61 protein-coding genes and 1 pseudogene (1 of these 62 running past the window's edge) are annotated in these 57,671 nt (G+C 37.7%); 29 read left to right on the forward strand and 33 right to left on the reverse strand.

Going from position 1 to position 57,671, the window contains the following annotated elements; translation table 11 throughout:
- Window positions 1-123 precede the first annotated feature (123 nt).
- Entirely contained in the window at window positions 124-1,521 is a 1,398-nt protein-coding gene (locus tag L1967_RS22400; RefSeq protein WP_338063537.1) for a recombinase family protein, read from the forward strand.
- A 432-nt stretch (window positions 1,522-1,953) separates the two neighbouring features.
- Here L1967_RS22400 and L1967_RS11975 read toward each other — a convergent pair whose 3' ends face one another.
- The 22 genes and pseudogenes from L1967_RS11975 to L1967_RS12085 all read right to left on the reverse strand — a co-directional run bounded on the left by L1967_RS11975 (window position 1,954) and on the right by L1967_RS12085 (window position 23,096).
- Entirely contained in the window at window positions 1,954-2,346 is a 393-nt protein-coding gene (locus tag L1967_RS11975) for a zinc-dependent peptidase (RefSeq protein ID WP_245801465.1), read from the reverse strand.
- A gap of 12 nt (window positions 2,347-2,358) precedes the next feature.
- On the reverse strand, window positions 2,359-2,571 hold the full coding sequence (locus L1967_RS11980; protein ID WP_008616468.1) for a heavy-metal-associated domain-containing protein: 213 nt from the start codon (window positions 2,569-2,571) through the stop codon (window positions 2,359-2,361).
- A gap of 20 nt (window positions 2,572-2,591) precedes the next feature.
- Entirely contained in the window at window positions 2,592-4,850 is a 2,259-nt protein-coding gene (locus L1967_RS11985; protein WP_249601859.1) for a heavy metal translocating P-type ATPase, read from the reverse strand.
- Window positions 4,851-5,014: 164 nt separating this feature from the next.
- Entirely contained in the window at window positions 5,015-5,593 is a 579-nt protein-coding gene (gene merTP, locus L1967_RS11990; RefSeq protein ID WP_240462945.1) for a mercuric transport protein MerTP, read from the reverse strand.
- 35 nt (window positions 5,594-5,628) lie between these two features.
- Window positions 5,629-5,898, reverse strand: coding sequence for a thioredoxin family protein (locus L1967_RS11995; protein ID WP_084839799.1), 270 nt, complete (start codon window positions 5,896-5,898; stop codon window positions 5,629-5,631).
- A gap of 68 nt (window positions 5,899-5,966) precedes the next feature.
- Complete coding sequence (locus L1967_RS12000; protein WP_072316381.1) at window positions 5,967-6,353, reverse strand: metal-sensing transcriptional repressor; 387 nt, start codon at window positions 6,351-6,353, stop codon at window positions 5,967-5,969.
- A gap of 19 nt (window positions 6,354-6,372) precedes the next feature.
- Entirely contained in the window at window positions 6,373-6,594 is a 222-nt protein-coding gene (locus tag L1967_RS12005) for a GDCCVxC domain-containing (seleno)protein (protein ID WP_072316382.1), read from the reverse strand.
- On the reverse strand, window positions 6,594-7,190 hold the full coding sequence (gene merTP, locus L1967_RS12010; protein WP_013072783.1) for a mercuric transport protein MerTP: 597 nt from the start codon (window positions 7,188-7,190) through the stop codon (window positions 6,594-6,596). Before merTP (L1967_RS12010) ends, L1967_RS12005 begins: the two co-directional genes overlap by 1 nt.
- On the reverse strand, window positions 7,187-7,561 hold the full coding sequence (locus L1967_RS12015; RefSeq protein WP_008992796.1) for an ArsR/SmtB family transcription factor: 375 nt from the start codon (window positions 7,559-7,561) through the stop codon (window positions 7,187-7,189). Before L1967_RS12015 ends, merTP (L1967_RS12010) begins: the two co-directional genes overlap by 4 nt.
- A gap of 142 nt (window positions 7,562-7,703) precedes the next feature.
- Window positions 7,704-8,351 (reverse strand): annotated as a pseudogene (locus L1967_RS12020) (class I SAM-dependent methyltransferase).
- A gap of 82 nt (window positions 8,352-8,433) precedes the next feature.
- Window positions 8,434-9,000, reverse strand: coding sequence for a helix-turn-helix domain-containing protein (locus tag L1967_RS12025; protein WP_013072784.1), 567 nt, complete (start codon window positions 8,998-9,000; stop codon window positions 8,434-8,436).
- 263 nt (window positions 9,001-9,263) lie between these two features.
- The gene (locus L1967_RS12030) at window positions 9,264-11,066 is read right to left on the reverse strand and encodes an efflux RND transporter periplasmic adaptor subunit (RefSeq protein WP_084839798.1); all 1,803 of its coding nucleotides are present in this window, start codon (window positions 11,064-11,066) and stop codon (window positions 9,264-9,266) included.
- A gap of 11 nt (window positions 11,067-11,077) precedes the next feature.
- Window positions 11,078-11,560 (reverse strand): DUF305 domain-containing protein, encoded by a 483-nt coding sequence (locus tag L1967_RS12035; protein WP_008992801.1) that lies wholly within the window; start codon window positions 11,558-11,560, stop codon window positions 11,078-11,080.
- A 22-nt stretch (window positions 11,561-11,582) separates the two neighbouring features.
- Window positions 11,583-12,293: a PepSY domain-containing protein gene (locus tag L1967_RS12040; RefSeq protein WP_008616453.1), complete on the reverse strand. Its 711-nt coding sequence runs from the start codon at window positions 12,291-12,293 to the stop codon at window positions 11,583-11,585.
- 776 nt (window positions 12,294-13,069) lie between these two features.
- A complete protein-coding gene (locus L1967_RS12050) occupies window positions 13,070-13,630 on the reverse strand; it encodes a DUF3347 domain-containing protein (protein WP_072316387.1) in 561 nt (186 codons plus the stop codon).
- A 23-nt stretch (window positions 13,631-13,653) separates the two neighbouring features.
- A complete protein-coding gene (locus L1967_RS12055) occupies window positions 13,654-14,106 on the reverse strand; it encodes a heme-binding domain-containing protein (RefSeq protein ID WP_026754886.1) in 453 nt (150 codons plus the stop codon).
- Complete coding sequence (locus L1967_RS12060; protein WP_072316388.1) at window positions 14,107-14,709, reverse strand: DUF3347 domain-containing protein; 603 nt, start codon at window positions 14,707-14,709, stop codon at window positions 14,107-14,109. It lies immediately after the preceding gene.
- A gap of 57 nt (window positions 14,710-14,766) precedes the next feature.
- Entirely contained in the window at window positions 14,767-15,153 is a 387-nt protein-coding gene (locus L1967_RS12065; protein WP_008991354.1) for a DUF302 domain-containing protein, read from the reverse strand.
- Window positions 15,154-15,174: 21 nt separating this feature from the next.
- Entirely contained in the window at window positions 15,175-17,547 is a 2,373-nt protein-coding gene (locus L1967_RS12070) for a multicopper oxidase domain-containing protein (protein WP_072316390.1), read from the reverse strand.
- 48 nt (window positions 17,548-17,595) lie between these two features.
- Entirely contained in the window at window positions 17,596-18,807 is a 1,212-nt protein-coding gene (locus L1967_RS12075) for a TolC family protein (protein WP_072316391.1), read from the reverse strand.
- Window positions 18,804-22,544, reverse strand: coding sequence for an efflux RND transporter permease subunit (locus L1967_RS12080; RefSeq protein ID WP_072316392.1), 3,741 nt, complete (start codon window positions 22,542-22,544; stop codon window positions 18,804-18,806). Before L1967_RS12080 ends, L1967_RS12075 begins: the two co-directional genes overlap by 4 nt.
- 135 nt (window positions 22,545-22,679) lie before the next feature.
- Window positions 22,680-23,096, reverse strand: a complete 417-nt coding sequence (locus L1967_RS12085) for an HYC_CC_PP family protein (RefSeq protein ID WP_084839795.1) — start codon at window positions 23,094-23,096, stop codon at window positions 22,680-22,682.
- Window positions 23,097-23,400: 304 nt separating this feature from the next.
- On the opposite strand from L1967_RS12085, the gene L1967_RS12090 reads away from it, so the two are divergent.
- From L1967_RS12090 to L1967_RS12215, 26 genes are all read left to right on the forward strand, one after another.
- Window positions 23,401-23,823, forward strand: a complete 423-nt coding sequence (locus L1967_RS12090) for an HYC_CC_PP family protein (protein WP_040459986.1) — start codon at window positions 23,401-23,403, stop codon at window positions 23,821-23,823.
- Window positions 23,824-23,992: 169 nt separating this feature from the next.
- Window positions 23,993-24,574 carry a helix-turn-helix domain-containing protein gene (locus L1967_RS12095; RefSeq protein WP_013072797.1) on the forward strand — a complete coding sequence of 194 codons (582 nt, stop codon included), beginning with the start codon at window positions 23,993-23,995 and terminating at the stop codon, window positions 24,572-24,574.
- Between the two features lie 75 nt (window positions 24,575-24,649).
- Window positions 24,650-25,159 carry a hypothetical protein gene (locus L1967_RS12100; protein ID WP_013072798.1) on the forward strand — a complete coding sequence of 170 codons (510 nt, stop codon included), beginning with the start codon at window positions 24,650-24,652 and terminating at the stop codon, window positions 25,157-25,159.
- 280 nt (window positions 25,160-25,439) lie between these two features.
- Window positions 25,440-25,658, forward strand: a complete 219-nt coding sequence (locus L1967_RS12105; RefSeq protein ID WP_013072800.1) for a heavy-metal-associated domain-containing protein — start codon at window positions 25,440-25,442, stop codon at window positions 25,656-25,658.
- Between the two features lie 19 nt (window positions 25,659-25,677).
- Window positions 25,678-25,896 (forward strand): SHOCT domain-containing protein, encoded by a 219-nt coding sequence (locus L1967_RS12110; protein WP_013072801.1) that lies wholly within the window; start codon window positions 25,678-25,680, stop codon window positions 25,894-25,896.
- A gap of 17 nt (window positions 25,897-25,913) precedes the next feature.
- Window positions 25,914-26,192, forward strand: coding sequence for a DUF5676 family membrane protein (locus L1967_RS12115; protein ID WP_041579015.1), 279 nt, complete (start codon window positions 25,914-25,916; stop codon window positions 26,190-26,192).
- 114 nt (window positions 26,193-26,306) lie between these two features.
- Window positions 26,307-26,921 (forward strand): lycopene cyclase domain-containing protein, encoded by a 615-nt coding sequence (locus tag L1967_RS12120; RefSeq protein WP_223825837.1) that lies wholly within the window; start codon window positions 26,307-26,309, stop codon window positions 26,919-26,921.
- Window positions 26,922-26,933: 12 nt separating this feature from the next.
- Window positions 26,934-27,395: a universal stress protein gene (locus L1967_RS12125; protein WP_084839793.1), complete on the forward strand. Its 462-nt coding sequence runs from the start codon at window positions 26,934-26,936 to the stop codon at window positions 27,393-27,395.
- Complete coding sequence (locus tag L1967_RS12130; protein ID WP_009778894.1) at window positions 27,392-28,747, forward strand: NAD(P)/FAD-dependent oxidoreductase; 1,356 nt, start codon at window positions 27,392-27,394, stop codon at window positions 28,745-28,747. Before L1967_RS12125 ends, L1967_RS12130 begins: the two co-directional genes overlap by 4 nt.
- 7 nt (window positions 28,748-28,754) lie before the next feature.
- Window positions 28,755-30,101 (forward strand): APC family permease, encoded by a 1,347-nt coding sequence (locus tag L1967_RS12135; RefSeq protein WP_013072805.1) that lies wholly within the window; start codon window positions 28,755-28,757, stop codon window positions 30,099-30,101.
- A gap of 19 nt (window positions 30,102-30,120) precedes the next feature.
- The gene (locus tag L1967_RS12140; protein WP_013072806.1) at window positions 30,121-31,134 is read left to right on the forward strand and encodes a type II glyceraldehyde-3-phosphate dehydrogenase; all 1,014 of its coding nucleotides are present in this window, start codon (window positions 30,121-30,123) and stop codon (window positions 31,132-31,134) included.
- 11 nt (window positions 31,135-31,145) lie between these two features.
- Complete coding sequence (locus L1967_RS12145; protein WP_013072807.1) at window positions 31,146-32,207, forward strand: class I fructose-bisphosphate aldolase; 1,062 nt, start codon at window positions 31,146-31,148, stop codon at window positions 32,205-32,207.
- 8 nt (window positions 32,208-32,215) lie between these two features.
- Window positions 32,216-33,559 carry a dicarboxylate/amino acid:cation symporter gene (locus L1967_RS12150; RefSeq protein ID WP_013072808.1) on the forward strand — a complete coding sequence of 448 codons (1,344 nt, stop codon included), beginning with the start codon at window positions 32,216-32,218 and terminating at the stop codon, window positions 33,557-33,559.
- Complete coding sequence (locus L1967_RS12155) at window positions 33,556-34,473, forward strand: alpha/beta fold hydrolase (RefSeq protein ID WP_249601860.1); 918 nt, start codon at window positions 33,556-33,558, stop codon at window positions 34,471-34,473. Before L1967_RS12150 ends, L1967_RS12155 begins: the two co-directional genes overlap by 4 nt.
- Window positions 34,463-35,437 (forward strand): ATP-dependent 6-phosphofructokinase, encoded by a 975-nt coding sequence (locus L1967_RS12160; RefSeq protein ID WP_013072810.1) that lies wholly within the window; start codon window positions 34,463-34,465, stop codon window positions 35,435-35,437. Before L1967_RS12155 ends, L1967_RS12160 begins: the two co-directional genes overlap by 11 nt.
- 3 nt (window positions 35,438-35,440) lie before the next feature.
- Window positions 35,441-36,436 carry a 2-hydroxyacid dehydrogenase gene (locus tag L1967_RS12165; RefSeq protein WP_008616405.1) on the forward strand — a complete coding sequence of 332 codons (996 nt, stop codon included), beginning with the start codon at window positions 35,441-35,443 and terminating at the stop codon, window positions 36,434-36,436.
- Between the two features lie 18 nt (window positions 36,437-36,454).
- Window positions 36,455-37,285, forward strand: coding sequence for a universal stress protein (locus L1967_RS12170; protein WP_249601861.1), 831 nt, complete (start codon window positions 36,455-36,457; stop codon window positions 37,283-37,285).
- Window positions 37,286-37,287: 2 nt separating this feature from the next.
- On the forward strand, window positions 37,288-38,130 hold the full coding sequence (locus L1967_RS12175) for a restriction endonuclease (protein ID WP_249601862.1): 843 nt from the start codon (window positions 37,288-37,290) through the stop codon (window positions 38,128-38,130).
- A 41-nt stretch (window positions 38,131-38,171) separates the two neighbouring features.
- Complete coding sequence (locus tag L1967_RS12180; protein ID WP_249601863.1) at window positions 38,172-38,426, forward strand: hypothetical protein; 255 nt, start codon at window positions 38,172-38,174, stop codon at window positions 38,424-38,426.
- Between the two features lie 15 nt (window positions 38,427-38,441).
- Window positions 38,442-39,818 carry an MBL fold metallo-hydrolase RNA specificity domain-containing protein gene (locus L1967_RS12185; RefSeq protein ID WP_249601864.1) on the forward strand — a complete coding sequence of 459 codons (1,377 nt, stop codon included), beginning with the start codon at window positions 38,442-38,444 and terminating at the stop codon, window positions 39,816-39,818.
- 28 nt (window positions 39,819-39,846) lie between these two features.
- Window positions 39,847-41,349, forward strand: a complete 1,503-nt coding sequence (locus tag L1967_RS12190) for a thymidine phosphorylase family protein (protein ID WP_262917441.1) — start codon at window positions 39,847-39,849, stop codon at window positions 41,347-41,349.
- Window positions 41,350-41,357: 8 nt separating this feature from the next.
- Window positions 41,358-42,251 carry a ribose-phosphate pyrophosphokinase gene (locus L1967_RS12195; protein WP_008616396.1) on the forward strand — a complete coding sequence of 298 codons (894 nt, stop codon included), beginning with the start codon at window positions 41,358-41,360 and terminating at the stop codon, window positions 42,249-42,251.
- A complete protein-coding gene (locus L1967_RS12200) occupies window positions 42,248-42,892 on the forward strand; it encodes a hypothetical protein (protein WP_008616394.1) in 645 nt (214 codons plus the stop codon). Before L1967_RS12195 ends, L1967_RS12200 begins: the two co-directional genes overlap by 4 nt.
- Window positions 42,893-42,898: 6 nt before the next feature.
- The gene (locus L1967_RS12205) at window positions 42,899-43,192 is read left to right on the forward strand and encodes a phosphoribosylpyrophosphate synthetase (protein WP_083645387.1); all 294 of its coding nucleotides are present in this window, start codon (window positions 42,899-42,901) and stop codon (window positions 43,190-43,192) included.
- Between the two features lie 18 nt (window positions 43,193-43,210).
- Window positions 43,211-45,313: a copper-translocating P-type ATPase gene (locus L1967_RS12210; RefSeq protein ID WP_013072818.1), complete on the forward strand. Its 2,103-nt coding sequence runs from the start codon at window positions 43,211-43,213 to the stop codon at window positions 45,311-45,313.
- Window positions 45,314-46,528: an MFS transporter gene (locus L1967_RS12215; RefSeq protein WP_249601866.1), complete on the forward strand. Its 1,215-nt coding sequence runs from the start codon at window positions 45,314-45,316 to the stop codon at window positions 46,526-46,528.
- A gap of 312 nt (window positions 46,529-46,840) precedes the next feature.
- Here the strand turns inward: L1967_RS12215 and L1967_RS12220 are convergent, their stop codons facing one another.
- On the reverse strand, window positions 46,841-47,146 hold the full coding sequence (locus L1967_RS12220; protein ID WP_338063538.1) for a DUF6398 domain-containing protein: 306 nt from the start codon (window positions 47,144-47,146) through the stop codon (window positions 46,841-46,843).
- 37 nt (window positions 47,147-47,183) lie between these two features.
- Here L1967_RS12220 and L1967_RS22475 point away from each other — a divergent pair, with 37 nt between their 5' ends.
- Together L1967_RS22475 and L1967_RS12230 are read left to right on the forward strand one after the other, a co-directional pair.
- On the forward strand, window positions 47,184-47,480 hold the full coding sequence (locus L1967_RS22475; protein WP_420856416.1) for a transposase: 297 nt from the start codon (window positions 47,184-47,186) through the stop codon (window positions 47,478-47,480).
- Window positions 47,477-48,343 (forward strand): IS3 family transposase, encoded by an 867-nt coding sequence (locus L1967_RS12230; RefSeq protein ID WP_420856417.1) that lies wholly within the window; start codon window positions 47,477-47,479, stop codon window positions 48,341-48,343. Before L1967_RS22475 ends, L1967_RS12230 begins: the two co-directional genes overlap by 4 nt.
- Here the strand turns inward: L1967_RS12230 and L1967_RS12235 are convergent.
- The 10 genes from L1967_RS12235 to L1967_RS12280 form a co-directional block, all read right to left on the reverse strand.
- The gene (locus L1967_RS12235; protein WP_249601869.1) at window positions 48,322-49,569 is read right to left on the reverse strand and encodes an APC family permease; all 1,248 of its coding nucleotides are present in this window, start codon (window positions 49,567-49,569) and stop codon (window positions 48,322-48,324) included. The genes L1967_RS12230 and L1967_RS12235 overlap by 22 nt on opposite strands.
- An 18-nt stretch (window positions 49,570-49,587) precedes the next feature.
- Window positions 49,588-49,773: a hypothetical protein gene (locus tag L1967_RS12240; RefSeq protein WP_008615609.1), complete on the reverse strand. Its 186-nt coding sequence runs from the start codon at window positions 49,771-49,773 to the stop codon at window positions 49,588-49,590.
- A 3-nt stretch (window positions 49,774-49,776) separates the two neighbouring features.
- A complete protein-coding gene (locus tag L1967_RS12245) occupies window positions 49,777-50,775 on the reverse strand; it encodes a sodium:calcium antiporter (RefSeq protein ID WP_128766685.1) in 999 nt (332 codons plus the stop codon).
- 43 nt (window positions 50,776-50,818) lie between these two features.
- The gene (locus L1967_RS12250; RefSeq protein ID WP_382402983.1) at window positions 50,819-51,493 is read right to left on the reverse strand and encodes a lipoprotein signal peptidase; all 675 of its coding nucleotides are present in this window, start codon (window positions 51,491-51,493) and stop codon (window positions 50,819-50,821) included.
- Between the two features lie 9 nt (window positions 51,494-51,502).
- The gene (locus tag L1967_RS12255) at window positions 51,503-52,294 is read right to left on the reverse strand and encodes a cation efflux transmembrane domain-containing protein (RefSeq protein ID WP_449405355.1); all 792 of its coding nucleotides are present in this window, start codon (window positions 52,292-52,294) and stop codon (window positions 51,503-51,505) included.
- A 10-nt stretch (window positions 52,295-52,304) separates the two neighbouring features.
- Window positions 52,305-53,654: a Na+/H+ antiporter NhaA gene (gene nhaA / locus L1967_RS12260; protein WP_249601870.1), complete on the reverse strand. Its 1,350-nt coding sequence runs from the start codon at window positions 53,652-53,654 to the stop codon at window positions 52,305-52,307.
- A gap of 97 nt (window positions 53,655-53,751) precedes the next feature.
- Window positions 53,752-55,155 (reverse strand): dihydrolipoyl dehydrogenase, encoded by a 1,404-nt coding sequence (lpdA, locus tag L1967_RS12265; RefSeq protein WP_220114938.1) that lies wholly within the window; start codon window positions 55,153-55,155, stop codon window positions 53,752-53,754.
- Window positions 55,156-55,245: 90 nt separating this feature from the next.
- Entirely contained in the window at window positions 55,246-55,674 is a 429-nt protein-coding gene (locus L1967_RS12270; protein WP_220114937.1) for a Fur family transcriptional regulator, read from the reverse strand.
- A 176-nt stretch (window positions 55,675-55,850) separates the two neighbouring features.
- Window positions 55,851-56,414 carry a DUF305 domain-containing protein gene (locus L1967_RS12275; protein ID WP_220114936.1) on the reverse strand — a complete coding sequence of 188 codons (564 nt, stop codon included), beginning with the start codon at window positions 56,412-56,414 and terminating at the stop codon, window positions 55,851-55,853.
- Window positions 56,415-56,631: 217 nt separating this feature from the next.
- A protein-coding gene (locus L1967_RS12280) for a heavy metal translocating P-type ATPase (protein ID WP_249601871.1) crosses the window boundary here: on the reverse strand, window positions 56,632-57,671 show its 3' portion. 1,510 nt of this gene lie beyond the right edge of the window; only the last 1,040 of its 2,550 coding nucleotides appear in the window; the start codon falls outside the window, past its right edge; its stop codon occupies window positions 56,632-56,634.

Consider the following 57,671-nt stretch of genomic DNA (forward strand, 5'->3'; position numbering starts at 1 on the left):
CACTTGCTGCGTACCGGGCATTGTTTGCATGCCCTGGTTTTGTATTGTTTAAAGGTATAGTTGCGGGCTTTGTACCAAGAGCCATTGCTGGATAAAGTATTTCCCTGGGGGCAAGTATAGGGCATCCTTCGTAAATCCAGAGGGCAGTCCGATTTGATATTATTTACCAAATGGGACAGGTTCAGCCGAAATGCGGGAGATGCTTATCAGATGATCGGTACGTTGAGAAGATTGGGGGTAGAACCGCAGGCAGTCGAACAACCGCTCGATTTATCAATCCCTGAAAATAAAATGATGCTCGCCTTTTATTTGGCTGCTCCTGAAGTGGAAAATGACAGAAGGGCATTGAATGTATTTCATGGGATGCGCAGGGCTAAAAAAGAAGGTCGCTGGATGGGAACAGCGCCGATTGGATACGTCAATAAAACCAACGAAAGCGGTAAAAAATATATTGCCCCAAGGGAAGTTCAGAGCGATATTATGAAATGGGCGTTCAAAGAGTTGGCAAAAAATATGTTCAGTACCGAGCAGGTTTGGAAAATGGCAAAGGAAAAGGGGCTGAAATGCAGTAAGAATAATTTCTGGACAGCTATCCGTAATCCTATGTATTGCGGTAAAATATTTATTCCTAAATACAAAGATGAAGAAAGTCAATTGGTCATGGGGCAACACGAACCCCTGATATCTGAAGCCTTGTTTTATGATGTACAGGATGTGCTTGACGGTCGTAAAAAAGTGATGCGGGCTAAAATGAAGGTGGATGGTCATTTTCCATTACGTGGATTTGTGATTTGCCCGGATTGCGGACGTATGCTGACCGGTAGCAAGTCGAAAGGGCGTTCCCAGTATTATTACTATTACCATTGCTCTGGTGGCTGTAAATTCAGACACAAGGCTGAAGATATGAATGAAAAGATCGTTTCCGAGATTGGGAAATATGTGTATTCCATCCCTAGGCTCAACCTATTTAAAGAAGTCATTACTTCCGTATATAAATCAAAAACCAGAGACAGGATCGGAAATATACAACAACTCAAAATCCGTTTACAGGATGAAAATAATAAACTGAGTAAAGCCAGGGAACTGCTTTTATGTGGTGATATTGAAGCGGACGATTACCGAATGATGAAAGCGGATGCCGATAAAAAAATAAACAGGCTGGAAGCTAAATTGACAAGTACGATTACAGACACACAAAACGTGGAACCCCTGTGGGATAAGGCAATCAGCAATCTTTCACAATTGGGCTATTTGTATGAAACCGGGACGATTACACAAAAAAGAAAGATCATTGGTTCGGTCTTTCCTGAAAATCTGACTTTTGACGGTTTTAAATATCGAACCACCCGGGTGAATGTAGCAATCAAGTATATCACACTGATTGACAAAGACTTAAATGGAAATAAAAAAGGGACAAATTCATCATTTTTGAATTTGTCCCATCAAGTGACCCCTATGGTACAAAACTCGAACCAATTAATAGAGGATTTAAAACTTTTGGCTGATATACTGGCTGCTTAATCTGTAATGAAGTCTTTAAAAGTAACTGATAGTTTATAGGTTATTTATAAAAGGAAAAAGTATGAAAACCTTTATGACCCATTTGGCCTATATATGATCCCATGCTGTCTTGGAGCGGACATTATAAGAAGTTCCCTTCTCTGTTGTTCCTTTTCTTTCAATGAACTCTCTATTTATCAGTTACTGTAAATCACGGGTAACCGTACTTTTTTTGATATATTCTCAAGTTGTTGGTATTCTGCATTATTTATAGAACCATGTCCTTTAATATATAAGAGCATTGACTTGTCTGGTGAAGGTTTTGTCTTTTAAAGTAATCGACAATCAGCTCTGTGATGTTGAGTATTTCGTAAAAAGGTATATTTTTACAATTAATTTTTGGTACCCCTCAACCATTATCTTTTGCAGGATATAAATAATCATTTACTTTCATTAATTCAGAAAATAAGATATGGAGTTATCCTTACTGCTAAATTGCATATCCTCATTAAAATTATCAGGATATAAAAGGATGCCACTTAAATTTGTGTAGTGCCATTCCTTGAAGCCAAAAACTGGAATGACGGCACTTGCTGCAATTAAAACCTTATCCAACTCTTCCAGTTCAAACTGCACAGCATCGATATAGACCTCACTTAAAAATAGCATCATTTTTTGCTGAAAAATTAGCTGTGCGTCTTTTGATAGATTTCTATAAAACAGCACATTATCCGTCAATAATTTATGCCAATGTTCTGGAAATGGCTTTACACTATGACGTTTTGCTTTTCTATAAAAATGAACAGCAAAAAGAACAATCACAACCGAAATAAAAATATAAGCCATATTAAAAACGTATTAATCTACAGGTTCGGCCTTAAATCCCACTTTTTGCAAAGTCGCCTTTACATCTTCTTCGGTTACACCATCGCTTTCAATGGTTAGGATTTTATCAGGATTAGAGGTATCTACTTCCCAACTTTCTACACCTTCTTGTTTGTTTAAAAAAGGGGTGACTTTTGATACGCACCCACCACAATTGATATTTGTTTTAAATTTTAAAGTTTTCATAGTATTGAATTTATTTATTATTAAAGTTTTACTCGTTTAAGTCTTAAGCTATTTGCAACTACGGATACACTACTGAATGCCATTGCTGCACCTGCAATCATCGGATCCAACAAAAACCCATTTACAGGATAAAGAACTCCCGCTGCAATTGGAATGCCAATAATGTTGTAAATAAATGCCCAGAATAAGTTCTGACGTATGCCCAACACGGTTCTTTTTGATAGTTCCAATGCTTTTGGGATAGATTGTAAATCTGATGTTATCAAGGTCATTTTTGCTACATCCATTGCGATATCCGAACCTTTGCCCATAGCAATACTCACATTGGCTTGCGCCAGGGCGTGCGAATCGTTGATACCATCGCCCACCATTGCTACTATCTTTCCGTCCGCCTGTAATTTTTCGACAAAAGCCGCTTTGTCCGAAGGCATCACTTCTCCTTGGTAATTTGTTATTCCTACTTGTTTTGCGACAGCAGATGCGGTTTTATTGTTATCTCCAGTAAGCATATAGACCTCAATGCCTCGTTCTTGAAGTGTTGCTATGGCCATTTTTGAAGTTTCCTTAATCTTGTCTGCAATGGCGAGTATCGCCAGCACTTGATCTTCGTTACCAAAGAATATGACTGTTTTTGCTTTTTCTTCGAGACTTTCTGCTGTTTGCATTAAAGTAGCGTCGATTTGAATATCCTTTTCGACCATTAGTTTATGGTTGCCCACATAATATTTTGAACCATTCTGCTGTTGCGCCTTTACACCTTTTCCGGTAATACTTTCGAAGGAAGTAATTTCTGCTTTTTCAATATTTTCATCTTTTAAGTGATTGACTACAGCTTCCGCCAAAGGGTGTTCTGATTGTGCTTCAATAGCTAGAAGAACTTTTTTGTATTCGTTGATATCTTCGAGTTTATCCTTCCAAAATATATCAGTTACTAAAGGTTTTCCTTCTGTAATTGTACCTGTTTTATCAAGAATGACAGCATTCACTTTATGACCGAGTTCTAAACTTTCGGCATCCTTTATAAGGATATTATTTTCTGCGCCTTTACCAATTCCCACCATAATGGCGGTAGGTGTTGCCAATCCCAAAGCACAAGGACAGGCGATTACCAATACTGCTACAGAGGTCAATAAGGCTTGTGAAAAGGCATTATCGCCTCCTACTGACATCCAGACAATGAAGGTTACAATGGAAATACCCAATACCACAGGAACGAAAATACCGGCAATCTTATCGACCAGTTTTTGAACGGGTGCCTTACTCCCTTGCGCTTGCTGAACCATTTTAATGATTTGGGAAAGCAGGGTTTCTCCACCTACTTTTTCAGCGGTAAATTGAAAACTTCCTTTTTGATTAACGGTACCAGCGAATACCTTTTCCCCTTGGGATTTCTGAACTGGAACGGGTTCTCCAGTAATCATACTTTCATCTACATATGAGCTTCCCTTGGAAACTTCGCCATCCACGGGAATCTTTTCTCCGGGACGCACCAAAATGGTCTGACCAACCTGTACGGATGAAATAGGGATTTCCCTCTCTTCCCCATTCTCAATAATTTTAAGGGTTTTAGGCTGAAGCCCCATTAGTTTTTTAATGGCTGAAGATGTATTTGATTTTGCCTTTTCTTCCAATAGTTTCCCCAAGGAAATAAAGGTGATAATCACGGTAGCCGCTTCGTAATATACGTGAGGCTCGATGCCACGACTTAACCAAAATTCAGGAAAAAAGGTATTGAATACACTAAAGAGGAAGGCGATTCCGGTACTCAACGCCACCAAGGTATCCATATTTGCTTTACCGTGTTTGGCCTGCTTGAAGGCATTGATGAAAAAACTGCGCCCAAACCAAAAAAGAATTGGAAAGGCCAATACCAATGAAATCCATTTGCCTGGTTCCCATTGCATATAGAACATTCCCAACACAAAAATGGGTAGCGTAAGTATCGCCGACCAGATGGTTCGGTTTTTTATGTCCTGATAATGCTTTTGCTGAAGTTCTTGCTGTACTTCCGAAGGGTCTTCGGCATCAATTATAATATCGTAACCGACCTCACGAAGCGCGTTTTGAAGTTGATTTGGACTCAACTCCTTGTCATATTCCACAAGAACGGAACTATTGGCAAAATTAACACTTGCATCAAACACACCTTCTGTGTGTTTTAATACAGATTCAACACTCGCTGCACAAGAGGCACAGGTCATTCCCGTAACTGGAAATGATTCTTTCACACCCTGTTTATGATTCTTCTTTTTGGTTTCAAATATGTTGATTGTCTCCATAAATCCGTTCTTATTTGTATGTTACAAATTTCAGGATTAAAAGACTGTAATGTGTTACGTTATATGCTGAATGATTTGTAGAATTTACTCTTCACGAATTATTACTACCAATTGGATAAGTCGTTTTTAATTTATCTTTTATCACCGCAATGGATACGTGTCTATCAGTCTCTACTATTTGTAATCAAATACCCTTTTGATTGAATGACCTTTTTTATCTCATCGACATTCGTTTTAGTGGTATCAAATTCTATAATTGAAGTCCCTTCTTCAAAAGACGTAGATACATTTGTAACCCCGTCAATTTTGTTTACCGAATGGTTGATGTTTTCTTCACAACCCGAGCATACCATCCCTTCAATATTCAACTTTACAGTTTGAATATCGGTATTGTTTGTTGCAACAATTCCTACTTTCTCCGTTGAATGAAATATTTGTGGATAATAAGAAACCAATGTCATTACAACAACAAACACTGTAACCAACCACAAATAGAATTTCGACTTAAAAAATGATGGCTTAGCCATATCACAGTTACCACAATCGTCCACCTTCTTTTTTTTATAAACCTGATAAAAGGCCAGTCCCAATGACAAAAATGCTATAACCAACAGATAAGGTTTCAAGGCAATAAGCCAAGAAAAATAGACAGAACTTCCACTAATACCAGCTACACTTGTAAGTAGCAAAGGACCCCAGCAGCATAGTTTAAGGGAAACTGCTGAAAATACAGCAGTCCCCATAGATGTTTTTTTGTTCCATTTAGTAATTGCCATACCTAACAACATCCTATTCCCGCGTTTACCAAATCCTCTTTTGTGATTTCGATTTTGGTGCAGCAATTCAGTAGTTTTCCATCCACAGCAATGGCGGGAACTCTTGTAACCCCATATTCCTTCATTTTTGAAACACAGATTTTACTTTCGCATTGCTCGGACAGATTATGAAGTGTGATTTCGCAGTCCTTTCCTGCTGTCTCTTTTACTAATTGCACCACAGGCTCGCATACCGGGCAACCTGCTGTAAAAATCTCGATTTGTCGTTTCATCTTATTTAAGTTTAAATTAATAATGGAACAAAGATGAGAACGTGAGGTAGGGGGTCACCAAACTTTTTTTAACCTTTTTTTTCGTTGTAGTTTTTTAATCTGGTTTCAATAGTTTGGATTTCTTTTAAGCGATTGGTCAAATCGGATAATTCCAAATTGGGGAATTCACTTTTTAAATATTCAATTTTATCTTCATTGCCACAATTTCCTGGGCAAGAGTCCACGGCCTTTACAATTCCAATAGCAAGTGCTTTTCGATAGACTTCATCCAGCAGTAAGTAATGTGCTTTTTGAATCCCCTTATCAATGGATCTGAACTGTATGTTTATTTGTTCGGGGTCCTTTCCTTCATCAAGCATTTTAACAATGCCGTTTATTTGACCACTCAAAGTTTTTAATCTGGATTTAATATCCAAGATTAAATCAGTAGGTAATTTGTACTGTTCCATATTCATAATTTGTCCATTATAATGTTTAGCAACAACTTGAATTATTACATCTTTTATTTTCTTGAATTGGTGGGCAGGCCACAGTACCGTAAGAACAGAATACGCAGCAATCTCCTTCTTTTGGTTTAAGTATTTGTTTGCAATTATCACATTCATAAAAGAATTGACAGGATTCTGTTGGCATTTCTTCTACTTTTTTGTGTCCACAATTTGGACAGGTAATTTCTGATTTTAATTGGATTTCCATTAGTTTTTTCTGTCAGTTACTTTATAGCCTGTTGCGTTAATTGCATTTTCAATTTCTTTTTCATTGGTTTTGGTTTTATCAAACTCAATGATTGCATTTCCATTTTCGTAAGACGCCTTTGAGTTTACAATTCCGTTGAGTTTGTTTACTTCGTGATTGACGTGTTCTTCGCAACTTGCACAAGTCATTCCGCTAATTTTAAATTCCATTGTTTTAATATCCGATTTGTCAACTACGATTATTTGCTTTTCTATGTTTGGATAAAAAATGGATGAATAATATGGAAATGCCAGCATTATAATTGCAAATACAGTTACAATTCCTAAAAACTTTTTTGATTGTATAAATTTTGGTTTTTCGTCTGTTTCACATTCGCAGTCAATTTCTTTTTGAGGTTTTAGTTTTTGATACCAAGCAAAGCCGAGCACTAAAATTGTTAGCCCGATTAGATAAGGTCTAAAAGGCTCAAGCCAAGAAAATGTTGAGGCAATTCCACTTGTTCCCGCGATTAAAGCCAAAACGGGTGTAATACAACATAATGAAGCTGTAATAGCAGCAAGTAAACCTGCACCAATTAATTTGTTCTCACGTTTCATATCGTTTCTAAAACTTTGTTTTTATCGAGTATTTCAAAAAACGGATTTAATAATGTTGAATATTCAGGGGTTAGTGAGTAAAAAATCGTTTGAGCATCTCTTTCGGTTTCCAATAAATTTCTGTCCTTCATTTTTCTCAAATGTTGAGAGATAGCAGAAATATTCATTTCGAGAATATCACTTAAGTCGCAAACGCAAAGTCGTTTCTCCTCAAAGAGTAGGTAAAGAATTTTTAGCCGAACATTATTTCCGACTAAAGAAAGTCCATTTGCCAAATAGTCAAACGATTCATTTAATTCTGAAACTGTCTTTTTACAACGGTTTATCTGTTCAATATCTGCCTGTTGTCTTATGCAAGAATTATTTTTCATAAGGCAAAGTTACAATTATTTCTTATTTAAGCAAATACTTAAATACAAAAAAGAATGATATGTAAATTTTGATCATTATGTTCCTTTTGTTTTGATTTGTGTTTTGCAAAAACTAAAACTACCGAATTGTACATCTGTTCTTTTAGCTTGTAGGTGAAGGTATTGCTGGCTTTACAGTTAATTGTCTTTTAAAACTACAAAACAGAAAATTCTGTATGGTGTTGAATGGTGTTGTGTGGTCCTCTGATACACAGCGAATTTTGTCAAATCCTTTTTTTAATTCCGATGTTAATTCCTCTTCATTGTATTGTTTTATTTCAAGTCCGCTACATTTTTTTGGTCCGTTTTGTGAAAAGGTTCCTATTATTAAATAACCTCTTACAAATTTTGTCGCTATGTTAGTATATTTTTTAATCTGATCATCTGTTGTAAGAAAATGAAAAGTTGCTCTGTCGTGCCAAACATCGAAAGATGTATCTGGTTCAAATTCGGTAATGTCGCTTACAATCCAATTTACTTTACTTGCCTTTTCTCCCAGTCTTTTTTTAGCTTTCGCAATTGCTTTTTCTGAAATATCAAGTACAGTAATGTTATTATACCCTTCCTTGAGTAAATAGTCAACAAGTTTACTGTCGCCACCACCAATGTCTATAATTTTTGCCTTTTTATTTAGTTTGAACGAACGTATAAACTTCAGTGAAGTTTTTGGTATTTCTTGCGTCCAACTTACCTGGTCTGGATTTTTAGTTTCCTAAACTGTTTCCCAATGTTTCTTTCTGTCTAATTTCATTTTGATATCTAAATTCGGTTCATTGGTAAATCAATATATCATCTACTGATTTAAATACCCCTTTAATAGTGGTAAACACGCCCTAAATCTCATCCAAGGATTTTCGGTTTTTGTCTACAGATTTCTTGAACTGCGTAGGTGTCATCCCAGTAATTTTCTTGAACTGATTGCTTAAATATGCAACGCTACTATAATGTAGTTGAAAAGCTATTTCACTTAAGGTTAGTTCATCGTAAACTATGAGTTCTTTTATACGTTCAATTTTTTGGTTGATGATATATTGCTCAAACGTGATGCTTTCTACTGACGAGAATAGGGAACTTAAATATTTGTAATCCAAATTAAGTTCACCACTTATAATATCTGCCCATTTTAAATCGGTTTCGTCGTTGGAATGATGTATTTTCTCAACAACCAAAGTTTTCATTTGCTCAATAAGTTGACTTTTACGGTCGTCAATCAAACTGAAACCTGAATTTTGAAGGGCTTCGGAAAGCTCTTTTTTGGTGTTTGCATTTAATGTTGACACTAATTTAACTTCTCCCAATTTAATAGAAGCATAGGATATTTCAAGTTGTTTTAAAATATTGGATACTGCCGAGATACATCTTGGGCAGACCATATTTTTAATATAGATAATCTCTCTCATATAATACTTGTCTTTAAAACAAGGTTAACCCAGATTTGTGTAAAGAATAGTAAACAGCAGCTATCGCAGCAATTACAAAAATCAATACTATCACAACAAAAGCTATAATTTTATCTTTTTTTGTGATATTACTTTTAGGTTGATGCTTCTTCCTTTCATTTTTTCGTCTATTTCTTCTGCTTTCACTCATTATCGTTCGCCATTATAAAACCAAGATTATTTTTTGGCCTTATGTAGATTACTTGATTAATCCGTAATTCGTTTTATTTTAAAGTTGCTTTTACCTCTCCACAGGTTAACATAGCCTCTCCATAATATGGATTTCGCACTTCTTCTTCCAAACTTATCCAATAGGCACCTTTATTGTTATTGGCCATTGGGCAAAACTGGATATATACATTTTGGTTGACCCCAAAAAGCTGTACACCACTTATCATATGTGCCGAAAGATGCTTGAAATGCCCTCTTTGTGCTGCTATGTCTGAACTGTTCTCAATAGCATTTGCAGATGATTTTAGTTCCTTTTGAATGGTCATCCAATGGTTGTGTGCTTTTTCATCGGACAGCAACTTCATATCAACATTTTTTAAGGATTGGATTATTTGCTTTCCTGCTTGTTGTGCACTTTTAGCATCGTCATTAACCAAAGCATCTTTTACAAGGATATAATCATCAAAAACCTGCTTCAATTGATTTTGAAATTTCTTTGAAACAGCTATCCTTTCTTTCATTTCAGAATGGTCTGTATTCACCACATTATCCCCAGTATTGTTTCCTTGCATACCCAAATGCCCTTCGTGGCCAGTCATTGTCTTACCTCCTGCCGTGTTCATCATACTTTTCTTGCCCTGTAACTGTGCAGCAGCATCTACGGTAAATGTGCCGTTAGTTACCACTTCATCTCCATTTTTTAAACCTTCAAGAACGGTATAACTATCGCCAGTGGCATTGCCCAATAAAACTTCTTTCATCTCAAAAACAGCTTTATTAGGGTCTGTTTTGACATAGACCACAGAACGTTCGCCCGTCCACATAACAGCCGTTGACGGTACAGAAACGGTGTTCTCTGTGCTCGTTCGAGCACCCTCGATTTTTCCTTCCACAAACATTCCCGGCTTAAAGAGGTCTTTTTTATTTTGTAAAACAGCTCTCACAACCACCGTTCTTGTAGCAGAGTTTAATAAGGGGGCAATAAACGAGACCTTGGCGTCAAACACTTCATTTCTATAGGCATTGGTGGTTACTTTAATGGTTTGTCCTTCTTTTAAGGACGCAATTTGGTTTTCGTAAGCATCAAATTCTGCCCATACTGTATTGAGATTGGCAATTTTGTATAAGGGTTGTCCTTGTTTTACATAGTCACCTTCTTCTACCATTTTCTGTGTTACCGTTCCTGATACGGTTGCGTACACAGGAAAGTTTTCTTGTACTTTCCCAGAGTTTTCTATGGCGTTGATTTGCTTTTCTGAAAGTTTCCAAAGTTTGAGCTTGTTTCTAACAGCTTTATATAATTCTGGTTGCGATTCTTTCAATGATGAAGCGGTAAGCAGTTCTTGTTGTGCCGCAACTAATTCTGGCGAATAAATAGTTGCCAAGCGTTGTCCTGCGCCAACACGTTCTCCTGTTGAATTAACGTATAGTTTTTCAATTCTTCCTCCAAAATATGTGACCTGTACGGCATTTGACTCTTCATTTGCTTTTATCTTTCCAGATAATTTTAGGGAATTATTTCCTATTTGTCCTTGTCCCACAAGTGACGTTTGAATATTGGCTAGAGCCATTGCGTTATCGGTCATTTTAATTTCATTGGCATTGAGGCCATCGGCACCCGATTCAGCTGGAATTAAATCCATTCCACATATTGGGCAGTCGCCAGGTTCTGGTTGCATAATCTGTGGGTGCATAGAACAGGTCCACATTTGATTAGTAGCAATTTCTTCTGAATGTTCGTGATTGTCTTTAGCACTATTTGTTGCCTTATCAGTAGAATCTCCACCGAACAGTAGAAAGCCACCTAGAAGGCCAACAATCAAGGCAATACCTATATAAATGATGTTTTTTTTCATTGTCTTTGTTTTTATTTGTTATTTTCTAATCGTTTAATCATTGCTTTCATTTCTGCAATTTCCTTTTCTTGTGCTTTAATTATATCATCTGCTAATTTCTTCACTTCCGGGTCTTGTATATCCGCTCGCTTACTGGTTAAAATGGCGATAGAGTGATGCGGAATCATAGCTTTCATATAGAGCACATCGCCAATAATTGGGGCCTGTGCCCTCACAAGGCCTAACGCGCCACCAAATAGAACAATACTTCCAAGAACAATTGCTATATTTTTCTTTTTGTTTTGGTACATATTACGCATTGTTACAAACATAATAATGGCCATAGCGGCAATACCCAAACAGCTCATATAAAATCGGGTAAGACTAAAATAGACGTGGTCAATTTCATAAGAGTTTAAGTACATTGTAACGTACATTGCTATGAAGGATGCCACGAGCATACCTACAAATTTTGTGTAGTTGTTTTTCTTTGAATTTTGATTTGAATTTTCCATTTTATGTTGGTTTTAGTGTTACTTATTTTCGTTTCTTTTTAACCAATTTTCTAATTGTGGGCGACGATATGTACCAAAGTAAGAACCCACTTAATACTGTAATTAACCCTAACAATGAAAACGCCCGCAGGATTATGGTATTAAAGTTGTCCCTGCCTTGATAGTCCATAGTGTGGTTCATCCACAAAAAATCGAACCAGCGCCAGTTTCTATGACGAACGGTCTGAAATGCACCATTTTCTATGGCGACATAAGCCTTCAAGTTTTGTGGGGTTTTATATGAAATCTCATAGGCTGGTAATGGACGACCACGGTATTCGTGATGTGCATCTACTTTCTCAATTCGTTTTATACCCCTTATTTCCAAATCGGGCAGCATATATCTATTGGCTACCTGTTTTGCTTCAGCTTTAGTAATACCATTTTTTTCATTTCCCGTTTTAGCACTAAATAAATTAGCTTCGTTAATCCAATAGTACGGCTCATTGGCTATTTCCAATAATTTTAGTGTTTGGATTGGTTCTTCACTCGCTAATTGCTCAGTCCCCAATAGGTTGGAAAAAGCAGTTTGCCGTGGCTTTTCTTTTTTGAACTGGTCGCCGTGTATTTCATCAATGTCCGTCCAGCTAAAATACATTCCGCTGATAGTCCACATCAAGAACTGAATGCCGAGGAATATACCCAAGTATCGGTGCGCTTTTCGAATCCATTTTGCTGTCTTTCTGTTGACCATACTTTCTATAATTTAATTCACAAAATATTTGACAATTATTCCACCTACCAACCAGACGTAACAGATATAGGCAACATACTTTAAAATCTTTTCAAGCAATGGGCTTTTAGGTGCCATCCCGCTCATCGTACTTTCAACACCCTTATTTTTAAAGAACCCTAAATAGTTGTTTGTAAAACCCTGTGTTTTCAGATTTTTCTATTGTGTTCACTTTAGTCATTTTCAATTTATTTCCTTAACTAAATAATTGAAGCGCCAAAGCACCACCAACTATTAAGATTAGTATGGTATATATTATGTAATTGAACCATTTTCTAATTACAGACTTTTCAGTTGTATTTTGACACCCGTCTTTGCAACACTCTTTCATTGTTATATCATCCTTTTTTATATGCAAAATCCTTTAAATAATACTTGAAAATGAGAGGCAACCTTTATTAACCAATAAACCAACCAAAATGTTTACCCCTCACAATCAAGTACTCTTCACTAAACTTCTCTTCATCATAAATTTTTAATTGTCTGACATAGGAAGAGAGATGTTATTATTTTAAGGGTTTAATCCCTCTCCCTTGTGCAGGCTGCTATTAACCAAATCAACTTTTCTTTTTCAAAATTCGTTGTGCCTGACTAGGGAAGGAACTAACACTAACCATCAACATTGTTTTCCTTCCCAGGACAGGACTTAAAAACTATTCAGATATCTTTATCATTTTACAACCTTCTGTTAACTAATAAACCAGAACATTGAAAATATTTTTTAAACAAAGGATTATCTATTGAATAGTCTTTTGAACTTTTCCGCATTTAAGCATTCTACTGCCGTAATATGGATTTTTCACTTCTTTACTTGTACTCAACCACGCACTACCCTTATCATACATTGGGCAAAATTGCTCGTATAACGTGCTTTTTGTACCCGTAATAGCTACCATATCAGTAATATCCTTACTTAACGTTTTAAAGTGCTCGCGTTGGTGGTCTATGGCACTTTCAGAAATATGCTCGGCGTGCTCTACGGCATCTTCTATAATGTCTTCTAATTCTTCTTGATTTTCTTTTGAATAACTGTCCGTATCAAATGCTTTAAGAGTGGCTACCAATTTTGTTCCTGCTTGTGCTGCCTTTTTTGTATCGTCCGCAACTAAAGCATCTTTTAAATTAAAGTAATCACTTAAAATAGCTTCTGCTTTTGCGTCACTATTTTTATTCATCATTTTGCTATGGTCCATTTTCATATCTCCGTGATCGTGGTTCATTTTTTCTTTTTCCTGTGCATTGGTAAAAGAAACTGCTAACAATAGCATTGCTGCAATACTCATTTTTAAATTTTTCATTTTAATTACTTTTAAATTATTGTTTATAAACTATCTTTTAATTGTGTGATAAAATTGATTAACTCTTCTGCTTCAGCTTCTGTAAATGTTGCCTCACTATGTATCAAAGTGTAAGAATCCAAAGGCATTTCGCCATTTTCAATCTGCTTGATAATAGACCTTAACTTACTTGCTTTTCTTCGGCTGGATAATGAATCCCATTCGTTGAAATTAAGTTCAGCTTTTCCTTCTTTAATATGGTCTTCCAAAAACCAAGCAACAGGTTGAATCTTATTATACCAAGGGTATTGAGTATTATTGCTGTGGCAATCATAGCAGGATACCTGTAACTTTTTTTGAATAGTTTCTGGTACATTATTGACCAGCATAAAATCAGTTGACGGTACAGTATCACTTTGATTGCGTGTAGTCGGAATAAATTGAATTCCCACGAACGCTACCAGTAGTACTATTGCTATAATCTTTACAATTTTCATTTAGTTAATTTCACGTTGTACTTTGCCGCATTTTAACATTTGACTACCATAGTATGGATTGCGAACTTCCTCTTTAGTACTTAGCCAAGCTGTACCGCCATCATACATAGGGCAAAACTGCTCGTAAAGCTTCATCTCTGCTCCTGTTATAGCAACCATATCTATAACATCTTTACTTAAAACTTTAAAATGTTCGCGCTGGTGTGCTATATCACTTTCTGAAATGTGTTCTGCGTGTTCAACTGCATCCTCTACAATATCCTTTAATTCCGATTGCTGGGTATCGTTATATTGTGAGGCGTCAAAATTTCCTAAGGATGTTGCTAGGGTTGCCCCAAGTTCTTTGGCTTTGCCATTATCATCTCCCACCAAGGCATTCTTTAAGTTGAAATAGTCATTTAATACCGCTTGTGTATTACTATCTCCACCCATTGCCATTTCCCTCTTTTCGCCGTCGTGATGACCATCACTGTTATCGTGGTTCATTTCTGAATGGTCTCCATCCGTGCTATTTTGTTCTTTGCTGTTGTCTTTACAAGACATTACTGTTAAGGTTATGAATGCTATCGCAACTATACCTAATGTTGATTTTAATTTGCTCATTTTGTTTTAATTTAAGTTTGTGTTTATTAATTATTATTACTGCCTTTTTATAGTGTCTTATAATTTTTCAATGACGTTTTCCAACATTGCAGTTATTTCGCTGGCTACCTCATTCAATTTTTCATTTTTTACAGCTTGCATTGAAGCCATTGGGTTTACGGCCGCAACTTCAATGATACCTGCTTCGATTTCCTGTACTATGACATTGCAGGGCAACATCGTTCCAATTTTATCTTCTGCTTGCAAAGCTTTATGTGCATAGGGCGGATTACAAGCTCCGAGTATCCTATACTTTTTAAAGTCTATATCCAGTTTTTTCTTTAGTGTTTCTGTTACATCAATTTCTGTAAGGATTCCAAAACCTTCTTCCTTTAATCCTTGTGTCACTTTCTCTATGACCTCTTCGAAGGTTCCATTGATTGTTTTATTAAAATAATAGTTCATCTTTTTTTAATTTTTAGTTGTTTAAAATCTTGCTAATAGTCCACCACCCAATCCATATCGGTTATTGTAGTTAGCTTGGATTGAAAAATTGCGCGAAAGAATGTATGCAACCCCTACCAACCATTGTGTTTCGCTTTCAAATGATTTATTATTCTCTAAATCATTGACCCATCCAAAATCTGCTCTGTATTCGTATTCGCCTTCCAAAAAAATTCTTGGAAAAATCAATAATTCTCTGTCCAAACGTATTCTTGGGCGTAGCTGATGGTCCATACTCACATCTACATTAAATCTATAAGGCGTAAAATACTTTACACCAACCAATCCTACGGTATTAAATGTATCGTAAGAATCTGGTGTTGACGTTTCGGTATTTACTCCTGCATAAACACGTACCCAATCGTTCAGATACCTATTATAACTTATTTCGGCTTCAAGATTTTGGTCGTAATCGAACTCTGTTCTCAAACCAAATTCATTTCGGATATTGCTCGACGTTAAAAAGAGTTCATTAAAATTTGAACCTGCACGAGCCAATCCCCACGAATAATAATGGTCTGTCTCATCAATAAGTTTCTGAACTGGATAATCTTTCATTCTATCATCCCTTGGGGTATCGTAACTAAACACTCTTGCCATACCACCCATCATATGGTACAATATGTGGCAATGAAAAAACCAATCGCCATACTCTTCGTTATAAAATTCAATAATAACTTTCTGCATTGGTGGTACGTTCACGGTATGCTTTAATGGGGAACGTTCTCCTTTTTCATTAATGACCCTGAAGTAATGACCGTGCAAGTGCATTGGATGGTGCATCATAGTCAGGTTATTTAATGTAATTCTGGTTACCTCGCCTCCTTTTATATTTATCTTATCGGTTTCTGATAATGGAACCCCATTCATACTCCATACATAGCGATTCATATTACCTGTTAGGTTAAGCAACACTTCATTTACTGGTAAATCTGCCTTAAATTCAGTTTTTTCTTTTGCCTCTAAAAAATCATAGTTGAAGTATGTCTTTCGCTCCTCATAATCAAAAGAAGTAGAATCCTTCTGCATCATTGGCATATTGTGCATATGACCTTCCATTTTATTTGATGCTCCATTATGGCTCATTGACATCGGGTCTTTTTTCATTCCCATTGTATCATCCATCTTCATATCCATTTGGTCATTCATTTTGCCATCTTTCATCGACATCTTATCGTTCCCCATTTTCATCTCGCCGTCCTTCATATTCATCTTCATTCCGTACTTCTGCATTAAAACTTCGGGTGTATTCTTCTTCTTGTTTCCAACCATTGCAGGTGCTCCCATTTTCATATCCATTTTGGCCATTTGCTTCATCATCTCTATTTTACTAGGTCTGTCAATTCTTTTAGCTGGATAAAGTTTGCCACTACCCAAACGAATTGAGGTATTACCAGAGCCGTCTTGTGCTGTGGCAGTAATTTCAATAGTTCCTTCTGGAATAGTTACAATTACATCATACGTTTCGGCTATGCCAAAGAGAAATCTGCTTTTGGAAACGGGTTGCACGTCAACACCATCACTGGAAACCAACATTGGGTTACCTCCTCCGAAATCCATCCAATAATAGGTAGATGCCGATGCATTGATAAAACGAAGCCTTACTTTTTCTCCTGGTTTAAATTCTGGGTACTCTACCAATTTTTTACCATTGGACAAAAATGTGGGATAATAAATGTCTGCAATATCTGCACCTTCCATTCTGTCTCGCCAAAATTTGAATTGTGCTCCTAATGCACCTTCTTTTATTACTCTACTTAAAGGTACTGCTGTTCCTTTTTTTACTTGATACCATTCGTTTCCTCTTTTAAGGTTACGTAATACATTCATTGGTTTTTCGTTTGTCCAATCTGATAATACCACGACTAAATCTTTATCATATTCCAAGGTTTTCTCTTTTGGATGAATGATAATAGACCCATAAACACCTTTTTGTTCTTGTAGCATTGTGTGGGAATGGTACCAATATGTTCCCGATTGGTTGATTGGAATCCTGTATTGGAAAGTTGTTCCTGGCTCAATCGGTGGGGTAGTTAAATATGGAACCCCGTCGTAAAAATTGGGAAGTATCAATCCGTGCCAATGCACTGAAGTTTCTTCATCCATTTTATTGGTTACGTTGATTATAGCAAGGTCTCCTTCATTAAATTCCAAAACAGGCCCAGGGATACCTCCATTGATAGTCATTGCATTAGCAGTAACACCACCAAGCGTCATTTTATTTTCTTCAATGGTAAGGTTATACTCTTGAATAGGTCGTCCTTCTTCTTTTCTATCTTGTCCGTTGGTTCCTACTTGTGCAACACTTTCAAATGAAACGAGAAGTACAAATAGTATTGTTATCTTTCTAATCATAATTCTTTATTTTAGTGTTCAAAAGCCAATTTGGCCTAGTTCAATTTTTTATCTTGTTAAATAATTTATTAAAGCATATTCTGTAAAATACTCTTTAATGGAATCGATTAAATTGATTTGAAACTTTAACTGCAATTCCTGTACATCTAACACATCATTAAAATCTATAGTTCCAGTTTCGTAGTTTTTCATAAGAATTTCCTCGGCATCAATGGCCTGTTTCAAATTATCGGTTTGTACATTGAACTTAATTCTTGTCGCATTTCTATTATAAAGCCCTTGCGCCAAAAGTGTTTCTAACTTATTCAACCTATCCTCTTTTTGAAATTTTATTTCTAGTTGTTTCAACTCATTTTGTCTTGTCACAGACTTATATTTATTATTAAAAATGGGAATAGAAATAGAAAGCATAGGCATAACCATATCTTTAAAAGAGCTAGTTATCATTGGACTATTTTCTTGGTTAATATACTGCACTCCAAACCCTACCATAGGACCACTTTCCTTTTGGTTTAACAGCTCTGACTGCTCAACAGATTCATATAACTTATCATATTTAATAAGTTCCGGGTTTATTTGAAGGTTCTCATTTAAAACCAGAGGGTCAACGTCCGGAATCATCATTTCTTCCACAACATCCACCGACATATTTTCTTCACGATTCAAAAGGTTATTGAACAGCGTCTGTTCTGCCTGAAAACCCTGTTCTAGCACTTCCTTTTGTTGAACTAATTCGTTTTGCCTTATTTGAAGGCGAAGTACATCAACAGCTGATGCTTTACCAACTTCCAATGAAGTTAATGCTAGGCGTTCATAGGTTTGTAAAAGTTCAATGTTCTCATCCAGAATAAGCTGTTTTGCACGTATGGCATAAAGTTTATAATATGACTGGGATACTGACAATGAAAGTTTTCTTTTCGCAATTGCTATATCAACATATTGCGCTTCTGCTATAGATGATGCATAATTTTCCCTTGCTGAAATGGTCCCGAACCACGGTAACATTTGCATTACAGAGGCACTAAATTGCTCCATAGGCATATCCATTTCAGGAGCTATAGCCATAACGCCAAAATTAAATTCAGTATTTGGTAAGCTGTTAACTTCATTTACTTTTTCTTCGGCGATATTGTACCGCAATTCAAAAGCTTGGATTTCTGGATTGTTCTTTTCAGCTTCCTGAATATAGGATGCTAAATCTTGTGCATTTACTTCCGCGAAAGCGAAAAAAACAAGTGCTATTAAAATTATATATCTCATTTTGTAGCTCGTTTTAATTGAAATTCTTCTTTCCAGCTAAATAAAACTGGCACAACAAATAGGGTTACAAGTGCTATAAGCATTCCGCCAAATGAAGGGATTGCCATCGGAATCATTATATCACTCCCACGACCTGTTGATGTCAATACAGGTAACAAAGCGAGAATAGTTGTTGCAGTTGTCATTAAACACGGACGGATACGCTTTTCTCCAGCTTCAACTACAGATGCCCTAATTTCCTGTTTTGTTTCTGGGGTATTTCTATCAAAGGTTTGGGTCAAATAAGTTGCCATAACCACACCATCATCAGTTGCAATACCGAATAGGGCAATAAAACCAACCCAAACGGCAACACTTAAATTAATGGTGTGCATTTGAAAAAGGTCTCGTAAATTTTCTCCGAAAAAGCTGAAGTTTAAGAACCAATCTTGGCCGTAGAACCATATCATTAAAAAACCTCCCGCAAAGGCGACAGCAATTCCAGTAAAGACCATTAATGACGTTCCAACAGAACGGAACTGGAAATATAGGATTAGAAAAATAATAGCCAAAGCCAGAGGTACTACCACGCTCAATGTTTTTTCTGCTCGTAACTGATTTTCATACGTTCCCGTAAATTGATAATTGATACCCTTTGGAACGGTCAATTCGCCATTGTCAATTTTTTCTTGAATAAGGGCTTGGGCATTTTCCACCACATCTACTTCGGCGAAACCATCTAATTTATCAAAAAGTACATAGCCAACTAAAAAAGTATCCTCACTTTTAATGACCTGCGGCCCTTGTTCGTATCTTATAGTAGCCAACTCACTTAACGGAACCGGACTCCCTTTTTCTACTGGAACATAAATGTCTTTTAAGTCATTTGGATTTGCGCGTAATTCCCTTGGGTAGCGTACACGAATACCATAGCGCTCCCTACCTTCTACTGTTTGTGAAAGCACCATACCACCAACAGAAACCTGTATAACTTGCTGTACTTGCTCTATGGTTATGCCATAGCGCGCAAGTCGTTCTCTGTCAATATCTATAAGTAGGTATGGCTTCCCCACAATACGGTCGGCAAAAACTGCTTCATCCTTTACACCCTCTGCTTGTTTTAAGATATCTTCCAATTGTACCCCAAACGCCTCAATTTCTTTTAAATCCTGTCCTTTCACCTTAATGCCCATAGGTGCTCGCATACCAGTCTGTAGCATCACCAAGCGTGTTTCTATGGGTTGTAGCTTTGGTGCTGAAGTAACACCTGGAAGCTTTGTAACCCTTACGATTTCTTTCCAAATATCGTCTGGCGATTCAATTTCAGGTCGCCAATTTCTAAAGTACTCTCCATCGTCATCTGGAATGAGCTGTGAACTTGTCACAGAGAATGGGTCTGTAATTTTTGAGGCTTTATAGTCATCATCTTCTACTTCAATTTCGCTATTAGGGTTGGTTACTAAACTGCCATCCTTTAAAACAAATAAGCCGTCTTCGTTTACCTTAAAGCGTTGTCTTTTGCGATTTTCATTTAAAATATATTCAGATTTATATTGAATAACATTCTCATACATCGATAACGGTGCAGGGTCTAATGCTGATTCTGTACGCCCAGATTTACCGACTACGGTTTCAATTTCTGGAATGCTCGCAACGGCCATATCGAGTTGCTGTAGGACGCGTTTATTTTCCTCCACACCTGCGTGTGGCATTGAAGTGGGCATTAACAGGAATGAACCCTCATTGAGTGAAGGCATAAACTCTTTACCAGTATTACGCATAATCATCACTCCAAAAATTACAATGGCAGTTGGTATCGAAAGAAATAACAGCTTATTGCGCAATGCCCAATTTAAAATTCGAACATAATAATTTCTAAAAAGTGTAAATACACCCAAAAGACCAAAACAGATAAGACCAACGAAGATTAAGTTTATAAGGATACTTCTATCTACTCCCAGTGGTCTCCAATATTCCGCCAATAGGAATATGATAGCAAAAGCCGAAACAAATATATTGATGATGTTGGCGCGTTTTGACGTAATCTTTTCCTTTAGTGAAAGGAAGCCAACAACGCCAAATGCAACTAATATTAATCCAAGCGGATAGCCTAAAATTAAAGATAAAACGCCAAAAACAATCAATGCTCCATTTAGCATATAACTAAAAGAAGTTTTTAAATTTCTCTTTTTAAATAAATAGGCCGCAAATGGTGGAAGTAAAAATAGGGCAACAATAAGAGATGCGGTGAGTGCTGCCGTTTTTGTAAATGCCAATGGCCTAAACAATTTCCCTTCTGCACCAATCATAGTAAATACAGGAATGAAACTAATAATAGTGGTCATTACTGCCGTTAAGATGGCGCCAGAAACTTCGGCAGTCGCATTATAAACTACCGTATTCATAGGTAGCTTTTCTTCATTTTCATCAATATGCCGCAAGACATTTTCCGAAAGGATAACGCCCACATCGACCATAGTTCCAATAGCAATTGCAATACCAGATAAGGCGACAATATTTGCATCTACATTGAACAGTTTCATAGAAATAAAGACCATCAAAACCGCAACAGGCAATAATCCGGAAATCAATACGGAGGCCCTTAAATTGAAGACCATTATGATAATCACAAAAATGGTAATCAATATCTCTAAAGTTAGCGCTTCATCAAGTGTGCCCAAGGTTTCTTGGATTAGTTCTGTTCTGTCATAAAAGGGTACGATGGTTAATTGCGAAGTCCTCCCATCGCTTAATGTTTTTGATGGAAGCCCAGAACTTAACTCGTTTATTTTTTCTTTAACATTGTTGATGACTTCCATAGGATTGGCCCCATAACGAGCCACTACAACACCACCAACAACCTCGGCTCCTTCCTTGTCCAATAAGCCTCTTCTTGTAGCAGGACCGTGTGTTACTTTCGCAATATCCTTTATACGGATGGATGTAAAATCTTTTGAAGTAACTACCGCGTTTTCTAAATCAGATAGTTTCTTAATATAACCCAATCCTCTTATAAGGTATTCAGCTTGGTTGATTTCAAGCGTTTGTGCACCAACATCTTTGTTGCTTTGTTTTACTGCTTTTACAACCTCACTCAAGCCTATGTTGTATTGCCGCATTAATTCGGGATTAACATCCACTTGATATTCCAAAACATATCCGCCGATGGAAGCCACTTCGGAAACACCACTCGCCGAAGACAGTGCGTATTTTACGTAGAAATCCTGAATGCTTCGTAATTCCTGTAAATCCCATCCACCTGTAACATTACCATCTTTATCACGTCCCTCAAGGGTGTACCAATATATTTGCCCTAATCCTGTGGCATCGGGACCTAGAGCTGGATTAACGCCTTCTGGTAGAAGTCCGGCTGGTAATGAGTTTAATTTTTCAAGTATTCGGCTTCTGCTCCAATAAAATTCAATATCTTCTTCGAAAATGATATAAATGCTCGAAAACCCGAACATAGATGAACTACGTATTGTTTTAACCCCTGGAATACCAAGAAGCGATGTGGTTAGAGGATAAGTAATTTGATCCTCAATATCTTGAGGGGAACGACCATCCCATTTAGTAAATACAATTTGTTGGTTTTCGCCAATATCTGGTATGGCATCTACGGCAACAGGGTCTCGAGGAAGTGAGCCTGTATTCCATTCAAACGGGGCGTTTACGACTCCCCAAGCAATAAAAAGTGCAAGTAGTAGAACGGCTACTAGTTTGTTTTCTATAAGAAATTTTATGCATTTATTTAGCATCTTTATTGATAATTAAACAGTTATACATTGAATAACTTTCTGATAATATCAGAAAATTAAACACAACAAAGTAAGCCCAAGATGGAAGTAACCATAGAGCAAATCTTTCCGATAATTATCGGAAACTGTTTAAAATCAAATTAAATAAGTTTCGTGTAGTTTTTGTACGTTCCTTACAAGATAAGGAGGTGTATAATCTCTAAATGGAACAATGTGTGAATCAAGAGTCTCAAAGAGATTGATATAAGAATGTACAAAAGAGACAACAAAGACTTGTTGCTCAAAATTTAAGGTGTTAAAAGACATCTTCAGGTCGTCCTGACCTTCAACAACTAATTGCTTATCTGAACAGCAGGAATCATCCTGAACTTCACTTTGACAATCATTTCTGGATAGTTGTTTATCCATTCCGCAAGTTTCAACGTGCCCAAATAAAGAAGAATCCACTAAAGTATCGCCACAGTAATGACTATCAATAGTAAAAGAAACTGTTGACAATAGCACGATAAGTGCCAAATAAACGGATGATATTTTATGAAAAACTTTTTTCATTAATGTTGCAAATTTATAAAAAATTTATCTCAATTTGTTTATTTAACAATTTTTTTTGATTTATCAATGTTTATTTTGCACGAAACCGCTTAAATATTATTTGCAAATAAAATTCTTTTGCAGCTTCTCTTTTGCAGCTTCCTTTATATGATATAAATCATAGTTCTGTTGAACTTTTAGAATTATATTTGTACTGATCAATTTTGTTGTTTTTTTGTAAAAAACTGATAATAAAATAATTGAACAGTTGAATTTTATTTTCCAAAATCCTTTAATGTTAATCAAAATTTATTAATTTTATAGTGTGAAATCTTTTTTCACTAAAATACTGTCCTTCTTTTTAGCAGTTTTTATACTGTTTTCCACCACATCCTTTACGGTAAATATGCACTTTTGCTGTAATAAAATGGTGGATTTGGCTTTTTTTAGTAAAGCAGAATCTTGTATGGAGACTGCACAGAAAAAAGATAATAATTCCAAGCAATGTACTACAATACAAGAGAAAGACTGTTGCGATAATAAGACCATCTTGAAAGAAGGAGATGACACCTTCAAGAAGGCCAATACAATTTCAGAGATTGAAACTTTAGTTTTCTTAAACAACTTCGTCTATTCTTATATCAACCTTTTTGAAGGTTTAGAGAAAAACACAGTTTCTTTTAAGGCTTATAGGCCACCTTTGCTATCCACAGACCTTGTAATCCTCAACGAGTCCTTTTTAATTTGATTTTCTACTTCGCAGGTTAAAATTAATCTGCATTGCCTCTATAGCCAATATTTCACTTCTGGCTAACATTTGTTGTACCCTATTCTCAACAACGCTACACAATATTAATCCTGTTAGGCTAAACCTATCAGACCATTGAGCTAAACTCATTGACAATACATTATATACTATGAACAAACCAAAAGAATTTTGGATTAAGAATATGGTCTGTAGCCGCTGCTTAAAAGTTATTAAGCAAGAACTACAAGAATTGGGAGTTACTGTGCTTTCATTAGAATTAGGAAGATTATTGGTAGAAGCACCAAAAAAAACCAGCAATGAAATTGTCGAAGCTGTTACAACTGTGCTTCACGCTAATGATTTTGAAATTGTACAAAAAGAAGAAGAAATGCTCACAGAAAGAATCAAGATTATTCTAATAGAACAATTGCAAGAGCTACCGCTACATATTAAGGTAAAAACATCTGAATTATTGTCATCAGGTCTTCATCGTGATTACAAAACATTGAGCAGATTGTTTTCTGCCCAGGAACAAACCACTATTGAAAAATACTTTATCAAATTAAAGATTGAAAAAGTTAAAGAGCTCATTCAGCTTAAACAACATTCCTTTTCAGATATAGGGTACCTATTGGACTACAGCAGTGTCAACCATTTGTCTAGACAGTTTAAGGACGTTATAGGAGTAAGTATGACCGATTATAAAAATGCAGAAGACTGGAAACGAAATTTTTACGATGAAATTATATAGATCATAGCGAAAGTTATGTACAACAAGATAGTACAAAACCAATAATTTTATAGTATTAATTCAAAACAAACACCTATGAAAGCACTTACAATTATTTTATCGATGATTGGGCTTGTAAGTTTGAACAGTTGCACACAAGAAACAAACCCTCAAGCAGTACTGGAAAACCCAGAAACCCGCACAGAAGTCTTCAATGATATTGCCCAGAATGACGATTATATGACGGAGTTTATGGAAAATATGCACAACAACCCACAAGCAATGCAAATGATGCAGGGCAACAAGAACATGATGGACGCTATGATGCAGGGCGAAGGAATGCAAATGATGATGGAAGACGGTATGATGATGAAAAACATGATGGGCAATAAGCCTATGATGCACGAAATGATGAGCGGAATGATGAAAAGCTCGGAAACAATGAACTCAATGATGCAAATGATGTATGAAAACGGGATGATGAGTGAAGACTGCATGAAATCCTGCAAAAAAATGATGGCCGAAAAAGGAATGGATATGAAGGGAATGGATAAGATGGACAATATGGATACACCGGCCAAAGAGGACCATACCGAGCATCACTGATTGTTAACCTCTAAATGTAAAACCAATGAAAAAAAATCACTGGATATGGATGGTCATCGGCTGTGGGCTACCACTGTTGTTCATCTTTTTAGCACCAACTCTGGGTATAGGAAGCGGAACATCGCTCTTTATTTTCATCATTTTAATGTTTGGCTGTCACCTATTTATGCCTCACGGTTCACACGGGCACGGTGGTCATAAACACAATAGTCAAAATGAATCAACAGAGAAGCCAATAGAAAAGCATAAAGGGCATCAACATCATTAAAATCGAAACACAATGACACAAAAATATCAAATAAACGGAATTAGTTGTGGTGGATGTGTGTCAAGAGTCAAGAAGACCTTGGAAGAACATCCCAACATCGAAAAAGTAGAGATTTTTCTGGCACCAAAAGGAGCTACACTTATCACAATGAAAGAAGCTCTTTCGGTAGATGAGTTACAAAATCAGCTCAATGCCCTTAGTGGATATACAATAACTGAAATGGAACAATAACAAATTAAATCTAAAAATTATGCACTACTACGATGGAAGTTTTGGAGGAATGCACCTAATATGGTGGGTTATATGGGTCGTTTTACTTGCTTGGATATTTTTCATTCCAGCAGATATCCCATATCAAAAAGCAAAAAAAGACAGTCCACTGGATATTCTTAAAAACCGCTTTGCAAAAGGCGAAATATCCAAGGAAGAATTTGAGGAATCAAAAAAGATATTAAAATCAGACAACTAACTCAAAACTTTAAAATTATGTATCGATTAAACGTAAAAAAACTCGGATTTGCTTTCGGTCTTACGGCGGCACTAATTTACTTAGGCTGTATGATAGTTATGTCAACAGCAGGTCGAGAAGCCACTATCGATTTTTTCAACAGCCTATTGCACGGTTTAGATACCACAAGCATTATCAGGATGGATGTGCCACTATGGGAAGCTGGTTTGGGAATAGTACAGATATTCATTTTAGGATGGCTAATAGGTGCCTGTATTGCGGCTTTTTATAATGCGCAAATAAAAGTCAAAAAATAAGAGAGTAAAATAAAATTTATGCAATATGTCTGGTTCATATGGTCTCTTATAATTCTTGCTCTTTGGGCAATAATCTATTTGTCAAAAAAGGGGTATAGAAAAGAAATGCTCAAAATGAGCCTTATTACGATGCCCTTTGGTTTAACAGAACCATTATTTGTACCAGAATATTGGATGCCACCTTCCTTATTCCATTTAGCGGAAAGAACAGGTTTTGATATTGAGAGCCTTATCTTCTCTTTTGCCATTGGCGGAATAGGGACGGTATTGTATAATCTGATATTCAAAAAAGGCTATATAGATATGCCTCATACCGAACGGAGCCACCAAAGACATAAGCTACATATTTATATACTTTTTGTTCCAGCCATTGTATTCGTCATATTTAGTCTTTTCACCACGCTTAACCACATCTATTGTGGCATCATTGCAATGTTTTTTGGTGGTTTGGCAACATTGTACTGTCGCCCAGATTTAAAAGGAAAGATATGGGTTGGAGGAATCTTGTTTACCATACTGTACTTCATTTATTTCGGAAGCATCCTTCCGTTTTATCCGCAATATGTGGAGCTGTACTGGAATCTGGACAACCTGACCCATATTCTTGTTCTAGGAATTCCAATTGAAGAATTATTATTCGCTTTCACCTTTGGTATGTATTGGTCTGGATTATATGAACACTTGTATTGGAGAAAACTTATAAAATCAAAAGAAATATCAACCAACTAATACATTCAAACTATGAAAATACTATTGGCCATAGATGGTTCAGATTTCAGTAAAGTAGCCATTCACGAACTTATAAAAATGACCCTATCCTCAAATAGTGAAATTCATATTATAAATGTTTATGAAGTTCCGAAAACAACCGGCCTGGGATTGCATACTATGGGCGGCAGGATAGGAAATTACATAGAAGAAATTAGAAGTAACGCTCAAAAATTGGGAAACAAAATCGTTTCAGAAGCTTTCGATAAAATCAAGGCCGAAAACAAGGCACTTACCATAACCACAAGTGTTATTAGTGGCCTGCCCAAAAGTACTATTTATGAAAAAGCAGAAGATTGGGGTGCAGATTTAATCGTAGTAGGCTCTCAGGGTCACGGTGCACTTTCACGCTTAGTATTGGGCTCTGTATCCCAATATTTGACCACAAATGCCAAATGTTCAGTACTCATTGCAAGAGATAGAAATAAAAAATGAAAGAAAAGCAAACACATAGCATTCCGTTGGAATCCACCTGTAAGATAACAGATGAAATCTGTCTTCCAGATACTAAATTACCTCGTGTGGTTATCGTTGGTGGAGGATTTGCAGGTTTGGCATTGGTTGAGAAACTGAAACACAAAGAAGTTCAAGTGGTTTTACTCGATAAAAATAACTTCCATCAGTTTCAGCCTTTATTATATCAAGTGGCAACGAGTGCCCTGGAGCCTGACAGTATTGTATTTCCATTCAGAAAACAAATCAATGGCTATAAAAATGTTTTCTTTCGTTTGGCTGAAGTTGAGGAAATTCAACCTGATTCAAATACTATATTGACCAATAAGGGAAGTGTTTCTTATGACTATTTAGTGTTGGCTACTGGCACGACCACCAATTTCTTTGGGATGGATTCTGTGGCCGAAAATAGTTTGGGGATGAAGGATATTCGCGATTCCCTCAACATCCGTCATATGATGTTGCAAAATTTGGAACAGGCAGCTATTACTTGTGATGATAAAGAACGCGACGCGCTGACAAATTTTGTAATAGTAGGTGGTGGTCCAGCAGGCGTAGAAATGGCAGGAGCTTTGGCAGAGTTTTGCAAATACATCCTTCCCAAAGATTACCCAGAGTACCCTTCTTCCATTATGAATATTTATCTAATAGAAGCCATTGATGAGTTGTTAGGCACAATGTCAGACAAGGCATCATCGAAAACCCTCAAATATTTAGAGGATTTGAATGTAAAGGTATTATTAAATGAAGCTGTAAGCAATTATGACGGCAACGAAGTCACTACCAAAAGTGGTAAGACCATTTTGGCTAAAAATCTTATCTGGACGGCTGGCGTAAAAGGACAATTCCCAAATGGTATTGATGAAAAACACATAGTCAGGGGCAACCGGATTAAAACCGATGCTAATTTAAAAGTAGAAGGCTACGAAAACATTTTTGCCATAGGTGATATCGCAGCACTCATTTCCAAAGAAACCCCAAAAGGACATCCACAAGTAGCACAGACCGCTATTCAACAAGGTAAATACCTGGGCGATTCGATATTAAATATCATAAATAACAAATCCATAAAACCTTTCAAATATAAAGATAAAGGTTCCTTAGCCACTGTAGGAAAACGCAAGGCAGTTGCCGATTTGGGCAAATTTAAATTTGCAGGCTATTTCGCCTGGTTGCTGTGGTCCGTTGTTCACTTGATGTCCATAAGTGGATTTAGAAATAGATTGATGGTTGGTTTTAATTGGGCGGTAAGTTATTTCACTTATGAAAAGAGCAACCGCCTGATTATTAGAAACTTTAAACCGAAATCTTCGATTAAAAACAGGGAAAAATAATTTTGAAATGAAAAATACCACAGATAAAAATAGTAAGCTTTCCTTATTAGGTTCCATATCTCTTGGTACAGGCGTAATGATTGGGGCTGGCATATTTGTCCTTATGGGGCAAATAGCAGAGTTGGTGGGTGATCTATTTCCCATTGCATTTATTGCAGGTGCTGTTGTGGTGGGTTTTAGCTCATATTCCTATGTCAAGTTTTCAAATGCTTTTCCATCGTCTGGAGGTGTGGTTAAATTCCTTAACAAATCCTATGGACCTGGAACAACAACAGGGTTTTATTCTTTGCTGATGTACGTATCAATGGTAGTTTCCGAAAGTCTGGTGGCGGGCACTTTTGGAGCATATACGTTGAGACTATTTCCCGAGTCCTATGCAGGTTATGCCTCTACCCTGGGTGTTGGGCTAATTGTTGTTGCTTATATAGTGAACATCCTGGGCAATAAGGTTATTGGTGCCACCGCGACATTTACCGCTATTATAAAGGTAGTGGGAATAGCAATTTTAGCTATTGCCGGCCTTGCAATTTCAGGTTTTGCCGATATTACGGGAAACTATATTCCCAAAAATACTGAGACATTACCACAAGGCTTCGGATTTGTGGCCGCTTTGGCGTTATCTATCCTTGCTTATAAAGGCTTTACCACTATCACGAACCAAGGGGCCGATATTAAAAACCCGCATAAAAATCTTGGTAGGTCTATCGTGTTTTCCATACTTATCTGCACACTGATATATGTAGCCTTGGCATTAGCTGTTGCGGGAGGTTTAAGCATTCCTGAAATAATCGAAGCTAAAGATTATGCCCTTGCAGCCGCCGCAAAACCTGTTTTTGGGGAATGGGGTTCCTGGATTACCATTGGCATTGCCATTATTGCCACGGTTTCTGGGGTCATTGCCAGTATCTTTTCCTCTTCACGCTTGTTGGCAATGCTCAGCAATATGAAACAGGTGCCTTCTTTAACCAAACTTGGTAGCTTAAAAAATCCAGCACTAATATTCACGTCTTCCCTCGCCATTTTACTGACCGTGCTTTTCGATTTGACAAGGATAGCATCCATTGGGGCTATTTTTTACCTTATTATGGATATCGCTATCCATTGGGGGCTGTTCCGTCACCTTAAAAACAAAGTGGTTTTTCAGCCTATCATCCCATTAATAGCCATCGTATTGGACATTGCGGTATTGGCAGCTTTTCTTTATATAAAATATCTGAACGATCCTTTGGTGCTTATCGTAGCAGCGATTGGGATTGTTCTATTACTTGTTGCAGAACGCCTTTTTATGATTTCACACACAGACGATGAAGGTAATATGCCAATGGGAATGGAAACTACGAACAATAAAACATAATTAATAAAAATCAATTTATATGAAAAATATAGCAGTTATAGGATACGGAGTCATTGGAAAAAGGGTGGCAGATGCCATCAACTTACAAAACGATATGAAGCTTTCGGGAGTATGTGATATCATTAGCGACTGGCGAATTCAAAATGCCGTAAGAAAGGAATACGACATTTATGCAGCAACTAAAGATGCTGCTGATAAAATGAAATCTGAAGGGATTTCGGTAAAAGGAAGCTTACAGGAACTTTTAAAGAAATCAGATCTTGTTGTGGACTGTACACCCAAAAAAATTGCCGCTCAGAATGTCGTTATCTACAAGGAGCAAAACATCAAATTTATTCTACACGGTGGCGAAAAACACGAAACCACAGGGCATTCCTTTAGTGCAGAAAATAATTACAAATCAGCTCTAAACTTGAATGCGACAAGAGTAGTTTCCTGTAATACTACGTCTATTTTAAGAACCTTGACCGCTTTAAAAAGAGCCGATTTATTGGATTATGCCAGAGGTACACTTTTAAGAAGAGCTACAGACCCTTGGGAAAGTCATTTGGGTGGTATTATGAATACGATGGTTCCCGAAAAAGATATCCCAAGCCATCAAGGTCCAGATGCTAAAAGTGTTGACCCAGAACTGGATGTCATCACCGCAGCGGTAAAAGTACCCGAAACATTGAGCCATATGCACTACTGGAATGTGAAATTGAAAAAACAGGCGACAAAGCAAGAAGTGCTAAATGCTTTCAAAACGTCCAGCCGTATTAAATTGATTCAATATGACCAAGGTCTGGTTTCTAACAATACCATTAAGGAAATGTTCTTGGATATGGGAAGGCCTTGGGGCGATATGTACGAAGTAGCACTATGGGAAGATATGCTGAAGGTACAGGGAGACGAACTCTTTTATGCCTACGTGGTCGATAACCAAGCTATTGTAATCCCGGAAACAATTGATGCTATTAGGGCATTAACTGGAATTGAAACAGATGGTACAAAATCCATAGCCAAAACAAATGAAAGTTTAGGAATCCATTAAATACTATCAAGATGAAAACAGACAAGAATATAGTAGAACTTTTAGGAGAAAAAGCAGACTTCTATTTAGAACACGTTTGTGAAAAAATAACAAAGGATGAATTGCAAGTGCCAAGCAAAAATAGTTTAGAAAAAGTATTTGGCAGTAGCAACAGAAATCCGCAGGTGCTTCGAAGTCTTTCACAATTGTACAATCACGGAAATCTGGCAGGAACTGGTTATTTAAGTATCCTTCCTGTTGACCAAGGTATTGAGCATAGCGCGGCCTTTTCATTCTATAAAAACCCAGATTATTTTGACCCAGAGAACATCATAAAACTTGCTATGGAAGCTGGTTGCAATGGTGTGGCATCCACGTTTGGTGTATTGGGATTGAACGCCCGAAAATATGCCCATAAAATCCCTTTTATCGTCAAGATTAACCATAACGAGCTACTTACCTATCCAAATAAATATGACCAAACATTATTTGGTAAGGTAAAAAATGCCTGGGATATGGGAGCAATTGCCGTAGGAGCTACGATTTATTTTGGTTCAGCAGAAAGCAACAGACAGCTAAAAGAAATAGCTGAAGCTTTTGAAGAAGCACACAATCTGGGAATGGCCACCATCTTATGGTGCTATACACGGAACGAGGCATTTAAAACCAACAAGGAAGATTATCACGCAGCTGCCGATGTAACTGGGCAGGCAAACCATTTGGGTGTTACTATTCAAGCAGACATCATCAAACAAAAATTACCTACCAATAATTTTGGTTTCAAAGAGATAGGATTTGGAAAATATGATGATGAAATGTATAAAACCCTTACCACAGACCACCCTATTGACCTTTGCAGGTTGCAAGTAGCCAATTGCTATATGGGTAAAATAGGGCTGATTAATTCAGGTGGTGGTTCCAAAGGCAAATCAGATTTGTCCGAAGCTGTAACAACTGCCGTCATCAATAAAAGGGCTGGTGGCTCTGGGCTGATAATGGGAAGAAAAGCATTTCAAAAGCCCTTTAGCGCAGGCGTAAGAGTATTACAATCTGTTCAGGAAGTGTATCTGGATAATAAAATTAATATAGCATAATCAACAGAATGTTTGACACAGAGATAAAATCATTAAAATCACTTAACCACTACCTCCTTAAACTGGTAGAAAGCCGTCTATGGCTTAAAGTAATCATTGCTTTGTTGTTAGGTGTTGGATTTGGTCTGTTATTGAGTCCACAAAATGGATGGATTTCTAAAGAAACAGCAGATATCGCGGGGAATTGGCTGGCATTGCCCGGTGTACTATTTCTGAAACTGGTTCAAATGATTATGATTCCGTTGATTGTGGCTTCCATCATCACAGGAATCGCAAGTAATGATAAGGACAGTTTAAAAAAATTAGGTGGTGGTGTTTTACTATATTTTTTGGGCACAACAATAGTTTCGGTTAGCATTGGTACGATACTATCCCAAATTTTTAGACCGGGTCGCTTTTTACATCAACAGGCTCTAGCTGAACATAATGAAATTACAGCTGTTCCAACGGAAAATCCAGAGCTTTCCTTCGGAATTGAAACGATTCCTGATGCCATCTCAAACTTACTTCCCGAAAACCCGTTGGCATCTATGGTAAGTGGTGAAATGTTAAGCATTGTAATTTTCACAATCATTATTGGTGTAGCTGTGCTATCACTTGAAAATGCCTTACTGCGCCCAGTGAAGCTGCTTCTAAGTGCCATTCAGGAAGTCTGTATGACAGTAGTAAAATGGTCAATGCTTCTAGTGCCTATTGCTGTTTTCGGACTTATGGCGCAGCTCACCTCTAGCGTTGGTTTGAGTTCTCTATCTGGCCTCACCTACTATGTGGGTGTCGTCTTGCTCGGTCTGTTATTCTTAGTGATTTTCTATTTAGGGCTAATTGTGCTTCTTGGAAAATCAAACCCTATGCATTTCCTGAAAAAAATAAGGGATGTTCAGCTATTGGCTTTTTCAACCACAAGCTCTGCCGCTGTGATGCCACTTTCTCTTCAAACAGCCGAAGAAAAACTAAAGGTGGACAAGACCATTAGCAATTTTATCATTCCCATTGGCGCAACCGTCAATATGGATGGTACTGCACTCTATCAAACGATAACAACTCTTTTTATAGCCCAAGCCTATGGACTGGAAATGAGTTTACTCAATATTATTGTGGTCATTGTAACTATCGTTGCTGCTTCAATCGGCACACCTGCCATTCCCGGAGGTGGTGTGGTGATACTCGCTTCTGTTTTGGGAAGTGTCGGTATTCCAGCCGAAGGCATCATCATTATTATTGGTGTAGAAAGATTGTTGGGAATGTTCAGGACTACTGTAAACGTAACGGGTGACCTCACAGCTTGTATGGTTTTTAATAGATTTTATGGTAAAACCCCAATATTGGTTAATGATAAAACTTTAAAAATATGACATTACTACTCATATCCATATTTTTCATTTTTCCTGTGGTCGCTATAGCAGGATATCAACATTATAAGATTGTTAAGCACCCAGCTTATGATGCTGACAAAACACTCTTAAATTATGAAATTATAGGTGCGGGTGAAAACAAACTCGTTTTGCTGCACGGTTTGACAGGGTCATTGAATTATTGGAAACGCAATTTAGAAAGCATTTCAAAAACACACACTTTGCTATTAATAGACCTTTTGGGTTTTGGTGATTCGCCAAAACCACAAAGTGATTATTCGCTTTCAGTTCAACTTAAAGCTTTAGAATTGGTTTTGCAAAAAGAAGGATTCAATGATGGAAAAACCATAGTTGCCGGTCATTCTATGGGCGCTATAATTTCAATGGCCCTATTGGAAAAACACTCAAATTGGCTCAAAGCAGGCATTTTTATTGGAATACCTGTTTATCAGGATGCAGATGAATTTAAAAAAATTATGTCCTCACATTCCTTTGTGGACAGAATATCAACAAGCAGATTCTCTAAATACATCTGTATGATTCATCCCATTTTTATGTCGCGTGCATTTAAACCAGACAACCTCACGGATGATGTTTATGAAGATGCAAAAAAACACCATTGGCAGAGCTACTATTATTCGCTTACGAGGATAATCCTAAAAACAGATTTATACGGGATTGCAAGAAAGATTAGAAACACAAAAGTGCTTTTCATTCACGGAGCAAAGGACACTACTGCACCGCTCAAAAATGCTATAGACTTATCAAGAGAATTTACAAACGTAAAAACTGTTACCTCTACAGGGGGAGACCATCAGTTCTTTATAAAAGAAGCAGAATTTGTATGGAAGACCATCCAAGATTTTTCTGTTTCAGATAAAAAATCACAAAAAACAATTTTAAATGAATACTAATAAAATTAAACATATAGGTGTATTTACCTCTGGAGGTGATAGTCCAGGGATGAATTCAGCCTTGTACGCCATTGCAAAAACGGCTGAAGCAACTGGTATAAAAGTTAGTGGTTTTAGAAAAGGATATGAAGGATTGATAGACGGTGACTTGGTTCAATTAAAATCACACGAATTACAAAAACTGACCCAAAAGGGTGGCACTATCCTTAAGACAGCCCGAAGCAAACGTTTTCTCGAACTGGAAGGTCGAAAAAAAGCCTTGCAAACTCTAAATGTAAACAAAATAGACGCTTTAATTGCCATTGGTGGTGATGGTACATTTAAAGGATTACTTGCTTTTTCAGAGATATGCGATATCCCATTCATAGGGATTCCCGGAACTATTGATAACGATATTTCGGGTACGGATTACACCCTTGGTTTTGATTCCGCAGTTAACACAGCCATTGAAAATATTGATAAAATAAGGGATACTGCCGAATCCCATAACCGTGTGTTCATTGTTGAAGTAATGGGAAGGGATTCGGGTTACATCGGTATTCATTCTGGATTGATGGTTGGTGCGGACGCCATATTAATTCCGGAGAGCGGTACGGACTTTATTAACCTTTTGGGTAAGGTGAAAAATTACGATAGCGAGGATGCTTTTCTAATCGTAGTTTCTGAAGGTGACGAAATTGGTGCCGAACTTGTTTCTTCAAAAATAAAGGAAGTCAATCCCAATGTCGATTTACGCATAACAAAGCTTGGCCACATACAGCGAGGTGGAAATCCTTCTGCTTTGGATAGAATGTTGGGCATAAGGCTTGGGGTGGAAGCCGTAAAATCGCTTTTACAAAGTAAAAAGAATGTAATGGTCGGGATTTTAAACAATCAATTGCACTTAACCCCTTTTAATGAAGTGGTCAAGCAACATCAGGTCAATAAAGAATTGCACGAACTTTTAGAACTATTTGGAACATAAATTATGAAAACAACAATATACAGCACACATAAATTCGATAAGCCTTCCATTGAAAACGCTAATAAAGGAAAACATCAATTGAATTTTCTGGAATTTAGGCTAACAAAGGAAACCGCCTTATTGGCAGAAGGTTCAAAGGCCATAGCACTTTTCTCAAGTGACGATGCCTCTTCGGAAGTTTTGGATATTTTACACAAACTAGGCATAAAATTTATCGCATTACGTTCGGCAGGTTTCAATCACGTCGATTTAGAAAAAGCAGCTGAATTGAATATAAAAGTGGCCCGTGTCCCAGCCTATTCACCTTATGCCATTGCAGAACATACAATGGCTTTGATACTTGCATTAAACCGAAGACTGATTAAAGCCCACAATAGAGTGCGCGAACAAAACTTTTCATTAAACGGTCTCACTGGTTTTGACCTAAATGGGAAAACCGTTGGCGTGATTGGAACAGGAAAAATAGGGTCTGTACTCGTAAAAATACTTCACGGATTCGGCTGCAATATTCTTGCCCAGGATATAGAAGAAAGCAAAGACCTAATTGATAAATATGGCGTAATCTATTCAGATTGTGCGACGCTCTGTAAGCACGCAGATATAATAAGCCTGCACGTGCCATTAAAAGCTTCAACAAAACATTTAATAAATAAAGAGCATATAGCACTAATGAAATCTGGAGTAATGCTCATCAATACAAGTCGTGGTGGGTTGGTGGACACCAAGGCAGTTATCGAAGGATTGAAAACTAAAAAAATAGGGTATTTAGGACTGGATGTTTATGAGGAAGAAGAAGGGTTGTTCTTTGAAGACCATTCCGATGACATTTTGCAAGACGATGTGATTGCACGCTTAATGACTTTCAACAATGTACTAATTACAAGCCATCAAGCTTTTTTAACCAAAACCGCATTGACCAATATTGCAGAAACAACCATATATAATCTGGATTGTTTTGAAAAACAAAAACCTTCTGGAAATGAAATTAGCATTAATTAATAGTTAAAAACAAATATTATGAAAAACATACTCGTACCAACAGACTTTTCAAAAAATTGCAATAAAGCAGAAGAACTCGGAATTGAAATGGCAAAGCTTTACAATTCCGAAATCCATTTTTTCCATTTGATGAAAACCCCCGTAGAATGGGTAAAGTTGGATAAACAAAAAGAAAAACAGTACCCAGAAACAGTAAAGCAAATAGGCATCGCAAAAGCCTACCTGAGAGAACTGGAGAAAAAAGCAGAACGACAAGGCCTTGAGTGCAGGACTTTTCTTAAATTTGATGGTGGTCAGGCAAATATCCTTAAACATTCGGGTCATTTTCATCACGATTTTATAGTTACGGGAAGTAGTGGCACCCGAGGCGGTATACGTGAGTTAATGGGAAGCAACGTAGAAAAAATTGTTAGGAAAGCTGATGTACCAGTTGTTGTAGTCAAGGATGAAGAAGTATCCTTTCCTTTTAAGGATATCGTTTTTGTTTCAGATTTTCTTCAAGATGTAAGCGATGCATTTAAGCAAGTTATTTCGATTGCTGAAAAATGCGGCGCACATATCCATTTATTGAGGGTCAATACTCAGACCGATTTTAACAGTATAGAACAAGGGTTGGATCCCATCAAGGAGTTCCTGAAAAAATTCCCCGATTTGGATAACTTCTCAATGAATGTATATAACGAACCAGACGTAGAAACAGGGATAAACAATTATTTACGATATAAAAATGCCGATTTAATCGCAATGTGTACTCACGGACGTACAGGCTTTTTAAGCTTATTCTCTAAAAGCATCGCAGAGGGTGTAACCAATCACTCCGAATTACCAGTAATGACTATTAAAATGTAACAATGAATAAATCAGTCTTAATAAAAAAATACTCTGGTGAGTACGAAGCCTTTGATGTAAACAAACTCATCAACTCCCTGCGGCGTTCACGGGCAGATGAGGATATTATTCAAGATATAGCCCGGAAAGTACAAGAGCAGATTGAAGAAGGAATGACAACCAAAAAAATCTATCAGTTGGCTTTCAAGATGCTAAAACGAAAATCTAGGGTAAGTGCCTCAAAGTACAAGCTCAAAAAAGCTTTAATGGAACTAGGTCCAACCGGTTTTCCATTTGAAAAATTAGTAGGCCAGCTATTGGCACACGAAGGTTTTGATACAGAAGTTGATGTTATTGTCCAAGGTAATTGTGTTCAACACGAAATAGATGTGATAGCGCAAAAAGACAATAATCATTATATGATTGAATGCAAATACCATAGCGATCAAGGCCGAGTTTGCAACGTGAAGATTCCATTATACATCAATTCAAGATTTTTAGATGTAGAAAAAAATTGGGAACGCCAAAAAGGTCACGATACTAAACTTCACAAAGGAGGCGTCTATACAAATACACGATTTACAAGTGATGCGGTACAATATGGTAAATGCGTTGGGCTATTATTGACAAGTTGGGATTACCCAATGGATAACGGGTTAAAAGACAGAATAGATAAAGCTGGTCTGCACCCATTGACCGCATTGACAACGCTGACCAAAGCTGAGAAATCAAAGCTATTGGACAAGGGAATTGTGCTCTGTAAAGAGCTTCACGAAAATCCTGCGTTATTAGAGCAGATAGGGGTTGACAAAAAAAGGCACAAAAATATTTTGGCAGATTCAAAAGAGCTGTGCCAAAGCACTTAAGAGTAAATGATATAATAGTTCAATAATCTTAAAATAACCAGATGAAAACAGATGAAACCCAAAAACAGAACACAATAGATTTGGAGCCATTTTACCAAGCATTGGAAGATGATCCAAAACTACTTGAAGAAGCCCTTGAAATAGTATTGGGGATGGTAAACTTTGAACCTAAATCCGTTAAGAAATTGGCGCTTTTTATCAAAGAAGATTCCCGTAATCTGTATAATGAGATAGCGGAATTGAGCAAATCAAAACAAGATAAAGGAAACACACCTTCCTGCTGTGGTGGACACTAAATAAGTACTACAAAGATGAAAAACAATAAAATAAACATTCACTTTTTAGGAGCGGCAGGCACGGTAACTGGCTCAAAATATTTAGTGGATACAGGAGATAAAAAAATACTGATAGACTGCGGACTTTTTCAAGGCTTAAAGGAATTGCGGCTTAAAAACTGGGAGTACCCACCTGTAAAAGTTTCAGAAATTGATATGGTATTGCTTACTCACGGCCATTTAGACCACACGGGATATCTACCACGATTGGTAAAACAAGGTTTTAATGGACCTATCTATGGCACCAACCCCACGTTGGATATCGCTAAAATAATTTTGAACGATAGTGGAAAAATACAGGAACAGGAAGCAGAGCGAGCAAACAAGGAAGGTTATTCCAAACACAGTCCGGCAGAACCGCTTTACGATTTAAAGGATGTAGAAAAAACCATTCCACATTTTAAAGACGTTCCACAAGCACAATGGATTCCGTTATTTGATGGTATCAAGGCACGATTTCAGTATAACGGACATATTCTTGGTGCTACATTCATCGAGCTGGATGTTGAAGGAAAGCGTTTTGTCTTTTCAGGAGATATTGGAAGAACCAGTGATTTATTGCTTTATCCACCCCTGAAACCAAAAAGAGCAGATGTGCTTTTTATAGAATCTACTTATGGAGGAAGGTTTCATCCAGATGAAATGGAAGCACTTCCACTGATTGAAAAATTGGTAAATGACACCATCAATAGAGGTGGCAGCCTGTTTATCCCAAGCTTTTCGGTAGAACGCGCCCAATTGATGATGCTTATTTTTTGGAGGTTACTCAAGGAGAACAAAATCCCCAAAGTACAAATGATTATGGATAGTCCAATGGGTGCCAACGTATTGGAACTGTTTCATAGAACTCGGGATTGGCACAGGTTGGAAGATAACGAATGTGACGAAATGTGCTCGCACTTTACGGTCGTAAGCAGTTATCGGGAAACAATGGAATTACGAACAGATAATAAACCGAAAATCGTGATTGCAGGAAGCGGAATGCTCACAGGCGGAAGAATGCTAAACTACCTTGAAACACAGGCACAAAACCCCAACAACACCTTGCTTTTTGTGGGTTATCAAGCTGAAGGTACGCGAGGCAGAAAATTATTGGAAGGCGATAAGGAACTTAAAGTGTATGGAAAATGGGTGCCCTTTGATATGGAAGTTGCAGAAATTGAAGGGCTTTCGGCACACGCAGACCACGCAGAACTTATGGACTGGATGGATAAGATAAAAAACAAACCCGAACGTATTTTCATTGTACACGGTGAAAAAGAGAGTGCAGAAGCATTGCAAAAAGGCATCAAGGAAACCTATGGGTGGGATGCAGAAATTCCGCAATTATACACCATCGAAGAAATAGAATAAATCGAAAAATCACAACAACCAATAAAATATGGACACACACTCAAACATATTAAAATATAAACATCTCGGAATCTATACCCAAAACGAAAATGTAGTGTATATGCGCGAAGATTGCCACGTCTGTATTTCAGAAGGGTTTGAGGCACTTACCCGAATAAGAATATCCAATGCAAATACATCAATCGTAGCAAGTCTTAATGTCCTGAATTCTGATATTCTGTTGCCTAATGAAATCGGACTATCAGATGCTGCTGCGAAAAAACTCAATGTTTCCCCAAACGATACATTATATGTTTCCCATTTAGAGCCTATCGAATCGTTGAGCCACGTTAGGGCGAAAATCTATAATCAAAAACTGAATTATACAGCATTTAATGAAATCATAACCGATATCGTTGAAGGCGATTATTCCAACATCCACCTTTCGGCATTCATAACTGCCTGTGCAGGTGACCGGATGGATATTGATGAAATATCCGACCTAACGAAAGCAATGATTGCTTCCGGAAAGCAACTGAACTGGAACAAGGATATCGTGGTCGACAAACATTGTATTGGCGGATTGCCTGGCAATAGGACAACACCATTGGTAGTTGCCATTGTTGCCGCGTATGGGCTTACTATGCCAAAAACATCCTCACGGGCAATCACTTCGCCAGCAGGCACAGCAGATACAATGGAAGTACTGACCAATGTTACGCTCTCTTCCGAGGAAATAAAGACCGTAGTAGAAAAAGAAGGCGGATGTTTTGTTTGGGGCGGTACAGCGCAGTTAAGTCCTGCCGATGATGTGCTCATTAAAATTGAAAAAGCCTTGGATATTGATAGCGAAGGTCAGCTTATTGCTTCGGTACTATCAAAAAAAGCAGCAGCTGGTTCTACGCACGTGGTTATTGATATTCCTGTGGGAGAAACTGCAAAAATTAGAAGTTCAGTAATGGCTGAAAAACTCAAGAACCATATGGAAACGGTAGGCAATTCTGTCGGATTGAATGTGAAAGTGGTCATTACTGATGGTACGCAACCTGTAGGAAGAGGGATTGGTCCAACTTTGGAAGCCATCGATATATTGAAGGTTTTACAAAATGAGGCAGATGCCCCAATCGACCTAATGGAAAGAGCGTTGCTTTTGGCTGGAGAACTTATAGAGCTTTCGGGCAAAGTCGAAAAAGGAAAAGGAACGGAAACCGCCAAAGAATTGCTTACATCTGGTCAGGCTTATGAAAAATTCCTTGCCATTTGTAAGGCCCAAGGCCGCTTTTCAAAACCTGTTTTAGCACCTTATAAAATTGAAATCAGAGCAGAAAAATCAGGCAGTCTAAAGCGTATTGATAATCGAAAGATAGCAAAGCTTGCCAAACTTTCAGGCGCACCTCAATCTAAATCTGCTGGAATTTTATTGAATGTGCATTTGAATGATAAAATTGAAAAAGATGACTTACTATTCACGCTTTTTGCAGAATCGCAGGGTGAATTAAATTACGCCTTAGAGTACAAGAACAGTCATAACGACATTATAACTATTAAATAAAAAATAAAATGAAAACTATACTATTTAGCCTTCCGGGAAACGAGGAATTAACAGAGCTAATGGCTACAAAAATGGATGCTGAAGTGGGTCAAGCCACATTAAGGAAATTCCCTGACGGGGAATCATACACGCGCATATTGTCTGATGTTAAAGATAAATGTGTGGTACTGGTATGCACCTTGCACGAACCGGACGAAAAACTGTTGTCACTATATTTTTTAAGCCACACAGCCAAATCATTAGGAGCTATGTGTACCTGTTTGGTAGCACCCTATTTGGCGTATATGCGGCAGGACAAAGTATTTAATGAAGGAGAAGGAGTGACTTCCGGTTTCTTCGGAAAATTGATTTCTGGTTTCGCCGATAGCATTACCACAGTTGACCCTCACTTGCACAGAATTAGTTCGTTGGGAGAAGTGTATCAAATTCCAAATAAAGTGATTCACGCTGCCGACGCAATTTCAGAATGGATTAAAGAAAATATCGAAAACCCGGTACTTATCGGACCTGATTCTGAAAGTGAACAATGGGTATCAGAAGTCGCCAAAAATGCAGGAGCACCATTTACGGTATTACAAAAGGTGCGTCACGGTGACCGTGATGTAGAAGTCTCTGTTCCCGATGTGGATATATATAAAGATGCTACACCCATTTTGGTAGATGATATTATTTCCACAGCCCGAACAATGATTGAAACCGTACAACATCTTAAAAAAGCAGGAATGAAACCACCTATTTGTGTAGGCATTCACGCCGTTTTTTCAGGAAACGCCTATCAAGATTTATTGGATTCCGGAGTAGAAAAAATAGTGACTTGTAATACCATCCCACACTCTTCAAATGGAATAGATTTAAGTGATATTATGGCAAAAGAGGTAAAAAAATTAATGCACCATATATGAGAAAACAAGGCTTTATAGTACTAATCACTTTATTCAGCATCACAATGACTGGACAAACTGAAATGCTCATTGGGCAGATTTCAGGCAGAGTTGTTATTCGGGAAAACTTTGATGAAAATGGTTCTTTTTTAAATAAACAAACTTTCAAAGCCAGTGAAACAATAAAGAAAAATGGATACTATGAAATTGAGGTAGTTACGGAATTGTTTGATAAAGACAAAAAATTGACCGATAAATACACCACAACCTATCGTTGCAAGCCTGATGAAGCAAGTGTAGTGGTAATGGCTTTCCCGTTTTCCAATCCAAAATCAAAGAAAACAGAAATCAACACCACTTCAAAGAAATTTAAAGAACTATACAATTTGGATAATCTGAAAAATATTGAATTGGAAATGAGTTTTGACTCGGGCTTGTTGAATTTTTTCGGTTCAAAAAGCATCATAAAAATTTACGATCGAAAATTAGAAGCTGGCAAAAACACTATTAAATCAAAAATAAATATTAAGGCCTATGCCTGGGGTATTCGCATCAAGCAATTCAATTATACTGTTATTGAAAAATTAAATGAAAAAGGATTATTGACTTTTCAGAAATTTTCAGAAGCAGATAACAGCTATTTTACAATAAACTATAAATAAAGACAGATGAAAAATTACGATACACTTTCTGAAGCCATAAACGATTTACAGGGAAATGGCTATACATATGATTTTAACCTAAAACCAGAATGTTTGGAGTGTGCCTCACTAAAAATTGAAATACACCCAGAAGATTTTAATGTTGACGAGATGCATCGTTTTGAGGGTATGAGCAGTACCGACGATAATAGCATTTTATATGCTATATCCTCCAATGATGGAATTAAAGGACTTCTGGTAGATGCCTATGGCGTCTATGCCGAAAACATTTCGGAAGCTATGAGAAAAAAATTACGATAACACTTAAACAAGACAATAATGGAAAATCACGAACACCACAATCACGATGAAATGGACCATTCTAAAATGGACCATTCGAAGATGAAACACAAAAAAGAAGACCATTCTAAAATGAACCACAAAGGTGGAGACCATTCTGGCCACAATCCAGGGCACGGAGAACACGGGCACGACCATCATAAAATGATGATTGCCGATTTTAGAAAACGGTTTTGGGTAACCCTTGTACTTACTATTCCCATACTGTTCTTCTCGCCGATGATTCAGGACTTTTTTGGATATGAGTTTTTGCTTCCCGGAAATCCATATATCCTTTTTGCACTTTCCACAATCGTATATTTCTATGGTGGTTGGCCATTTTTAAAAGGATTCTGGTCTGAAATCAAAAAAGGTGCGCCAGGAATGATGACCTTGATTTCTATGGCAATTTCTGTAGCTTATTTTTATAGCACCGCGACCGTATTTGGCTTAAGAGGCGAAGACTTTTTCTGGGAGCTATCAACACTTATAGCCATAATGTTGCTTGGTCATTGGATAGAAATGAAAAGTGTGTTAGGTGCGTCAAAAGCTTTACAGTTACTGGTAAGTATGATGCCTGCGGAAGCGCACAGGGTAAAAGGCGACATCATAGAAGACATCCCTCTTGAAGATTTACTAAAGGATGATGTGATTTTGGTTAAACCAGGTGAAAAAGTTCCTGCTGATGGGATTATAGTAGACGGTTCAAGTTACCTGAACGAATCTATGCTTACAGGCGAATCCAAACCTGTAAAAAAAGATGAAAACGATAAGGTTATTGGTGGTTCGGTAAATGGTAACAGTACCTTAAAAGTAAAGGTTGAGCATACTGGAAAAGATAGCTATCTCAACAAGGTCATCAAAATGGTCGAAGAAGCGCAAAAAACCAAATCAAAAATGCAAAACCTCTCGGATAGAGCTGCAAAATGGCTTACCTATATCGCATTAGGTATTGGTTTTGGAACATTAGCGGTATGGCTGATTTTAGGCTTTCCATTTGTCTATGCTTTAGAAAGAATGGTTACCGTTATGGTCATTGCTTGTCCACACGCATTAGGTCTTGCCATACCACTTGTGGTTGCTATTTCTACTGCTGTTTCAGCTCAAAACGGGTTATTAATTCGAAATAGGACAGCTTTTGAAGAATCCCGAAAAATATCAGCTTTATTGTTTGATAAAACGGGAACATTGACCAAAGGCGATTTTGGCGTTACTCGAATTGAGTCTGTTAGCGAAACTTATTCATCTGAAGAAATTTTAAGGCTTTCGAGTGCATTGGAACAAAGTTCGGAACATCCTATCGCCGTAGGTATTATTAAAAAAGTCAAAGAAGATAATATGACCATCCCAAAGCCTGAAAACTTTAATGCAATTACAGGTAAAGGCGTTGAGGCCAATGTAGAAGGTAAGCAAGTAAAAGTGGTTAGTCCTGGTTTTTTAAGGGATGAAAAAATCACTATTCCCGAAGACGCATACAGTGATGCCGCTGAAACAGTTGTTTTTGTCTTGATTGATGGAAAATTAGCTGGTTACATTGCTCTTGCCGATGAAATACGACCAGAATCTGCCGAAGCCATAAAAGTCTTTAAAAAGAATAACATTAAAGTTTTGATGGCAACAGGAGATAACGAAAAAACAGCCAAAGCTGTAAGTGATAAGCTTGGCTTGGATGGTTACTATGCTGAAGTGCTGCCACATCAAAAGGTAGAAATTGTAGAAAAGTTACAAAACAAAGGAGAATTTGTGGCTATGACTGGCGATGGTGTAAACGATGCGCCTGCACTTGCAAAAGCTGATGTTGGTATTGCCGTTGGTTCCGGAACAGATGTGGCTGCTGAAACTGCCGATATTATTTTGGTAAATAGCAATCCACAGGATATTGCCAATCTAATTCTATTCGGAAAAGCGACCTATAACAAAATGATTCAGAATCTAATCTGGGCTACGGGATATAATGTAGTGGCTATTCCTTTAGCAGCTGGCGTACTATATTCTTCAGGCTTTGTTTTAGGACCTGCCGTTGGAGCTGTATTTATGAGTTTGAGCACCATTATAGTGGCCATTAATGCACAATTGTTAAAAAGAAAAATCGGTAAAAAATAAATGGAAAGAAAAGAAAAACTCAACAGGATATTTTTAATCCTGTTGAGTTTATTTGTAGTGATGTTGGGCTATGGTATATTATTGCCAACCCTTCCTTACTATACCGAAAGATTAGCTTTAAAAGACAATCTTGATACCGATTTAATCAACTTCCATATTGGACTGCTTACAAGCATTTATCCATTATTTCAATTAATTTTTGTTGTGGTATGGGGAAAGCTTTCAGATAGATATGGACGTAAACCAATTATCATTGTTGGGCTAATCGGCTTTGTAATTATGCAATTACTTACCGGTCTTGCTACATCATTGACGATGCTATATGTTGCTCGCATCTTTGGTGGTATTTTCACGTCATCAGTTATTCCAGTTAGCAACGCATATTTGAGCGACATTACTTCTGAAAAACGAAGAACAAAAATAATGGGTTGGTCGGGTGTTGCCATTAGCTCTGGTGTTATTTTTGGCCCTGTCATTGGTGGCTTTCTGTCTCAAACTGACCTTCATTTAAAATATACGATAGGTCTGCTGCATTTAGACCGATTTTCAGTACCCTTTTTGTTTGCCGCTCTTCTAGGACTTATAGTCTTATTTGTAGTAGCAAAATGGTTAAAAAACACCACTCGCGTACATACGTTCACAACACAAAAAGCGAGCTTGCGATTCACATTTACCAAATATTTTGTCGTATTACTGGGTCTGTCGTTTGTCATCCAATTTGTAGTAACGCTGTTTGAAACTGTCTTTTCAATATATGGGAAAGATGAATTAGGATTTAACAGTAACCAAATAGGTATTGGTTTTATGCTATGTGGTTCAATAATGGCTGTTTTACAACCTTTGTTCGCTACTTACGGAGAGAAGTTTTTATCCACAAAGAAACAAATTGCATTAGGGTTGTTTATATCTGGATTATCCTTAATTGTCTTTCCCTTTTTTAAGAATGAATACTTGGTATATGTGTTAATCGTTGTTTTCGCTGCTGGAGGTGCTATGGTAACCCCAAATTTACTTTCTGCGGTCTCATTAATATCAAAGCAAAATACTGGCAGGAACATTTCTATTCAGAGCACTACTAATAGCGTTGGTCAAATTCTAGGGCCTGTTTTAGGGACTTGGTTACTCGCAGGTGGTTTTTACTACCCTTTTATAATTGCTGGCAGCATTGTCTTGGCTGTTATTGGTTTTTTATTCTTTTTCAAAAATCCACCATAAAAAAATAAGCACATAACCATATTTATTGATAATTAACCCAAATCTAAAGCCCCAAATATTTTGCATAAGCTGATTCATAAAATTTTAGATAATTACAAAGAGGAAATAAAAGCAGTTGAGGAATCTAATCTTAACGATTTCAATAATGTTGAACAAGGTATTTCCATTTCAAGACAATACTTACAGCAATTGCGAGTTTGTGTAAGAGAAAATGAATTTCAAGACAAACAAAATGAAATCATATTCTTTAAAAATATCCGTCCGAGCCGTTTTTCTAGAAGTGTGTATCTCAACAACTACCTATAATAGTTTTCACTCTGGATCCTCAGAAGTAAAGGCAATTTCTTTCCCTTGTGCCCTTGCTTCCTTAACTATGGTTTGCATATATTCTGGTAATGAGTTTAGAGGCAGCATCAGGTCATCTACCATGACTAAATCGCTAAATGGATCATTTTCTTGCATATGCCCAGTAGAGAATTCTGAGTTATAATACCAAAGGTTGAACATCTTCTTAATTTCAGCAGCTTTATTGGTCACGGTACTAGATTTAGTGCCGAAGTGGTTATGAATACTTCTGCTGGCAATATTGGAGTTGCTACCTTTATTCGGACATAAAATTTAAGACTGTTTGTTATAAAATAAATATCTTAGAAACATGAAAAAACGCTATTACAGTCCTGAATTAAAGGAGCAAGCAGTTCGTTTAAGTTACCAGCGCGAGAATATAAAAGAATTAGCAGACGAGTTGGGTTTAGAAGTTCAAAGGATTTATAAATGGCGAAAGGCAGCCAAAACAACAATATTTCCTAAGCCAGAAAAAGCAATACCTGATGACACATTAGAGGTTAAAAGACTACGCAAAGCACTTAGAGAAAAGGAACTTGAACTTGAGATATTAAAAAAGGCCGTGCACATCTTCTCCAAGAGCGATGGGAAATCTATGGATTTATAGCTAGCTATAAACATTTATATCCGATTGAGAGGATGTGCAAGGTTTTTAAAATAAGTAGGAGTAGTTTTTATAGGTGGTATACGGCTGGACCATCAAAACGAAGATTGGAACTTAGCCTATTTACAGATTTGATTAAAACGGAATTTGATCAGAGCAAAAAACGATATGGATCTACACGAATAGCAGAAAAACTTAAACGTAAAGGCTACTGTATATCCAGGTTTAGAGTGGCTAAAATTATGAGGGCTAACAATTGGGTAAGCAAACACAAAAGAAAATTTAAAGCTACTACAGATTCCAATCACAGTTATCCAGTTTGTAGAAATTTATTGAACAGAAACTTTAATCCCATTAGATTAAATAAAGCTTGGGTTAGCGATATTACCTATATCCAAACCAATCAAGGGTGGCTATACCTAACCACAATTATTGATTTGTTTGATAGGCAGGTAATAGGTTGGTCATTAAGTACAAGTTTACATACCGATCAAACTATTATTCCAGCCTGGAAAATGGCTGTAAGCAAGCGTACCATAAACATGGATTTACTATTTCACTCAGATCGAGGAATACAATATGCCTCAAAAACATTTAGATCTTTTATTAAATCCAACCCTTTGGTAACCCAATCTATGAGTAGAAAAGGGAACTGTTGGGATAATTCCGTAGCTGAGTCTTTCTTTAAAACCTTAAAAGTAGAACTTATTTATGATGATGATTTTAAAACTATAGAGCAGGCTAAAACTGCTATATTTGAGTATATTGAAATATGGTACAACAGGAAACGATTACACTCCTTTTTGGGGTACAAAACTCCTTACGAAGTAGAACAAAAATTTTATCAATTTAAAAAAGTAGCATAGGTCTTAGAAAAATTGTCCGACTTTTTGTTGCAAGTCCACTGAACTACCAAAGACAAGCTAATGATTATGGCCAAAATGGGTAGGATAGGTACTTTTCCTATGGAAAGGGGAACTCTAAAGGGTCTTTCTTTGTCAGGTGCTTTAAAACGCAGCACAATCAAGGCAATATTCACGGCTACAAAAACGAGTAACGCCCCTAAAGAAGACATTCCTGCGACAATTTTAATATCCCCCAATAACAAAAATGCCGCTACCGCAGCCATAACCACAAGTGTAGTTACCCAGGGTACTTTTTGTGCATTGGTCTTGGTCATAAATTTTGGAAGCTCGCCCACGCTTGCCATACCGAAAAGCAACCTGCTAATGGAAATAATGCCACTAAAAGCCGCATTGGCCGTAGCAAAAAGTGCCGCAACTGCCAGGGCTACGGGCAACCAGGAATTTAAATTTGAAGCGGCCAGCGACAATGGGGAATCTACCTTTGCTATTTCTGCGGGGTCACTTATATTGAGTACCGTAAAAGATATTAGTAGGTATATAATTGTGGTAAACACCATTGTCAATAAAAATGCCCTCGGAATAGTCTTGCCCGGATTTTTTACCTCGGAACCTAATGCTGCCATATGCTCAAAACCCGTATAAACAAAGAATAAGGTAGCAGTCGCTGCCAAGGTGCCTGAAAAGGACTCCACTTTAAAAAATTCTGCTTTTGGTGCACCTGTTTCTGAAAGTCCAACGGCAATAAGAATAAACAAACCTAATAGTTGAATACTTACCATAACAATATTAGCAGTTGATGATTTTTTGATGCCCGTAATGCTTATCAATGCAAGAACCAGTAGCACGGCATAGCTAACCAGTAAGGAAGGGATGTTAAAAAAAGTGTTGAAATATCCTGAAAAAGCCAATAAAACTGCGGCAATAGTGGCCGAACTGTGAAATGCAATCGTCCAACCTGTTAGAAAGGATGGAATGTCGATTTTTGGAAACGCTTTCCGTACAAAAATGAATTCCGCACCGGCATTAGGATAGGTAGAGGACAACTCTGCATAGGACATTGCCGAGACACTGGCCGCAATGGCTGCAAAAATAAAGCTCAACCAAAGGTCTGTTCCCGCCTGTCCAGCGGCTGCACCAATTACAGTATATATTCCAGCACCAACAATGGTACCTACACCATAAAAAGTAAGGCGAAGAGTACCCAGAGATTTTTTTAATTCTGCCATAGTAATATTAGTGGTTTATTATCCATTTCTATCTAAATTCCTTTTTTCCATCTCTGCCTTTACGATTCCACGCTCAATCGCCTCTTCTTTTGAACAATTTTTGTTCAAATAGAAATCCGTCGCATATTTTAATGCTACTGCTCTAATATTTTCATCCAGCACATTTAGCCTCTCCTGGTAATCCTTAAATAAGTCCTCCTTCATTTTTTAAAATAGTTTTAGTACAAAAAACACCATAGTTAAGAGATATACAATATACGCTGCATCGAAAACGAATATCTGCCATCTGCTGAACCCGTGAAGTTCCTTGCTTTGATGGACAAATACCGAATATAAAAGTGGCATCAGTCCTACAAAAGCCAGGTTGACCCAGAACAACTGAAAATCTTCGATCGGAGTCGTCACCAGTGCCAAGGGGAAAAATGCCACCGTCATGGTAACAGCATTATCGGCAATCACGCTCGTGGTTCCCGCGGTCACTTCGCCACCCTTTACCACACTCCATGTTTTAAATATTTCGGGGGCGGTGGTCATTATTCCGGTAATAAACAGCCCTCCAACAATTTCGGAAATGTTCAACACCGAAACAATATTTTCCGTAGCCTTAACAATAAAAAAAGCACCCACGGCTATAGCCATAGCTCCGGCCACTGATAACCACACTTTCTTCTTATCCCACTCCACACTTTCCCCTTTTTTCCTGCCTTTTATAATGGCATGCGTTAAAAAAGCCGCATAGGCCGCCAGCATAATCCACCCATCAATGGGTTGTAACCCACGCCAGGCTTTTGGAAGGGTTAATATAGCTACCAAAGAAATGATTGCCAGATAGGGGATGGACAATACCGAGACAGAACGCTTGTTCAGGGCCAATAGGTTAGCATCTAAATGTTTTTGATGTTCCTTATTGTTTTTAAATTGCTTTCTGGAAGCGAAATAGGCGATGGTCACCATGAGTGGGATGGAAATTATATTGGAACCCAGCAAATTTCCTAATCCAATATCAGATACTCCCCGGGCGGCGCTGGTGATATTTATCGCCACTTCAGGACTCGCCGTTACAATAGCAAGGAAAGCCGCTCCTGCAGAAGCGGTAAGCCCCCATTGCTTACGCAGCATTTTTAAAGGTGTTAGGAGTTGATCAGCACCCCAATGAGCAGCCCAAGCTGCCAATCCCAATACTACTACCCAGAGCCAAACGTTCATAACTAATCGATTTTTATAATTGTCCTGTTACTTTCAGTATATTTCAACTTTTTCTTATCCGATATTTTCTGGTCTTTTTTTGTTGGCTTTGAAAGATCAGGAGTAAAATCACTCCCGTGCTAATCCAAACATCTGCGGTATTGAATACAGGGTCGAAAAAAGTAAATTCATTGCCTCCCCATAATGGCAGCCATTCCGGAAGCCTTGTATCAATAATAGGGAAGTACCACATATCCACCACATTGCCATTTAAAAATCCCGCATAACCACCGCCTGAGGGGAATATTTCTGCAATGTTGCGAAGTGCGGGATCACTTTTTTCAAAGATCAGTCCGTAAAATGCACCGTCCATCAAATTGCCCAATGCACCTGCGTATATAAATGCGGCACAGATTATAAAGACTTTTGCATATCCTTCACGTATCATTTTTTTGATATAAAAGGTCCCCCAAATAACGGCTACGAAGCGAAATAGTATTAAAACAAATTTGGCCAGATATCCCTCGCCAAATTTAAAGCCCCAGGCCATGCCGGGATTCTCCAAAAAATGTAAGCGAAACCAATCCAGACCAAACACAAAATATTCCTCGCCATAATAAAAATGGGTCTTCACATAAATCTTTATGGCCTGGTCTATTACCAACAACAGTAAAATCAATAATGCTACACTACTTTTATTCATAATTTCCTTATTGTTGCCCAACGTCTTGTGCAACATATATTTGCATTATTTAGATAATTTTAAAATTCTTATGGCACCCCGCATTACAAACGTGAAAACGATGCCGCCAATTACCAAATCGGGCCATTTGCTATCCAGAAAATAGACCAGCACCCCGGCCAGTATCACCCCGCCGTTTACGATGATATCATTCGACGTAAAAATAGCACTGGCCTGCATATGCGCCTCCTTACTTTTGGCCTTATTTATCAACCAAAGCGAAATAAGGTTACCCAGAAGGGCGAAAATGGAAACAATGATCATCAATTGGAAAATTGGTGTTTCACTACTGGTAAAAAACCTTCTTAATACCTCTGCAAAACCAAGTGTTGCCAAGGCCATCTGAAAATATCCGCTGAATTTTGCCACCTTCTTTTTTCTGGAAATGGCACCACCTACTGCAAATAAACTTAGCGCATATACTATCGAATCTGCCAGCATATCCAACGAATCTGCAATAAGGCCCATAGAAGAAGAGATCCACCCCGTGGTCATTTCGATAATGAAAAAGCCGAAATTTATCCCAAAGACCCACCAAAGGATTGTTTTCTGTTTGGATTGGTCTTCTATTACGGGAGGATCGGCTTCTTCGGTCCCTTGGAAGGAATCCCCAAGGTTTAAACCGGCTATTGATATTTGTATATCTTCGATTCCATTCACATGATATACTTCCAATTTCCTGTTGGGAATATCAAAATCCAAATATTTCACTTGTGTATAAGCCTCCAACTTCATCCGGATCATCTGTTCTTCTGAAGGACAGTCCATTTGACTTACTATAAAAGTACTTTTGTTCATTTCTCCCATATCACTTAACTATATTTTTCTTTCCTTTATTGGAAGTTAATAAGAGAATTACCGCACCGCCAATAGCTGCAAGTAATGAAGCTATCAAAATGCTTATTTTCGAAATTTTAATCAATTCCTGATCATTAAATGCGAGATTGGTAATAAAAAGGGACATGGTAAAGCCAATTCCCGCAATCATACCAATTCCAATTATATGTTTCCAGTTTAGTGTAATATGTAATTCGGAAACTCCAAGTTTTTGCCCAATCAATGTAAAAATACCAATCCCTGTTACTTTGCCAATTGCTAATCCCAAAAGGATCCCCAGCCCTAAAGAACCGGAAACAACCTCAATTAAATTTACATCGAGCTTTACTCCCGCATTCGCGACTGCAAAAATTGGAATGATAAAGAAAGCATTGAAATCAACAAGGGAATTTTCCAGTTTGAGCAAAGGAGGCCTTGAATTCTCAGTATCTGTTTTAATGGCTTTTAAAATTATTTGTTGTTTTTTATCCTGAAGAGGATTTAATTTTTCCAGCTCTGTTTTCTCAAGATTAGTAACGTTTGTGGCAGTCCTTTCTTTTAATATTTTACTGTCTAATTTGGGCACTATTGGAATGGTAATGGCAAAAAGTACTCCCGCAATAGTTGGATGGATCCCCGAATTAAGGAAGCAATACCATAAGATGATCCCAATAATAATATACCAAATCAAATTTTTGATCCCAGTCCAATTCATTAATAATAATAACCCAAATGCCCCCATGCCCGATCCAAGGTATATCCAGCTCAACTCGTTGCTATAAAACAATGCTATCACCAATATGGCACCTATATCGTCAGCAATAGCGAGGGCTATTAAAAATGTTTTTAACTGCCTGGGGACATTTTTTCCCAGTAGGCCAATAATCCCTAGTGAATATGCGATATCGGTAGCCATAGGGATGCCCCAACCCTTTATATTTTCAGTGCCTAAATTTAGGCTAATAAAAATGAGGGCCGGAACTGCCATACCACCTAAAGCTGCCAACAAGGGGGCTGAGGCTTTTTTAATTGAAGATAATTCCCCCACCATAACCTCCCTCTTCAATTCAAGGCCGGCAACCAAAAAGAAAATTGCCATTAGGCCATCATTGATCCATTCTTCAATTGTTAGCCCAAAACTAAGATGCTCGGAAAATTCAAAAAGCAATTCATCGCCAAGAAAATGATGATAGGCACCTGCCCACTGTGAATTAGCTAAAAGAAGGGCAACTATAGTAGCAATTATTAAAAAAATCCCCCCAGCTGTTTCCCTGTCGAGGAACTTTGTTGCCGTTTCCCTGATATACCCAATAGTGGATTGATTTCGAACTGATTGCCCCATTTTATCTTATCTGTTTTTTGAGTTAATTACTTAAACCTTAATATTTCAAAAAGCTTAGTAGCGTCTTAATTTTTAAGAACTTACTGTTAGGTCAACTTTAAATATGCAACGCCCTGTCTTCGGTAGCTGCCAGACAGGCCTCCTTAAAGGTCTCGGAAAATGTGGGGTGACCGTGTGACATTCTTGCAATATCCTCGGCAGCTGCCCTAAATTCCATCGCTACCACCGCTTCGGTATAACTGTCTGCTATGCGTGGGCCTATCATATGAACCCCCAATATCTCATCGGTCTGTTTATCTGCGATTACCTTGATAAAACCGTCAGTGTCCATACTTATCTTTGCCCGTGCGTTTGCCTTAAAAGGGAAAGAGCCTGTTTTTATACTTTTATTGGCCTTTTTCAGTTCTTCTTCCGTCAAGCCTACACCGGCGACCTCAGGCTGGGTGTACACGATATTTGGGATAAGCGAATAATTGATATGGGGCTTTTGGCCAACAATCCGTTCGGCTACAAAAACGCCTTCTTCACTGGCTTTATGGGCAAGCATTGCCCCCCGGATTACATCCCCAATGGCATACACACCCTTGACGTTGGTTTCAAGGTTTTTATCTACCGTTATCTGTCCTTTCTCATTGGTTTCCACTCCTATATTTTCAAGCCCTAAACTGGCGGTATATGGCTTTCGGCCAATGGCCATAAGACAGTAATCGCTTTCTAAGCTCATTTCTTCTTTATCGGAAAGGTTTTCCGCTTTCAATTCTACTTTGCCATCAGTTGCCGTTGCATTGGTTACCTTATGTTCCAAATAAAAATCAATTCCCTGTTTTCTTAGGGAACGGTGCAATTGATGTCCCAGTGCGCCGTCCATAGTGGCGATAAGGCTATCAAAATATTCTACTATAGAAACCTTTGAACCCAGGCGGGCGAATACGGAACCAATTTCAACACCGATAACACCACCGCCAACGACCATTAAATGCTTGGGGATTTCCTGTAGGGCAAGGGCTTCGGTAGAAGAGATGATACGCTTTTTGTCTATTTTAATATTGGGCAATGAAGCGGGTTTGGACCCTGTGGCAATGATGATTTTATCGGTTGCTATGGTTTCCGTTTTATCTTCTCCCTTAATTTCAATCGTGTTTTTGTCCTTGATGGTGCCATGACCTTCATAAACGGTAACCTTGTTCTTTTTCATCAGATAATCAACGCCATTGATGATTTCCTGTACCACATCCTGAACCCTTTGGCTCATTTTCAGGATATCGACATTGGCCTCTTTAACATCAATCCCAAATTTTTCGAATTGATGCTTGAGTTTGTAATAATGCTCAGAGGCTTCCAACCAGGCTTTTGACGGGATACAGCCCACGTTTAGACAGGTGCCGCCCAGGGTGCTGTATCTTTCTACAATGGCTATTTTTAATCCTAATTGGGCGCAACGGATCGCACTTACATACCCGCCCGGGCCAGATCCTATTATAGTTACATCAAATTTTTCCATATTCATATTTTTTTTAAGTTAGTTACGGTGGAAAAAACCTTAAGCTTGACCATTGGGGGCTGGGATTCAGGCTTAAGGCGCTCCCACCTATTATTTTTTACTACAATTTTTACATATCCCTTTTAATACCAGGTTCACATCGTTCACCTCATACTGGTCTGGCAAACTCTCTTCCGATATTTTATTTGGTAAACAGATTGTTTTCTTACAATCGGTACAATGAAAGTGCATATGTAAATCTGTACTGTGTTTACCTTTGGCGTTTTCATCGGAAATCGCATATTTTGCAAAAGCAGTTCCATCGTCAATTTGGTGCACCATGCTTTTTTTCTCAAAGAGCTTTATCGCCCTGTAGAAAGTGGTCTTATTGGCTGTTTTGATATTTTTATTGATGAAGACTTTTTGCATTTCATTTAAACTTACTGCATAAGTTTTCCTTTTGAGGTATTTGTAAATTTTCAACCTCATTTCAGTGGGACGTATCCCTTTGGACAATAATGTTCTTTCCGTCTTTGTCATTGCAATTTTATCTTAAGTATACGAACCGTCTTCCAACATTGTGAGTATAACGGTTGCTTAGGACACGCATTATGGAACTGTCCTATACTTAGTGGACAGACACTATATAACGGTTAGTTACTCCATAAAATATTAAATACAATCGATTATAAATTTTCAAGCCTAGGGGGATCTTGTTATTCAGTCAGGTTTCGTGTTTCTTCTTCTATCTTACCTTCAAATTTGGGCAAGGGTCTGTTTGTCCTTTCCTTTTCTGTCTCTACTACACCATTTTCTCTGATATCGTTGATCAGCCATTGCATTTCCATAATTTCCTTACGTTGCGCCTCAATAATTTCATCAGCGAGTTTCCTTACCCGTACATCCTTAATCTGAGCACGCTCACTCGTTAAAATAGCAATTGAATGGTGAGGGATCATACCTTCCATGTAATCAACACCGGTGACAGTAACCTGACTTCTCACCAATCCTATACCACCGACAATCAATATAATACCCAACCCGATGATCGCTATGTTTGCTCCTCGTTTTTTATACATATATAGCATAAACAGTAGCATTATAATGATCATAGAACCGACCATGATCAGCGTCATAAAAAACCTTGTTTCACTAAACCAGAAGTGATCAATGATCTGGTAAGAGTTGGTGTACATTAAAAAGAACATTGCCACCATTGCGGTAGCAATCATTGCGAAAAATTTACCGTAGTTATTGGCGTTTTTTTGTTTTTTTTTCATCTTTTTGGTTTTATAAATTAATTGCTATATTCTTAAATAGTTTAAGATCAAAAATCTTATATAATTCCTACTCCCCCACACGGTCTGAATATTTATGGATACTAAGGCCTTTAAGAATGATATAATCCTATTTTTCATAATGACCAGTTTCTTAATTATATAAAAGCTGTTAATTCATTTACTCATAGTCAATAAAACTGTGATAACTTTTTTATATCTACTTTTTATAAGCCAAAAGCCTTAACGCATTAAAAACCACCAGAAGCGTCGAACCTTCATGGATTACTACCGCCACTCCAATATTTGCCAAGCCGAATATGGTTGAAGGTATAAGCAGGGCCACAATACCAAGGCTAACCCAAAGGTTTTGCCTGATAATCGCCTTTGCCTTCCTGCTTAAGCCTATGGCAAAGGGCAGGGTTTCCAACTTATCGGCCATTAGCGCAATATCCGCCGTTTCCAGGGCCACATCACTTCCCGCAGCACCCATAGCTATTCCTACAGTGCTGTTTGCCATGGCAGGGGCATCATTAACGCCATCGCCCACCATCGCCACCTTGGATTCCTTTTCTTTTAATTCCTTTATAGCATCCACTTTTTCTTCCGGCAACAGGCTCCCCCAGGCATCGGTCAATCCTATTTCTTCTGCTACTGCGTCTGCTACCTTCTGGTTATCACCAGTAAGCATGATCATTCGTTTAATTCCTATTTCCTTCAATTCAGAAAGGGTCTTTTTTGCTGCCTCCCGAGGGGTATCCATTAATGCAATGATGCCTATATATTCTTCATTTTTTCGTATAAGCATTGTTGTATTTCCACCACCTTCAAGACCACGCACTTTCGTAGCTATTTTTTCGGAAGGTGTACTCTCATCAAGCCCTTCGTACAGGTCGAGGTTACCTATATAGATTTTATCATTGCCAAACGATGCTTTAATCCCTTTACCCAGAACTGCCTCCAAATTAGAGGCATTTGGGATTTCCTCGCCTTCCAGACGCTCTTTTCCATCACGAACTACAGCTTTGGCCAGGGGGTGATCACTCAAACTTTCCACAGCTACTGCTATTTTGAGAAGTTCGTTTTCAGATATATTTCCAAGTGGCACCACTTGGGTAAGTTTTGGCTTTCCTTCCGTTAGAGTTCCGGTTTTATCAAAGGCGAGGGCGGTAATAACCCCCAGGTCCTCCAGAGGGCGCCCTCCTTTAATTAATACCCCGCCACGGGCAGCTCTGGCCACTCCACTCAATACAGCACTTG

It is taken from the genome of Zunongwangia pacifica, assembly GCF_023499215.1.
GTDB lineage: Bacteria > Bacteroidota > Bacteroidia > Flavobacteriales > Flavobacteriaceae > Zunongwangia > Zunongwangia pacifica.

What these genes read in the sequence shown, in the direction of transcription:
- nhaA (WP_249601870.1), bottom strand. Translation starts at nt 53,654, where the DNA reads ATGGGGCAATCAGTTCGAAATCAATCCACTATTGGGTATATCAGGGAA.
- L1967_RS12035 (WP_008992801.1), bottom strand. Translation starts at nt 11,560, where the DNA reads ATGGAAAATTCAAATCAAAATTCAAAGAAAAACAACTACACAAAATTT.
- L1967_RS12105 (WP_013072800.1), top strand. Translation starts at nt 25,440, where the DNA reads ATGACACAAAAATATCAAATAAACGGAATTAGTTGTGGTGGATGTGTG.
- L1967_RS12175 (WP_249601862.1), top strand. Translation starts at nt 37,288, where the DNA reads ATGAATAAATCAGTCTTAATAAAAAAATACTCTGGTGAGTACGAAGCC.
- L1967_RS12155 (WP_249601860.1), top strand. Translation starts at nt 33,556, where the DNA reads ATGACATTACTACTCATATCCATATTTTTCATTTTTCCTGTGGTCGCT.
- L1967_RS12075 (WP_072316391.1), bottom strand. Translation starts at nt 18,807, where the DNA reads ATGAGATATATAATTTTAATAGCACTTGTTTTTTTCGCTTTCGCGGAA.
- merTP (WP_013072783.1), bottom strand. Translation starts at nt 7,190, where the DNA reads ATGAAACGTGAGAACAAATTAATTGGTGCAGGTTTACTTGCTGCTATT.
- L1967_RS12245 (WP_128766685.1), bottom strand. Translation starts at nt 50,775, where the DNA reads ATGAACGTTTGGCTCTGGGTAGTAGTATTGGGATTGGCAGCTTGGGCT.
- L1967_RS12205 (WP_083645387.1), top strand. Translation starts at nt 42,899, where the DNA reads ATGAAAAATTACGATACACTTTCTGAAGCCATAAACGATTTACAGGGA.
- L1967_RS12150 (WP_013072808.1), top strand. Translation starts at nt 32,216, where the DNA reads ATGTTTGACACAGAGATAAAATCATTAAAATCACTTAACCACTACCTC.
- L1967_RS11985 (WP_249601859.1), bottom strand. Translation starts at nt 4,850, where the DNA reads ATGGAGACAATCAACATATTTGAAACCAAAAAGAAGAATCATAAACAG.
- L1967_RS12235 (WP_249601869.1), bottom strand. Translation starts at nt 49,569, where the DNA reads ATGGCAGAATTAAAAAAATCTCTGGGTACTCTTCGCCTTACTTTTTAT.
- L1967_RS12050 (WP_072316387.1), bottom strand. Translation starts at nt 13,630, where the DNA reads ATGAAAAATTTAAAAATGAGTATTGCAGCAATGCTATTGTTAGCAGTT.
- L1967_RS12025 (WP_013072784.1), bottom strand. Translation starts at nt 9,000, where the DNA reads ATGAGAGAGATTATCTATATTAAAAATATGGTCTGCCCAAGATGTATC.
- L1967_RS12275 (WP_220114936.1), bottom strand. Translation starts at nt 56,414, where the DNA reads ATGAAAAAAAAACAAAAAAACGCCAATAACTACGGTAAATTTTTCGCA.
- L1967_RS12055 (WP_026754886.1), bottom strand. Translation starts at nt 14,106, where the DNA reads ATGAAAATTGTAAAGATTATAGCAATAGTACTACTGGTAGCGTTCGTG.
- L1967_RS12140 (WP_013072806.1), top strand. Translation starts at nt 30,121, where the DNA reads ATGAAAAATATAGCAGTTATAGGATACGGAGTCATTGGAAAAAGGGTG.
- L1967_RS12015 (WP_008992796.1), bottom strand. Translation starts at nt 7,561, where the DNA reads ATGAAAAATAATTCTTGCATAAGACAACAGGCAGATATTGAACAGATA.
- L1967_RS12180 (WP_249601863.1), top strand. Translation starts at nt 38,172, where the DNA reads ATGAAAACAGATGAAACCCAAAAACAGAACACAATAGATTTGGAGCCA.
- L1967_RS12165 (WP_008616405.1), top strand. Translation starts at nt 35,441, where the DNA reads ATGAAAACAACAATATACAGCACACATAAATTCGATAAGCCTTCCATT.
- L1967_RS12125 (WP_084839793.1), top strand. Translation starts at nt 26,934, where the DNA reads ATGAAAATACTATTGGCCATAGATGGTTCAGATTTCAGTAAAGTAGCC.
- L1967_RS12270 (WP_220114937.1), bottom strand. Translation starts at nt 55,674, where the DNA reads ATGACAAAGACGGAAAGAACATTATTGTCCAAAGGGATACGTCCCACT.
- L1967_RS12115 (WP_041579015.1), top strand. Translation starts at nt 25,914, where the DNA reads ATGTATCGATTAAACGTAAAAAAACTCGGATTTGCTTTCGGTCTTACG.
- L1967_RS12250 (WP_382402983.1), bottom strand. Translation starts at nt 51,493, where the DNA reads ATGTTGCACAAGACGTTGGGCAACAATAAGGAAATTATGAATAAAAGT.
- L1967_RS12240 (WP_008615609.1), bottom strand. Translation starts at nt 49,773, where the DNA reads ATGAAGGAGGACTTATTTAAGGATTACCAGGAGAGGCTAAATGTGCTG.
- L1967_RS12160 (WP_013072810.1), top strand. Translation starts at nt 34,463, where the DNA reads ATGAATACTAATAAAATTAAACATATAGGTGTATTTACCTCTGGAGGT.
- L1967_RS12120 (WP_223825837.1), top strand. Translation starts at nt 26,307, where the DNA reads ATGAGCCTTATTACGATGCCCTTTGGTTTAACAGAACCATTATTTGTA.
- L1967_RS12255 (WP_449405355.1), bottom strand. Translation starts at nt 52,294, where the DNA reads ATGAACAAAAGTACTTTTATAGTAAGTCAAATGGACTGTCCTTCAGAA.
- L1967_RS12040 (WP_008616453.1), bottom strand. Translation starts at nt 12,293, where the DNA reads ATGGTCAACAGAAAGACAGCAAAATGGATTCGAAAAGCGCACCGATAC.
- L1967_RS12200 (WP_008616394.1), top strand. Translation starts at nt 42,248, where the DNA reads ATGAGAAAACAAGGCTTTATAGTACTAATCACTTTATTCAGCATCACA.
- L1967_RS11975 (WP_245801465.1), bottom strand. Translation starts at nt 2,346, where the DNA reads ATGGCTTATATTTTTATTTCGGTTGTGATTGTTCTTTTTGCTGTTCAT.
- L1967_RS22475 (WP_420856416.1), top strand. Translation starts at nt 47,184, where the DNA reads ATGAAAAAACGCTATTACAGTCCTGAATTAAAGGAGCAAGCAGTTCGT.
- lpdA (WP_220114938.1), bottom strand. Translation starts at nt 55,155, where the DNA reads ATGGAAAAATTTGATGTAACTATAATAGGATCTGGCCCGGGCGGGTAT.
- L1967_RS11995 (WP_084839799.1), bottom strand. Translation starts at nt 5,898, where the DNA reads ATGAAACGACAAATCGAGATTTTTACAGCAGGTTGCCCGGTATGCGAG.
- L1967_RS12030 (WP_084839798.1), bottom strand. Translation starts at nt 11,066, where the DNA reads ATGAAAAAAAACATCATTTATATAGGTATTGCCTTGATTGTTGGCCTT.
- L1967_RS12065 (WP_008991354.1), bottom strand. Translation starts at nt 15,153, where the DNA reads ATGAACTATTATTTTAATAAAACAATCAATGGAACCTTCGAAGAGGTC.
- L1967_RS12210 (WP_013072818.1), top strand. Translation starts at nt 43,211, where the DNA reads ATGGAAAATCACGAACACCACAATCACGATGAAATGGACCATTCTAAA.
- merTP (WP_240462945.1), bottom strand. Translation starts at nt 5,593, where the DNA reads ATGGGGACTGCTGTATTTTCAGCAGTTTCCCTTAAACTATGCTGCTGG.
- L1967_RS12080 (WP_072316392.1), bottom strand. Translation starts at nt 22,544, where the DNA reads ATGCTAAATAAATGCATAAAATTTCTTATAGAAAACAAACTAGTAGCC.
- L1967_RS12000 (WP_072316381.1), bottom strand. Translation starts at nt 6,353, where the DNA reads ATGAATATGGAACAGTACAAATTACCTACTGATTTAATCTTGGATATT.
- L1967_RS12095 (WP_013072797.1), top strand. Translation starts at nt 23,993, where the DNA reads ATGAACAAACCAAAAGAATTTTGGATTAAGAATATGGTCTGTAGCCGC.
- L1967_RS12190 (WP_262917441.1), top strand. Translation starts at nt 39,847, where the DNA reads ATGGACACACACTCAAACATATTAAAATATAAACATCTCGGAATCTAT.
- L1967_RS11980 (WP_008616468.1), bottom strand. Translation starts at nt 2,571, where the DNA reads ATGAAAACTTTAAAATTTAAAACAAATATCAATTGTGGTGGGTGCGTA.
- L1967_RS12060 (WP_072316388.1), bottom strand. Translation starts at nt 14,709, where the DNA reads ATGAGCAAATTAAAATCAACATTAGGTATAGTTGCGATAGCATTCATA.
- L1967_RS12185 (WP_249601864.1), top strand. Translation starts at nt 38,442, where the DNA reads ATGAAAAACAATAAAATAAACATTCACTTTTTAGGAGCGGCAGGCACG.
- L1967_RS12110 (WP_013072801.1), top strand. Translation starts at nt 25,678, where the DNA reads ATGCACTACTACGATGGAAGTTTTGGAGGAATGCACCTAATATGGTGG.
- L1967_RS12005 (WP_072316382.1), bottom strand. Translation starts at nt 6,594, where the DNA reads ATGGAAATCCAATTAAAATCAGAAATTACCTGTCCAAATTGTGGACAC.
- L1967_RS12215 (WP_249601866.1), top strand. Translation starts at nt 45,314, where the DNA reads ATGGAAAGAAAAGAAAAACTCAACAGGATATTTTTAATCCTGTTGAGT.
- L1967_RS12145 (WP_013072807.1), top strand. Translation starts at nt 31,146, where the DNA reads ATGAAAACAGACAAGAATATAGTAGAACTTTTAGGAGAAAAAGCAGAC.
- L1967_RS12195 (WP_008616396.1), top strand. Translation starts at nt 41,358, where the DNA reads ATGAAAACTATACTATTTAGCCTTCCGGGAAACGAGGAATTAACAGAG.
- L1967_RS12130 (WP_009778894.1), top strand. Translation starts at nt 27,392, where the DNA reads ATGAAAGAAAAGCAAACACATAGCATTCCGTTGGAATCCACCTGTAAG.
- L1967_RS12135 (WP_013072805.1), top strand. Translation starts at nt 28,755, where the DNA reads ATGAAAAATACCACAGATAAAAATAGTAAGCTTTCCTTATTAGGTTCC.
- L1967_RS12085 (WP_084839795.1), bottom strand. Translation starts at nt 23,096, where the DNA reads ATGAAAAAAGTTTTTCATAAAATATCATCCGTTTATTTGGCACTTATC.
- L1967_RS12070 (WP_072316390.1), bottom strand. Translation starts at nt 17,547, where the DNA reads ATGATTAGAAAGATAACAATACTATTTGTACTTCTCGTTTCATTTGAA.
- L1967_RS12170 (WP_249601861.1), top strand. Translation starts at nt 36,455, where the DNA reads ATGAAAAACATACTCGTACCAACAGACTTTTCAAAAAATTGCAATAAA.
- L1967_RS12100 (WP_013072798.1), top strand. Translation starts at nt 24,650, where the DNA reads ATGAAAGCACTTACAATTATTTTATCGATGATTGGGCTTGTAAGTTTG.